Here is a 54996-nt window from a genome sequence, read left to right on the forward strand (position 1 = left end):
CGGGAACCGTGGTTTTTGATGCTTTTACGAAATCATCACCTACAGCTCCGGTATTCATGCCTACGAATGAAGCATTGGGAGCGGCAGCTGTGAAATAAGACTGGTCCCCGTTACTGGAATGCTCACCGAAATATTTTAATGTCCCAACGGTAGTCGCTCCTGAGACAACTCCAACTACTGCAAAAGGCAATAGTTTTTTTAAAGTACTCTTCATTGTATATCTTTCTTTTTTTATTTATTAATTTTTTTTCTTTTTTGTTTTATCGTAAACAAATTTAATGTTAAATAAGTATGCAATTAGCATGCTGTGTTTCAATTTTAACTAAAATTTAACGGCTATTATGGCATTTTATATATTATGTCATAATCTTACAGAAGCTATTAACAGACCTTAAAAAATTATTAAAGAAAAAATGTCACATTTTATCGGCTTTACAAAGACGTAATGTCATGGATAAGTTACGATAATAAATTGAATTATATCCACTGATCTTATTACTCATTGCCCATACCCTTTACTCGTGGTAGAGTTCTCAATTTTAAAATGATTATATTTGCAAAAATTTTTCTCACTTAAACCGTTTATAGCATGCAACTGTACAACACCTTAAGCGCAGAAGAAAGAGCTCAGCTTATTGATGAAGCCGGTAAGGACCGCCTTACGTTGTCTTTCTATGCGTATGCCAAAATTGAAGATCCCAAAAAATTTCGCGATGAATTATTTATAGCCTGGAATGCACTGGATGCGCTTGGCCGTATTTATGTTGCCCATGAAGGAATTAATGCTCAGATGAGTGTTCCTGCGGATCAGTTTGAGGCGTTTCGCGATACCCTGGAAGTCTACGATTTTATGAAAGGAATCCGTTTGAATGTGGCGGTTGACCAGGACAATCACTCCTTTTTAAAACTGACGATAAAAGTCAGGAACAAAATTGTCGCAGACGGTCTCAATGATGCCTCCTTTGATGTAACCAACAAAGGAATCCACCTGAAAGCGCAGGAGTTTAATACGATGCTTGAAGATCCGAATACCATTGTCGTGGATTTCAGAAATCACTACGAAAGTGAAGTAGGGCATTTTGAAGGAGCCATTACGCCTGATGTTGAAAATTTCAGGGAAAGTTTACCTATTATTAACGAGCAGCTTCAGAATTTCAAAGAAGATAAAAACCTGCTGATGTACTGTACCGGCGGAATTCGTTGCGAAAAAGCCAGTGCTTACTTTAAACATCAGGGTTTTAAAAATGTATACCAGCTGGAAGGCGGAATTATTGAATATACCCGTCAGATCAAAGAAGAAGGGATCAAAAGTAAATTCATAGGAAAGAATTTTGTATTCGACCACAGACTAGGGGAAAGAATTACAGACGATATTATTTCCCAGTGTCACCAATGTGGAAAGCCTTGCGACAACCACACCAATTGCGCGAATGATGCGTGCCATCTGTTATTTATCCAGTGTGATGAATGTAAAGCTGCGATGGAAAACACATGTTCTACAGAATGTCTGGAAACCATCCATCTGCCTTGGGAAGAGCAGGTTGCATTAAGAAAAGGACTTCAGGTTGGGAATAAAGTGTTCAGAAAAGGAAAATCCGAAGCTCTGAAATTTAAAAACTCCGGGGATTTGTCAACCCAGACTTTAGCCAAAGCAACAAAGGCTGAAACCAAAGATGTCCGTCAGAAAATAAAAGTGAAAAAGATATTGGTCGGAAAAGCTGAACATTATTATTCAAAATCAAAAATCGCCCAGTTTTTAATTGAAAATACTGAACTTTCTGTAGGTGATAAAGTTTTGATATCAGGTCCCACAACCGGTGAGCAGGAAATTACGATGACTGAAATTTATGCAAACGGCGGTCCTTGTGAGACAGCTAAAAAAGGAGATCAGATCACTTTTGAGCTTCCTTTCAGGGTTCGTTTATCCGACAAGCTTTATAAAATCCTATCATAATATATAGCAATGGCCAGGATTATTTCTTCAGCTCCCCAGCTGGCAGTTACAGATGTTCAGAAGACCATTGGGTTTTATGAGAAAATAGGGTTCTCTGTGGTGAATACTTTGGAGAATAATGGTAGAATGGTCTATGGTATGGTGATAAAGGACGGTTTTCAGATTCATTTTATTGAAACTAAAAAAGAGAAGATTCATTTTAATACGGATTTAAATCCCCTGGCATCTGATCTGATCCTGTGGATTCCTGAAATTGAGGAATTTTACCAGAAAGTCATACAACTGGATATTGAAATTGATGAGCCTATGACCAAAAGGATATACGGTAATACCGAATTTTCTTTTAAAGATATAGATGGACATAAAATACTGGTCTGTGATTAATTAATGATTATCTTTATATCATTATGCTGAAAGCCGAGCTTAGAAAAATATATATGCAGAAAAGAAAAGCCTTGTCAAGTGATGAGGCTTTGCTGTTATCTGAAAAAATACTGGAAAACTTCCTGAATTATTTTAAACCGGAAGCAGGGCAGAAGGTGCATATTTTTATCCCCATTGAAAAGTTTAAAGAAATCAATACATGGGCCTTCATTGATGTTTTTTTGCACAGAAACATCCGGGTTTTTGTCCCGAAAGTGGTCGCTGATAAGTTGATTTCAGTGGAAATAAACAAAGATACAGCCTATGAAACCAGTGGATGGGGAATTTCAGAACCGCTTTCCAGTGAAGATTCCGGGGAGCTTCATTTTGATTATGTAATGACGCCTCTGCTGTACAGCGATGTTTATGGAAACAGGATAGGGTATGGAAAAGGCTTTTATGATGCATTTTTCCAAAGTATTTCCCCAACTTCAAGAAAAATCGGCGTCAATTACTTCAATCCCAATGAAAAGATCGATGATGTCTGGGAAAATGATATTCCGCTTGACTATTTGGTTACGCCTACCGAAGTGCTGTCTTTCTTTAGTGGTGAAGAATAAAAATCAAGGAAATAGAATTTAAACTCCTTTTTGATCATCGGGGTAGAAAGCAAAATATACTGTGCGTTTTTCTCAAAAGTCCCGAGAGATTTATTTTTTGCATCAAAATATTCCAGATTAAACTTTGCATAATCCAAAGTGTCTTTTTTATAGAATTCTTTATAAACACTCAGATTGTTTACTTTCACAGATTTTACTTTCAGGCTGTCCAGTTCTTTGAACAGCTTTTTAAAGGTAAGTGAGTCCGGTTTGTGGAAATAACTCTGCATTTGTGAATAAATAACAGTGTCGATCTCAGTATTTCTGTTGCCGGAAAGATATAAGGTAGAAAGATCAAGAAGTTCCTGTACTTTCTGTTTGGTAATGGAATTAATGGCCTGCATGCTGTCCATCTGAACAGCAGGGTAGCCTTTTACATTGGTGCTGTTTCTCAGTTTGTCCAGATCGCTTACTTCGGTTTTTTTATTATTACAGGAAATAAATGCCAATAAAAGGAGTCCGAAAATTAAAAACTTATTTATTCTGTTCATCTGTGGAGGCAATTTTAAATTTGATAGATACTATTTTTCCTTTGCTGTCATTCTTCATCTCTATGACCGTAAGGTTTTTCAGTGAGGTAGTCGGTGTGGTGACCAGTGTAATGTATTTTTGTTTGTCCAGTCTTTCAATCCCATAGGTATTATTATCATAAACCTGATAAATAACCGCATTGTTACTGATTAAATTTTCCAGCTGATTCCTTTTTTGTTTCAGAAGTTCGGGGTTTCCTCCGGCATCTTTGGTGGAGAAATAATAGGCTGCCATCTTATAATCATCCGGTTTCAGCTCTATCATTTCCTCATCAGGGGCATTTTCAAGATTTCGGTTCACTTCCAGATACTCGTAGAAAGGAGCGCTGATCTGCATTTTAATGTTTTTGTCCTTGGTAGAATAATAAAAACATTGTCCCGGTTTTATTTTAAACAAAAGTGGTGATTCATTTTCCTTAATCACTCTTATCTCAAGGGTGTTGATCACGGAAACGCCCCGGTCTTTGTCGGTGAAGCAGTATTTATAAGTTTTCGAAAATAGTTCATCTTTAAAACCCAGAACACCCGTAATGGCAATTAAAATGGAAGTAATGATGGCCCAGGCATTTTTTTTAACGAAATTTTTCTTCGTCGGAACAGGTTGTGTTTCTGCCGGAGCAGTGGTTGTTGGTTTTTGCGTATTTATCTGATTATCAGTAGTTGATTTTTGTAAATCAGTTTTTTCCTGGGGTTGATATTCTGTTTTTTGAGTAGGAATTTCAGTTTTTGGAAGCTCCGGGGCCGAAGACACTGTTTTTTCCAGTTCCTGGATTTCTTCCTCCTCAAGATCTTCGTCTTCAGACAGTAATTCTCCGGCAAAAAGGTGTTGTTTTTTGAATTCATACCATGAATCGTAACCCGCATAAATACTCAATAAATTAAGCATATCTATTCTCGGTAGTTTGGTGACCGGCGAAGTTTTGAAATAGGTGTAAAATGACTTTTCACTGATGTTGCCTTTAGCTTTTTTGCGAAGGTCTTCCTGGAAATAGATAATGTCTATCCCTTTCCATTTTGAAATATCATCATGAGAAGGGGTAGATTCTTTTAAATATTCTGTCTGAACGTCTTTTTTCAGCTGTTCAAAATGCAATAGATCTAAATCTGTCAATTTTTATAAAATAATTAAATTGTTGATTATCAGCTTTATTTATTTGTAAAACTATTTTACAAATGTATTACAATTATTTTTCATAAACAACTTTTGTATCTGTTCTACCTTTGTCTTGTTCAAATAACAGAACAGAAGAAAATTTATAAAAACAATATTAACAAAATTAAATTTAATTTATTATGAAAAAGTCATTATTCGTAGCTGCTATCGCTGCAATCTCTCTAGTTGCTTGTAAAAAAACTGAAGCTACTTCTACTGAAGGAACAACTGATTCTGCTGCTGCTAACGTAGCTGATTCTGCTGCTACAGTTACTGATTCTGCTGCTAAAGTAATTGATTCTGCTGCTACTACTGCTGTAGAAGCTACTAAAGATGCTGCTGCTGCTACAACTGCTGCTGGTGCTGATGCTGCTAAAGCTACAACTGAAGCTGCTGCTGACGCTGCTAAAGGTGCTGCTGATGCTGCTAAAGGTGCTGCAAAAGATGCTGCTAAAGAAGTTAAAGACGCTGCTAAGAAATAATTCTGGCATTAGCTTAACAATAAAAGAACCGTTTCACCCTGTGAGACGGTTTTTTTATGTCTTAATATCTGCTGGTAAAAGACACAACCTTTTACGGTTTTAAAAACTTCCATCTTCCATCATCAGTCTTCCCTTCCTACATCTTATCCCTTCTTCTGCCTCAGCGATTCATAGCACGTAATAGCCACTGCATTACTTAAATTTAACGAATCAATGCTTCCTGCCATAGGAATCAGCGTATTTTTTCCCTTTCCTATCCAGAAATCACTTAATCCAGAATGCTCTGTTCCGAATAATACGGCAGACCTCTGTGTGAAGTCTCTCTTATAAATGTCTTCTGCCGTCTCATCCATAAGGGTGGTGTAGATATTGAAATTATATTTTTGAAGAAAATCAAGGGTTTCCATATTTTCTGCATCATACACTTCCATTCCGAACAGACATCCTACACTCGACCGGATCACATTGGGATTATAGAAATCTGCTTTTCCGTCTGCAACGATGAGTGCATCAATTCCAAAAGCTTCACAACTTCTCAGAATGGCCCCAAGATTACCGGGTTTTTCCACTCCTTCCACAATAATAACGGTTGCGTTTTCTCTGGGAACAAATGCGGATAACTGGCTGTCTTTGGTTTTGTATATTCCGATTACTCCTTCTGAACTCCCTCTGTAAGCTATTTTTTCGTATACTTTTTCACTGACAAAGTGAAGTTTAGCATCCGGAAGCTTTCCTTTGAATATATTTTCGCAGATAAAAAACTCTACAGGTTGAAAATCATAGTGTAAGGCTCTTTCGTTTTCCTGCTGTCCTTCCACAACAAAAACTTTGGATTTTTTACGGAACCTGTTATCAGCCAGGAGTTTGGTGATATTCTTTATTTTATCGTTTTGAAAACTTTCTATCAACATGCTGCAAAATTATGGAAAATATGTGATTAGGGCAGTTTTGTTTTAATGAAAAGGCTTTTTCCTGTAATTTGAAATGGAGTTTTATTCTTTCGCTTATAATTGATAATTAAAGCGATAGTCAGCAGGATCGAGATGATTTTAAATAAATTTCCATACCAATTTCCGGACACATTGTCTGCGACATCAAAGAGTTCCCAGTATAAATTCATGAAAAAATGCAGGAATATGGCGGTCCATAAGTTAAAATCTGTCTCTATGTATGCCCATGAAAAAAACACTGAACCCAAAAACGTAATAAGAAAGATTTGTATCAGTTCTTTGAAATCACTGCTTTGATAGAGGTGGACCTGTGCAAACAGCAGAGAACCAAAGAGGATAGAGGAAATAAAACCCAATCTTGTAAAACGGTATAAAACCCCGATAAGGAATGTCCTGAAAATTATTTCTTCAAAAAAAGCAGAAGATACCGTATTGATAAATACCCCCTGAAGGTCTAATTTCCTGACCGGATCAAAGAAAATTAAATAACCGGTAAGCATGGGAAGTGTACTGATGAATGCCAGAGTGATTCCTTTAAAAAAAGATGAGTCGAGAGAAAGGAGCGTAATAATTTTCTTTTGAGGAAGTAAAATCTTCAGGGTGATCAGTAGAGGAATCAGGGTGACAGCATAGGCTGCAACATGAGCGAGTGCTTTACTGCCGGATAATTCCTTTATGAAGTTCAGGATCATTTTGAAACAGTAAAAATCAAATAAATAATAGATAAAAAATCCTGTGATAAAAATAAAAAAGAAACGGAAGGTTTTGTTCATTGTGATTATTTTTGAACAAAATTGCAGCTTGTTTCAGCCTTTCACAAACGGAAGTGATGAATGACAAAAGAATGTGACGGGCAGCAAATATCAGCCCTTTAGAACTCCCAGTTTTGGAATAATCAGTGAAATAAATCCTCTTGAAACAGGAATTTCAAAATCAATTTCAGAAAGAGAAAGTTTGTAGCCCTGGGCATTTCCCCTGATGTTTTTTACCTTATCCAGATTGACAATATAGGAACGGTGACATTTTTTGATAGCTTCTGTCTGCACCTGATCTAAAAGTCCGGAAAGCGTTGTCCTGATCAGCAGTTTTTTTACCTCATTATTTTCGATGAAAAACAGGGAGCAGTAGTTTTCCATGGATTGTGCGCAAATGAAATGATCCGCAGGAATCTTCAGTTCTGTACTGTTTGTTGTAATAATTAATACCGGATGGAACTTTTGAGCTGAAGCTTCGGGATGTGCCGCGAGCTGGTGAGAAACTTCCCGGGCGGTTTTTTCATGGAGGTTCTTCAGATAGATATACCGGGACAGGATATAGATCGCTGAAATAGGAATTCCGACTGCGAGCGAATAAAGAAACATGTACAGGTAGTTGGTGAAGCTTAGTGAAACCCTGCTTAAAAATAAGGTGTTGTAAAAGTAGGAAAGAACAGAGGCCAGAAAGATAATAACGGTAACCTTCAAAAGTTCGGCACCGATATTCCAGTTTTTGAAGCGAATGACAATGGAATCTGTTATAAAAAAAGCCAATCCAAAAATAACAGAATAAGGAAAAAGCAGCAGGTATTTATATTGATGATGAAAATTTTCCGTTCCGAAAGGCTGGAAGATAATCAGGAAAAGATAAATTAAAATTCCCGAAGCAGCAGAGGAAACCAGAATCTCCTGATAAGATTCGGACTTTGGATAGGAATAGGCTGCAAAGGAAAACATGTCAGTAATTTATTTTGAAATCTAATTTCTGACCTCAGGCAGATGCTCAGGTTTAGCCCTAAAGAGGAGTAGACTCCCCACAAACATTGTAACACAGCTGGCCAGCCACAGATAATATCCGAATCCGTACGATGTGATAGGGTACTTATGTCCTGCTTCATTAACAGTTATTTCCGTTTCTGTAAGATAATACAAAGCCATGCCTACAGAACATAATCCTAAAAAAGCCGCGATCTTCGGTTGTTTTACCAGCAGGAAGATCCATGAAAAGAGAAGAACAGGATTCGCGAGCCAGGAAGTTCCGTCTCCGGAAAGATCCGCCCATCCTAATAAAAAACATGCTAAGCCGTACATTTCACTGCCTTTTTGCGTAAATACTGCCGGCAGAGCCAGTGATGTTATAAAAAGAACGATGCTGATGAGTACAATGAGACGGCTTTTTTTCATGACATTAATTTTCTGTTTCTAAAAAGTTGCTGTTGTCAATAAGGCTCTGGGGTAGATCTTTTTTATTTTTGATGCCGAGAGATTTCAGTTTCTGGGTTTGGATCACAAGATTGTCATTTCCGGTAGAAAGCTGTTTGTAGGCTTCATTATAAACATTTTTAGCCTGGTCAAGATTTTTTCCTACTTTTTCCAGATTCTCCACGAAACCTACGAATTTATCGTAGAGTTTGGCTCCGCGATCTGCAATTTCCATAGAATTTCTGTTCTGGTATTCACGTTTCCAAAGATCGGCAATCAGTTTTAAAGAAGTGATCAGATTGCTTGGATTCAGAAGGAGAATTCTTCTTTCGTAGGCATAATTCCACAGGTCCTGATCTGCCTGCATGGCTGCAATATAGGCTGGTTCGCTGGGAATAAACATCATCACGAAGTCCAGGGATTTTCCATAATCATCATATGCTTTCTGGCTCAGCTGCATAATATGGTTTTTGATGGAACCTAAATGCTGGTTAAGCTTCATCAGGTAAATATCCTGGTCAGTCTCATCCACAAGTTCCGTAAAGGCGGTCAGGGATACCTTGGAATCAATGATCACGTTTCTTTCATCCGGATATTTTACAACGGCATCGGGACGCATTTTCTTTCCGGAGAATTCTGAGAACAGGGCTTTGTTGTCTTCATCGCGAAGCTCATGCTCCAGGAAGTATTCCCTTCCTTTTACCAGTCCTGATTTTTCAAGGATACTTTCCAGGATCATTTCACCCCAGTTTCCCTGGGTTTTGCTTTCTCCTTTCAGGGCTCTCGTCAGTTTTTTGGCATCTTCAGAAATCTGCTGGTTCAGTTCTGCCAGTTCTTTTACTTTTTCTGCAAGGGAAAAACGTTCTTTGTTTTCCTTCTCGTAGGCTTCATTCACGCGGTTTTTCAAGTCTGCGATCTTTTCCTGGAAAGGTTCAAGAATGGTCTTTAAATTATTCTGATTTAAAGTGGTAAACTTTTCAGTTTTTTCCTCTAAGATTTTATTGGCCAGGTTCTCAAACTGAAGTTTTGATTCTTCCTGGATCTTGGTGATCTCTTCTTTCTGAGTATCCAGTGATTGCTGAAGTCCGTCATTTTTAGCAGAAAGTTCAGAGTTTTTAGCAAAAATATGCTGCTTCTCTGAAATCAGATTTTCAATTTGGGCGGTCTGTTTGGAGTTAAGCTGCTTCTGTTCCAGAAACTGGGAATTCAGTGAGGCGTGCTCTGCAGAAATTTTAGCGTACTCATTTTTCAGGTCATTCAGTAGATCCGTCTGTTGCTGATTCTGTTCTTTTTCCCTGCTGATATTTTGATTCAGCTCCTGAAGTTTAAGATTAAGATTTTCAAGATCTGAATGATTTCTGATCTGCTGGTTATTCAGTTCATCATAAGAACTTCTTGAAACTGTTGATGATTTTAAGGCAAAATACAAAATAACAGCTCCGAGAACTCCTCCGGCAATAAATCCAATAATTAAATATGTCATCTCCATGTTTCAAAATTACAAAAAGAAAAATTGATTTCTTTTACGGAAACCCGTCAAATTTTAAGAATGCGGATGTATTTTAACGCCGGTTTTTTTTCATAAAAAAGCGGCAGTGAAAACTGCCGCTTATAATATTGGGTTATATTTAAAATACTATTTTTTAATTGCTTTCGCCGTTTTTACACTTCCATCCTGCATTTGGATTGTGATAAGATAAAGTCCTGCATTTAAATCAGAAAGATTAAGTTCATCAGCCGGTTGAAGTGTTTTCACTTGTCTGCCGGATGCATCACTGATGATAATGGATTTTGCATCTTTAATATCTGAAATACGGATTTTATCTGTGAATGGATTAGGGTAAACAGAGATATCAGCCTTTTTATCAGCGTACACATCCGAAGTACCTAATACATTTTGTACGTTAATGGTGTAGTCTTCGGCCTGGCCTTCATTAAGATCAGCACAAGGATTTGATAATTCTGTACGTACCGTGGTTGCTGAACTGTTGAAATGATATTTCACTCTCATTCTCGTATTTCCCAATGCAGCGGTAGCCGGTACTGCGATATTTTTATTAACTGTTACTGTATTCCCTGTGCCTCCTGCAAAATCGGAAGTTACAAAATAGGCTTCTCCGGCATCTGCAAAACTTCCGTTCTGGTTCCAGTCGATAAACACAGTGAACCCAAATCGGTTGGTTCCTAAACCGGTACCGGTAAGCGTGATTGGGTAAGAAATTCCTCTGGTCACATTAGCTGTTTTACTGGTGAAATTTTCCTGGGCATCACCTGTATTGGCAGTTGCACTGGAAGCGTTGGTTAAATTGTTAAGCACAATATTAGATATAGGATATACAGCAGATTTAGCCAGAAGCGGTCCGCAATATGGTGCGAAAGGATTGGTGCCTGTGGTAAAGGAAATTTCCGCACAGCCCGTAGCGTCTCCCAGAGCATTGGTTGGAATTACTGTGGTATATAGCATAGTGTTTTCCGGGAATGTACTTGATGATGCCGGTACAAAGAAAGTATTTGTGGTTGTTCCTGAATATACATTGGATGCTCCCGGTGTGGTTCCTACTTTTACTTTATACGCTTCTGCACCTGCTACAGCGCCCCATGCAATCTGCTGACGTACTGAAACTCCGGTTGCTCCGGCTGCAGGGCTGCTTATGGTTGCACATCCCGGAACAGCTGTTACTTCCTGTTTGATGCTTATTTTATCTATAAAATTGTAGAAATCATAGGCTGTACCCGTAGTTCCCAGCGTCTGGATGCGTAATTTGAAATCTCCGTTTATATTCGCACTTTCAGGAATAGTTCCTGTAAATACAGCACATGTTTGTGCGGCACTGGTTAATGTTACCGGCGAACCTACAGTGGTATAGGTAGTTCCATTATCTGTAGAATAAGCTACGGTAATGGTTCCTCCAATGCTGCTGGTTGCATCATAAGCCTCTGTAGTATAAGTGAAAGAGACATCGATTTTTTTTCCGTTAGCGGTAATGCCTGCCGGTTTTGTGTAAACAAGATTAATTGTCCTGTTGGCTACACTGGAACCATAGGCCTCAGCTCCGATGAACGCATTTCCGTCACAGGTACTTCCGATATAGGTTCCTGCCGATTGTGGATAGCCTCCGGTTATTACAAATCCGGGATAAGTTGAATTCTCAAAGCTCTCGGTAACTAAAATCTGTGCACTTCCCATGGTTGCAAGTGCCATAAAACTAAGAAATAATGATTTTTTCATACAGTATTATTTTTATCCAATATAGTAAGTTTTTAGTTAATTTTGAATAAATTATAGTATTTTATGCTGTATTTGAATTATTTTCTATGTTTTTTTAATATATATTTATTTTTTTAACTTAATGCATTTGTCTTATTGTTAAATTTAACAAAAAAGTGAGCCTAATGGTTCACTTTTTTGTTGATCAAATTATGGAGTAATGGTAATCGGATCTGGAAAAGGCTCAAGGATCAATGGTTTACACATTGCAGCCGGCACGCATCTGTCTCCCATGCATATAAAATTAGTCATAGTGGTGGAGCCGTCAGGACATCTGATCATGGCTTCACCCGGGCATCCTCCGGGACATGGTGCCGGATATAAATACCCGCCGAATACGTCTTTCAGCTCTGTTCTTGAAAGCTTTGATAGGTTTGTTTTTTTCATGGAATTAATTTTTTGATGGTTTTAATTTGTATACTACTGAAAATGAGTGTCTAATATACAAAAAATAAATCACTATGATGTTACATAATGATTTATCTGAATTTTGTTCGTTTGGGTACTGCAATACCTTTCCATGTGTCCCTGCGCTCCTGTAATGTTCAGCTTCCGCAATACATAAAATATAAAGGAATATCCGTTTTGTACTCCTCCGTATCTTTTGGGGTAAGGCCTTCAAAGAAGACATGGTCACCAAGCTCTTTATTACTCAGCTGATTCTGCAGCTGAAACATAAGGTCCAGTGCTGTGAAATGGCTGCCGTTTTGTGCTTTCAATGTGGCGCATAAGTCGACCTGAAACATGCCGTAATCGCTATTATCTTCATGAAAAACTTCATCTTCATCACCTATTAATGTTTCATTACCTGCTATATCTTCTTTTCCTTTAATCCAGGCTTCATAGCAAATGTCTGCTTCAGAAGCCTGGATCACAATTTCTTCCGGATTCCATGAAGCTCTTTCTTTTAAAATACGCTGCTGATAGCTTTCTATTGCTGTATTGAAATCTGTAATGTCAGCATATTCTTTGCGCTGAAAAGCCCAGAGGATGTTGGAAAGTAAGCTCATTTGTTTTTGTTTTTTAGGTTTAAGTATATCTTTAAAACACTTTACCCCGTAAAATATTGCTTTTACGATCTGTTATGCTTAACTAATGAACAGAACAAAATACAGGCAATTCAAAACGGTGGCTATAAACGAAGCGATAAAAACGGCTAAATTATCACTTGTTTTTCCTGTAAATAATCTAATGATCCAGTAATTAATAAGGTAAGCCGGAATCAGTAAAGCAAACGAGAAAACCGATAAAAATGCAAATTTATAAATAATAAAACCAATAACAATTGTACTGATGACAGAAGCTACTATGGTTCCCATGAAGCTGTACATCAAGGTGTTGGAGTCTACTTTTAAATTCTCAATACTTCTATGAATCTGATCGTATTTTATATCTACAAGAAGCCTGATGTTTTCCTGGGATAAGCTGGAATTTATTAAGGATAGGCATTCCTGTTTGGACAGCTTATTCATATAATGTCCATGAATTTCTCTTATGACTCTATTCTGCTCTTCCTGAAAGTGATTCTGGATCCTAATTTTCGTCTGGAAGTCTTCAAGGGAACCTCTTCGTAAAATTTCTTCCACAATCTCCTGATCCGGCTTTCCCTGATAATCAATTTGATTGGTATAAGATGCAATAAGATCTTCTTCTGAAAATTTAGTATAGAATCCCACTGTTATGGATTTTCCTTCGAGATCTCTTCATGATGTTTCAGGTACAACGGAAGCGCTGCAGATCCATACCATGGAAATATTTCGTAGCTAAAAATTCCGGCCTGAACTGCAGGGTCGGTTTTTACCCATTGCTCGGCTTCTTCTCTGGATTTTGTATTGAAAATGAACATACCGCGGTAGTTTTCTTTATTCTTTTCCAAAAAAGGTCCGGCCACAACGATTTTTCCTTCATCGGCAAGCTTCCCGATATTGGTCATATGGCCTTTCATCAGTTCGCTCTTTTTGGCTTTGTCCTCTATTTTCGCTGTTCCTGCTGTAAGCATTACAATAGTGTAGGCTTTCATGCCATATTGATCTGCCCCAAGCGATGTGGCCAGTTCCTGGTTGAATTTTGGTTTGTCTGCCTTTTTCTCCTGAGCGAAAGACAGAACCCCCGCTAAGACGGCTATTGATAAATAAATTTTTAGTTTCATAGCAAATGTATTTAAATCTTTTGTCTGATATCTGATGTCTGAAATCTGAAAATCTAATTTAATCTTTTATTCTCAAAAACTCTTTCGCCAGTTCAATCATTTTCGGATCGCCGGTGTATTTCCCGTGTTCATCAGAAAGTTTTACCGTTGGAATCCATTCTTTGTTCGGAGCCTGTACCCCGATCAGCTTCATAACGATGTTCATGGGTTTTAAACCTACATCATTCGTAAGGTTAGTTCCAATACCGAATGAAACCCCTATTTTTCCTTTGCAGTAATTGGTGATTTCCTCTACTTTTTCCAAATTCAGGGCATCAGAGAAGATGATATATTTGAATAAAGGATTAATGCCGTTGTTTTTGTAATGGGCTATTGTTTTGTCTGCGAACTCCAGGGGATCACCACTGTCATGACGTACGCCGTCAAACAGTTTAGCAAATTTTTTGTCAAACTGCTGGAAGAAAACATCAGTGGTGTAGGTGTCGGAAAGCGCTACCCCGAGATCTCCTCTGTACACATCCACCCAATGCTCCAGCGCCATTTCATTGGCCATTTTAAATCCGTATTCTGCTGCGTGGAACATAAACCACTCATGCGCGTGGGTTCCGATGGGCTTTACGCCGAATTTCATTGCAAAATGAACATTTGAACTTCCGATAAACGTTGATTCTTTTTTTTGAGTCAAAGCTTCCATTACCAGGTTCTGTACTTTATAGGAATGTCTTCTTCTGGTCCCGAATTCGGCGAAATTGACCCCAAGCTTTGCCAATGAATCTGCTTTTTCCAATGTTCTTTTCATTACCACTTCATTGGAATCCCTTTCCATATGGTTCATTTCATAATGCAGCTCACTGATCAAAGCGAGTAGAGGAACTTCCCAAAGGATGGTTCTGTACCAAAGCCCTTCTACCGTTACAGACAGCTCGCTGCCTTCCTGGTGGATTTTCACTTCAGACGGGTCATAGTGATAACCTTCCAGAAAATCAAGGTAGGGAAGGTCTATATAAGGACAGGTTCTGGCCATGAATTTTTTTTCATCCCTGGTGAGCTTCAGTTCCGCCATTTTATTAACGGCTTCTTTTAAAGCGGCATCAAAACCTTCAGGAAACTTATGCTTTCCACGATTGATGAATTCGTACTTTACAATTGAACTTGGAAATAGTTTCACCACGGCATTCTGCATGGTTATTTTATAAAAATCATTATCAAGGATAGAATTTAATCGAACGTCGTTCATAATATGTGTAATTTTAACGCAAATATAGTCATTTAAAATAAAAATCGCCTAAATGTAAGACGATTTTTTTATTATTCGGATGATTTTATCGGTTACTTGCCTAAGTAAGAGTTGTACATCCATACTTCTTTTTCCTGTTCTGTGATGTAATCGCTCATCTGGGAGTTGGTTCCTTCATCTCCTGCCGCATCAGTGATATCCAGAAGTTCTCTCTGCAGATCGATTACCACTTTGAATGAACTTAGGATAAGCTCCACGCTTTTATTACCGTCTGATACTTCTCTGGATTCTTTAATGGAGGCTACTTTCAGGTAATCTGAATAATTGTGTGCAGGAGTGGCTCCCAATGTCAGGATTCTTTCTGCAATTTCGTCAATTTTCAGCACCAGGCTGTTGTATAGTTCCTCAAACTTCGGATGCAGCGTGAAGAACTGTTCTCCTTTGATATTCCAGTGTGAACCTCTTGTATTCTGGTAGAATATTGAATAATTGGCCAGAAGGATATTTAATTTTTCTGAAATGTTTTTACAGTCGGCTTCTTTCAGGCCGATAATGCTTGCATTTTTCATAAGTTTATATTTATGTAACAAATTTAGAAAATATTGTGCCGAAAGGCTTTCAAAGTCAATAGAAGATAACTATAAGAAAATTTTTAAAAACAGTTTGGAAGTATTAATATTGCAGTTGAATGAAAAGTTTATTAATTACGGCAGCCGTATTTTTTGGGATGTGTTTTTTATACATTCTGATCATGCTGTCGCAGACGGAGCAGCACTTCACCTATATATTGGACGATGCCTATATTCACCTGGCCATGGCCAAAAATTTTGCATTGAACGGAGTGTGGGGAGTATCGGAATATCAATTTTCATCCTCTTCGTCTTCGCCTGTTTTTACTTTTCTTTTAAGCGGGCTGATTGCTGTTTTTGGTGATCAACAACTGATCCCTCTGATCTTTAACCTGGGATGTTTATTACTGATTGTTTACTTTTTAAATAAGTATTACTCAGGTATTTTCAAGACTGGAACGCCTGTTGTTCTGGCGTGCATTTTTACCCTTCTTTTTGCTTCCGTGCATCTGCTTGTTTTTTCAGGAATGGAGCATGTATTTCAGGTTCTTATTGTGGTGGTCAATGTCTGGTCTTTTGATCAATGGCGGAAATCTGAATTTAAAAATTCATCATATGCCTTCTGGTTCTATTGTTCCATCGCTCTGTTGGGACTGATCCGGTTTGAGAGTATGTTTTATTTCCTGGCAATGGCTTTTGTTTTTCTGCTGCTCAGGAAATTTAAACTTGCAGCAGTCTTACTTATGTTCGGCTTTATTCCTGTTTTGATTTTCGGATATCTTACCTACCAGAAGACAGGCTATTTCTTTCCGAATTCTGTGCTGGTAAAAGGGACGAAATTCGATCTTGCAGGAAACTATTTTATTCAGGTCAAAAACATTTTGCTCTATAAAATATTATTAAAGCCTTATTTTTATTTCGCAGGCTTTCTTCCTTTATGTTTTGCTATAGTTTTGATTTTTAAAGATTACAGGAAAAAGCTGGGTTTCAGGAGTTTGGTCGAAAAGAATTTTCTTCTGACTGTATTAAGTATTACTTTGTTCATGCAGGGAGCTTTTGGGCAGTTTACCAATTTTTACAGATATGAAGCTTATCTGCTGACTGCATTTGCTATGGTCGTTATTCCGGAGATTAAAGATCTTTTTACCGGCAGGAGTATTTTATTGAAGCAAAACAGGGTGACGGCTATCCTTATTGTAACAGTTTTTGGAGTATTGATGTTAAAAACAGCTCTGGTAAGTATTCTGATCGTTACCGGTAGCCGGAATATCTATGAGCAGCAGATGCAGTCTGCAAGATTTCTGAAAAAATATTACAATCATTCAAAAGTGGTAGCCAATGATATAGGTGCGATATGTTATTTTACGGATATTCAGCTGCTGGATGTTGCAGGGCTAGGGTCTAAAGAAGTTGTTCCTTTTAAAATAAAGAAAAAAGGACTTAACGGACAATTTGAACAATTTTTAAAAGACTATACAACCCAAAACCACTATCAGCTGGCCATCATCTATGAAGAATGGCTGGAAGGCCACATCCCGGAAAACTGGAAAAAAGTGGCGATTCTGGAAATCAAAGGCAGGAATGCTGTCCTTGGATTAAAACATGTAGCTGTTTATTCAATAGATCCGGATATTCATGAATCTTTACAACAGAATGTGAAAAATTTTCCGTGGAATAAAAATGTGACGGTGAAGATGATCAACTAAATTTTACAATTATTTAATATACACTTCAGTCCGGGCTCCGGCTTCTTCCATTTATATTTTTTTCAATGCAGATCGATGATCCGTTATTGGGCTGTTCAAAGACAACTTCTTTTTGTTGTAAGTGTTTGATTTTAATTTTCATGTAAGTGTTTGCGGATTAAAAAATTATTACTATTTTTGCACCCTAAAATAAAAAGCAATTAAATGCCTACTATTCAACAATTAGTAAGAAAAGGAAGAGCCACGCTTGCCAAGAAGAGCAAATCGGCTGCCCTAGATTCTTGTCCACAAAGACGTGGTGTATGTACGAGAGTATATACTACTACACCGAAGAAACCTAACTCTGCACTTAGAAAAGTAGCAAGGGTAAGACTTTCTAACGGAAAAGAAGTGAATGCCTACATCCCGGGCGAAGGACACAATCTTCAGGAGCACTCGATAGTATTGGTTAGAGGCGGAAGGGTGAAAGACCTACCGGGAGTACGTTACCACATCGTAAGAGGTGCATTAGACACTGCAGGTGTAAATGGAAGAACTCAGAGAAGATCTAAGTACGGAGCTAAGAGACCTAAACCAGGACAAGCAGCTGCTGCTCCTGCAAAAGGAAAGAAAAAGTAATCATTAAATAAGGTACAGAAGCAATGAGAAAGACAAAAGCGAAAAAAAGACCGTTGTTACCAGATCCGAAATTTAATGATCAATTGGTAACGAGATTCGTAAACAACCTAATGCTTGACGGTAAGAAGTCAATTGCATTCAAAATTTTCTATGATGCATTGGATATCGTAGAAACTAAAAAAGGAGAAACTGAGAAAACAGCCCTTGAAATCTGGAAAGATGCATTAACAAACGTTATGCCTCACGTAGAAGTACGTTCCAGAAGAGTAGGTGGAGCTAACTTCCAGATCCCTATGCCAATCAGAGCTGACAGAAAAATTTCTATGGCGATGAAATGGTTAATTAGCTACTCTAAAAAGAGAAATGATAAGTCTATGGCTTTGAAATTAGCTAATGAAGTGGTAGCTGCTTCAAGAGAAGAAGGTGCTGCATTCAAAAAGAAGAGTGATACTCACAAAATGGCGGAAGCTAACAAAGCGTTTTCACACTTTAAATTCTAATCTGAAATGGGAAGAGATCTTAAATTTACAAGAAATATCGGTATTGCTGCGCACATTGATGCCGGTAAAACTACCACTACAGAAAGGATTCTATTCTATACAGGGGTAAACCACAAAATTGGAGAGGTTCACGATGGTGCTTCTACAATGGACTGGATGGAGCAGGAAGCAGAAAGAGGTATTACCATTACTTCTGCTGCCACTACTTGTTCTTGGAACTTTCCAACAGACCAGGGAAAACCTGTAGCCGAAACTAAACCTTACCACTTCAACATCATCGATACACCGGGACACGTTGACTTCACAGTAGAAGTAAACAGATCTTTGAGAGTATTGGATGGTCTTGTATTCTTATTCTCTGCAGTAGATGGAGTAGAGCCTCAGTCTGAAACAAACTGGAGACTTGCTGACAACTACAAAGTGGCGAGAATGGGATTCGTAAACAAAATGGACAGACAAGGTGCTGACTTCCTTAACGTTGTAAAACAGGTTAAAGAAATGTTAGGATCTAATGCAGTTCCAATCGTTTTACCAATCGGTGCTGAAGAAGATTTCAAAGGTGTAGTTGACTTAATTAAAAACAGAGCGATCATCTGGGATGAAGCAGGACAAGGAGCTACTTTCGAAGTAGTGCCGATTCCTGAAGACATGAAAGCTGAAGTTCTTGAATATAGAGAGAAATTAGTAGAAGCTGTTGCTGACTACGATGAGACTTTGATGGAGAAATTCTTCGAAGATCCGGATTCAATCTCTGAAGAAGAAATCAACGAAGCTCTTAGAAAAGCGACTATCGATTTATCTATTATCCCAATGACTTGTGGTTCTTCATTCAAAAATAAAGGAGTACAGTTTATGTTGGATGCAGTATGTAAATATCTGCCTTCTCCATTGGATAAAGATGATATCAAAGGTACTGACCCGAGAACTGATGCTGAAATCGTAAGAAAACCATCTGTAGATGAGCCTTTCTCTGCATTAGCATTTAAGATTGCTACTGACCCGTTTGTGGGAAGACTGGCATTCTTCAGAGCATACTCAGGAAGACTTGATGCAGGTTCTTATATCCTGAACACCCGTTCTGGTGATAAAGAAAGAATCTCTAGAATCTATCAGATGCACGCTAACAAGCAAAATCCGGTAGAATATATTGAAGCTGGTGATATTGGTGCTGCGGTAGGTTTCAAATCTATCAAAACAGGTGATACAATGTGTGACGAGAAGAACCCAATCGTTCTTGAATCGATGGTTTTCCCTGATCCGGTAATTGGTATCGCTGTTGAGCCTAAAACTAAAGCTGACCAGGATAAAATGGGTAACGCCCTAGCTAAACTGGCTGAAGAAGATCCAACGTTTACAGTAAGAACTGACGAGGCTTCAGGACAAACGATCATCTCTGGTATGGGTGAGCTTCACTTGGATATCATTGTTGACCGTATGAGAAGAGAGTTCAAGGTTGAAGTAAACCAGGGACAGCCTCAGGTAGAATACAAAGAAAACTTAACAAAAGTTGCCAGCCACAGAGAAGTTTACAAAAAGCAGTCCGGTGGTAAAGGTAAATTTGCTGATATCGTATTCGAACTAGGACCAGCTGACGAAGGTAAAATCGGTCTTGAGTTTATCAATGAGATCAAAGGGGGTAACGTTCCTAGAGAATTTGTTCCTGCTATTGAAAAAGGCTTTAAAGCTGCAATGAAGAACGGTCCTTTGGCTGGTTTCGAAGTTGAAGGTATTAAAGTTACTCTTAAAGACGGATCTTTCCACGCGGTGGATTCTGATGCACTTTCTTTTGAATTAGCTGCTAAATTAGGATTTAAAGAAGCTGGTAAAGCTGCTAAGCCGGTAATTATGGAGCCTATTATGAAACTGGAAGTTGTAACTCCGGAAGAATATATGGGTAACATCATTGGTGACCTTAACAAGAGAAGAGGTACGATCAGCGGTCAGGAAGAGAAAAACGGAGCTGTTGTAATCAAAGGTTCTGTTCCACTTTCTGAAATGTTTGGTTACGTAACGACTCTAAGAACACTTTCATCAGGAAGAGCTACTTCTTCTATGGAATTAGAGAAATACGCGCAAACTCCGCAGAACGTTGCAGAGGAAATCATTGCTAAAGCAAAAGGTTAATTTTTAAATTAAAGAAATGTCACAAAGAATCAGAATAAAACTAAAATCTTACGATTACAACTTGGTAGACAAGTCTGCTGAGAAAATCGTAAAAACGGTAAAGGCTACTGGTGCTGTTGTAAACGGTCCTATTCCATTGCCAACGAACAAGAGAATCTTCACAGTGTTGAGATCTCCTCACGTAAACAAGAAGGCAAGAGAGCAGTTCCAGTTATCAGCTCACAAGAGACTGATGGATATCTACTCTTCTTCTTCTAAAACTGTTGATGCTCTAATGAAATTAGAACTTCCTTCAGGAGTAGACGTTGAAATTAAAGTGTGATAACTGCATACTTTGCAATGATTATAGAATCCCTCTTCGAAAGAAGGGGGATTTTTTGTTTTTAAGCATTTAAAAATCGTTATTTGTTATTTTTATAAGTCTATTATTATCATGAAGAAGATAGAACAGATTGCTCAATCATTCGGGGTTGCAGAGAACCGGTATTCCTATGAAATGAATCATTCAAAGGAGGTGGTTTCACTGGAAATTTTTGAACCTGAGTATGATTATTTGCCCGGTTTTACCGGAACTCAGTTAATGAAATTTGTTTCTTCGTTTAAAAACCTGGAATCACTGGCAATTGAGCTGGATGATCTGGTTATTGATCACTTCAGTGAAATTTCAGATTTAGAATATCTTAAAAAGTTGCATATTGAATGTGATACTGAGGTAAGCAATCTGGATTTTTTAAGCCGGATGGTACATCTGCAGCATTTGTACATTCAAAGCTCCCATATTACCGATTTAACCGGTATTGAAAGACATCATAAACTGACCTCGTTGTTTTTGGGAAATACAGCAATTAGAGTTCTGAATCCTTTAAGAGATCTTGCGGATCTGGAACAGTTGGGGATTTTTCATAGCCGGATTGAAGATATTTCTTGTTTGAAAGATCTGAAGAATCTCAGAATTCTTAATCTTCAACATAACAACATCAAAGATCTATCGGTATTCTCTGAAATGAAGAATATTCAGCATCTGGACCTGAGCTTTAATCAGATTAAAAATATTGATTCCGTTAAAGACAATGTTATTCTGATGAGTTTGAATATCAGCAATAATGAGATTGAAGATATCTCTGTCATCAGAAATTTTCAGAACTTAAATGATTTATCTCTTGCCCATAACAAAGTGGAAGATATTTCAGCCCTGGAGAATATAAAATTGGTAAGCAGTCTAAATATCTCAGGAAATAGGATCAGAGAAATCGCCCCGATCAAAAATCACGAAAACATCAAAATATTCAATGCAGGAAACAATCCCCTGGAAGATATTCAGACTACGGAATTTGCTGCACGGTTTACCTATCTCAATCTTGAAAATTGTGGGATAAATGATATTTCTTTTCTTCTGAATCAACACAAAATTGTATACCTTAATCTGAATTTGAATTCAGTGGACAACTTCTCTCCATTGGAAGGAATGGCTGATCTTAAAGAAATTGATCTCCGGTTTAACAATATCACCGAAACGTTTCCGGTTCATTATTTCTCTGATCTGAAAATGGTGGATCTTACCGGCAACCCTTTCGGAAATATGAAGTTTCACGTTTACAGAGGTCAGGAACTGGATGGCCAGAAGATGGGATTGCTTTCTGATCTTGCAAAACTCAACGCAGATTACTACTTCAACAAAGGAATGATGGATGAAGCCCTTGCTTACTTTTATTTTGAAAAAAAGCACACAAATCAACATCCTCAGGTATTTCATATTTATCTCCAAAAAATGCTGGATACCGCCTCTTCAGAAACGGTGTATATTAAATATTACTTTTCCAGAATGACCGACTTTCTTTGCTTTTATGAAAATTCCAAATGGCTTTCAGATGAAGATTATAATAAGTTGCATACTAAGATCGCTACGGTAAAGGAACCTGAAAAGACTACTATGCTGGAAACTTTACATGCAGTAAAAGAGGGTAAGAGAACAGGTTTTAATTTTAATTATTATGATTTTCATTTCTATGAAGAAAAAGTAAGCAATCCTTATATCAGTGATGAATTGTTGTTTATCAAAGGAAGTATGCAGGTAGGAAGAGATCAGCTAATGACTAATTTGTATTATTTGAAACTTCTGAAAAAAAGAAATTCTCCTTTTTACTTTACCCTTCTTCATAAAATCAAGCATGTTCTGAAAATGAATTTTGCCTATACCGAACCGGAAAGAAAAGAACATGATTACTACCGGGATCTGATCCATAATATTGATACAAGTAATATCCCTGAATCGAAAGTGTATTTTTCAGATTCACACTTTAGCAAGCATTACCAATATGTTCACTATAAGCATCCAGAACCGGGAAACAAGAAAAAAGACAGTGAAAGAGGATCAAACCTGATGGTATTGATAGGTGTTATAGTTATTGCATTTGCATTATTGATGGCCGTCAGAAGTTGCTTGAATTTATTTTAATCCCATTGAATAAAATCCAAAAACCGGAAACTTGCATCGTATTTGCTATAGATATTATAAAACAGAGCCATGGCTAAGTCAGACAAAAGTATCTTTGAAAAGTTTTCAGATTGGGCAACCAAATTTACAGGAAGTTCTTACGCGTTTATCGGTGCAACACTTATTGTGGTGGCATGGGCCGTTTCGGGACCCGTTTTTAATTATTCCGAAACCTGGCAGCTCGTGATCAATACGGGAACTACCATTATTACTTTCCTGATGGTTTTTCTAATTCAGAAAGCACAAAATAAAGATTCAAAAGCCATACAGATCAAGCTTAATGAACTTATTGCCGCGCATGAAAAAGCCAGCAACAGAATTGTAGATATTGAAGACCTCACGGAAAAAGAACTGGATCAGCTTCATCATTATTATGAAGAGCTGGCCAGATTCGCTAAAGAAGATGCTGATATCCATACCTCGCATTCTATAGATGCAGCTCAGAGAAACCAGGATTATAAACATGAATTCTTTAAACGGAAGCATGAAGAATGGCTTCAGAAGCAAGCACAAAAAAAGGAATCGTAATGATTCCTTTTTTTATATATTTAAATGAGAAGAGAAGACATAAGCTGGAAATGGGAAGTTATCTTTTCAGGCGATTGATCAGCCAATTTTTTATAGCAATAAAACAATAACAGGTCCAATTGTGGCTTCCATCCTCCTTCTTCCAGCTTCCATCCTTCACTATTTTCTCAGGAAATATCCGAAATAGCTACAGCTTCCAGACAGTCCTTTCATAGTTTCCGTATCTGCGTACTGAGATTTCAGTTGGGCAAAATACGTTCTGTACTTTTCGTTTTTAATGTTATCAAGTTCAGTCTGGTGTGCCTTCTCCTTTTCAGAATACTGAGGATCCGAGTAGCTGATCGTAGAAGCATTTTTAGCCTCGTACTGATAATATTTCCCCTGTTCTGCGCTGGCCATCTGGAAAAGAACCCTCGCTCTCTGTTCTTTGTTTGTAGAAAGCTTCAGTGCCTTTTGATAATAATTAATGGCAAGATCAAAATTATCAGGTTCAATATAAGTAGTATACAGGAAGTTCTTGTAATAATACTTGTACGGATTTTTTCGGTCGGTACCCCAGAAATCATACTTTCCTCCATTGCTGTTGTCGATATCCATCACAAATAACTGACGGTAATATCCCAGGCTGGAAGTATTATACAGCAGGTTACCGATCAGCTGGCTGGCCGTAGCCGCTTTTTCATCTGTTCCGGCGCTGATCTTTTTAAGCTGGATCAGAGCATCAGCCAGTTCCAGTTTGTTCATACTCGGTTTAATGAAAGGAAACGCAGTATAATCCTCAGCTTCCATACTTTCCGTTTCCGCACTTCCGAAACTTTCCCATACGTTATGTCCGAAAACAAGATGAGAGATATCCCTGAATCCGTTATATTCACCGGCTGCATACTGCTTAAGTGTGATTTTTTGTCCCTTATCGGTCCACTCATAATTCATTCTTGGAATTCCGGAGTAGTTCTGTGCTTTGGCGTAGTACGATTTGGCTTTTTCAAAATCAGCCTGTCTCATGGCACGGTCACCGTAGATCATGCTGAAGAATGCATCAATGTTTCCTACATCATCCATGTTTTTGGCGATAATCTGCTGCTCAAATTGGGTTTTGTTCGGTTTTCTGTAGAAGTCTTCCACACTTTTCACCAGGCTTGAATTCGGATTATACTGAAGATCCGAAAGCTTGTTGCTCATCAGGAACGATTTTCCGTCTTCCCCCTGAAGGAAATAGCGGTTGGCCAGAACATCTTTAAGGAAATCCGCTGTGGAAGGAGTTTCTCCGTAGTAATCATAATTTTCGGTAACGGTGCTGTCTTTCTTCACTTCTTTTTTGATAAAATAGTCAGCATAATTTTTCATTAAATAATCCTCGTATTCCGCATCGATCTTCGGATGGGAAACAATATCATTCAGAACTTTCATTCTTTTTATTTCTTCCAGGTATTCCGGATTGGTGGTCTTGATGTCTTCAAGAATTTCAGAGCTGGCTTCATAATCTTTTTTCAGGAATTTTAAATACGCATCTGCAATCTGCCAATACTCATCCTTAGATACCTTTCTGGTTTTCTCCGTGAATTTTTCCAGGTCATCCAGATAATCTCCGGTTTTTTCATCATAGCCGTAGCCGGATTGCGTGTAGAAAGGAATTCTGTCAGGATTGTTCAGCAGTTCATCATTGCTCTGGTCGGTTTTATCACCGTTTGTACTGTCGGATTTTGAGCCTCCGAACAGATTTTTAAAGAATCTTACAATCTTTTGCCAGAAAGAAAGTTTCTCCTCTTTTTTTACTTCTGTGGTTTCAGTTTTTGAATCTGCAGAATCTTTATCATGATTATCCGTATTGCCCTTCCGCATATACACATTGTCTGAGGCATCGGAAGTATAATAGTAGATCGGAAGATAGCTTCTCTCCAGTTCATTGATGCTTCTTACCGCCATTACTTTCAGGATCTCGGAATCCGGATTGATGTCATACATCTTTTCCATAATAGGGATAGGATTCGTGAAACCTTCGTAGCCCAGCAGGAAGTAAGCCATATTCTTTTCATCATTCGTGCCGGCCCGTTTCATAATGTTGCTGAAAGAAGCCGTATCCGAAAGCTTCATCGAAACAAAAGCAGATTCCTTACGGTCTTTGCTGTGCATGAAAACCTGAAAGAAGTTCCAGTTGGCATCCGCATTCATTTCCTTTCCTCTCTGGGCTCCGGCAAGCTGGTCCAGTGCCATAAAATAGACTGTGCCTTTCTGTTTGATGGGTTCTATATAAGTTTTGAAAGCCTCCAGCGCTGCATCATAATTTCTGGTATAATGGTTGAATCGTACCAGCTGATACCCATAACGCTGCTTGATCTCCGGGTTTCTTGTGGCATTATACAGAGAAGTCAGAGCATTCACGGTTTTTGCATAATCAATGGAAGTGGCGTTTAAGTCACTTGAAGGGCCGCTGTTATAAAATGAATCCTTACTTTCTATATAATTGATGCTCATATAAGGTTCCAGATATTTGGCTTCAATTAAATAATCAATACCTTCCTTATACTTCTGGTAAAATCCTGCGCCCAGTTTTTGCAGAAGAGGATTGGATGGGCGTCCATTTTTCAGGGCATTAAGATCATCCATACTTATTTTGTACACCAGGTTTTCAGTTTCCGCATAATTGAGCTGGTTGTTGAAAAACCTTTTCCATGTTTCAATATTATCATCCGGAATACTCATTCCTTTATAATCCCCGTAAAACCTGTTGGAATAGGTAAGCAGAAAAGGAAGATAAGATTTATCCTTGATGATGCTCTGTGTAAACAGATTGAAATATTCATAATCGGGATCTGACCACGCGCAGGCGTCAGATTTCGTGTAAAAAAGCGAGAGAACCGCCAGTGAAAGAATATACTTTTTCATATACTTGACAGGTGTTTTTATTTTTGTAATTAATGATTATATTTATGGTTACCAGTAGTTAAAATCTGCTTAATCTCCTCAATGTGCAGGAGATATGAATTTAAAAATTACGGTTACTTACAAATTTACTATCTAATTGATAATAAATGATATTAAAACGGGAGATTTTTTTCTCGAGGAAATCCGTTACCTCTTTCAGCTGTTCTTCAGAAATTTCCTCAACCTTTATTTTAAAGCCTTTATTTAAGTAGTTTCCGAAATAAAAGCCATCCTTGATAATTTCCACCTCATTATCCGCAATCTTTCTGAATCCCGGATTCTCAAGATCCTTTTTGGATAAAGCATTGATTAATCTGTGCTTTTCAAGATGATTGGTGACAATACCCCATGAATAGACCGGCAGCGCGACTTCAATTTTTTTAGTAGGATAATCTTCCAGTTTGGAAAGATAGCTTTTTAAAACCGTCACATCCAGAATCGAATTTTTATTGGAGTTTTCCAGCGGAGAGGAAGTAGAGTAGCACATCAGATACACCTTATCCACGGGAGGAATTCCGGTCTGGTTCTTGTCTTTCACCTGATGGAGGCGGAGCGTGCAGGTAACCTCTTTTCCGGATACTTTTTTCAGCTCTTTTAAAAAGGTAAAATAATCGTTCCTTGTCCCCGCAGTCCAGTCACAGTCGATCTGGATTTCATTGCTGATGTTTAAACCGTATTCATTAGCTTTCTTTTGAACCAGCTCATGAATATGCTTCGCAATAAAACGGATCTCTTCTGCGGAGATACGGTACATAGATTGATTCGTGATAAAAACGGTCGGGACAATCTTCTTCCCGGTCCGGAAGCTTTTATCTTTCGTAATAACCGCAACCGGCTGAAACTGGCCGCCGGTTTTATCAATATCAAAAAACCGGGTATACAGATACGGAACGGATGCTTGGTCCAGAGCTTTTTTCTCAGCCTGATCCAGCTTCAGTTGTGTTTTCCAATAATAAAAAGTATACGGGTGATTTTCTTTTTTGTTACACGAAACGATAATAAGTAGAAGAAATAATACTTTTAATGCTCTCATCTCTTGTATAGTTCGCTTTCGCAGACGCAGACATCCTGTGTAGCGCTTTCCATGCTGGAGCAGCAGTCCTCGGATTTCCGGATATTTCCATCCTTGTCTGTCATATATATTTTGTCTTTATCGAATTTTACGTAAAAACTCTCTTTATATTTTTTGAAAGCGACTTTCATCACTTTCGGATTGTATTTTCCTGCGTTCATTTCTTCGGTAGTTTCCGTTCCGTCTGCCTGGTTCACCTGAACAAACCCGAAATGCACATCGCCGTTTTTCTTGATATCCAGATAATAATGTGGGGTTCCCGTTCCACTGTAGCCCTGAAGAATATCAAAACTTCTGTATCCGGTAAAAGGAGCCTTTGTTTGTGCAAAAGACAAAACACTGATGCATAAGATAATTAAGCTGAAGATTTTTTTCATATATTTTTTTTCAAAAGTAAAGATATTCCTGCAAAAATTAAACCGTAAAAACCCGGTGATTGGCGGTTTTGGATAATGGTATACCAATTAACTTTTAAAGAAGACCAATGAACTGAAACTTTTATGAGTTAACAGGAAGGAAATTAAAACCATTAAGATGTATTTAAGTTTTTAAGAGTATTAAGAAGGGCTTCGCTTAAGAAACGCTGCTAAAAAAAATCTTTGATTTTTCTTAATTTTCCTTATCTCCTTTATTATTCTTAATGGTTAAAATAAAAAGATCATTCCGGGAGAGAATGATCTTTTGTTGTGTAGCTAAAATTCGGATTAAAATACAGTAGCAGCCAGCTGAATTCTTGCATACTTATTGGAAGGATTCCACATCGCCATCATAGAAACCGGAAGACTGTAATGATCAGTAATTTTAATGGTTTTGGAAGCTTTTACGCCTACATTGACGATATCAAAGCTGTTTTTGCCATTCCCGTAAAGGAAATTTCTGTCATTCAAAGCAAATCCCGCACCTGCGAAAGCATCCAGTCTGATCTTCTCACCTGCAATCACAGGATAGCTTGCCTGAATATAGGTGGAATATTTATTCTTTTTATACGTTCCGTCTTCTTCCAGAACAACTTCTCCGGCATTGGCTCCGCCGTACAGCATAATATCTGCTTCAATATTCAACGGGAATGAAGGCCCGAAAGTATAATTGGTTCTAAGATCAATAATGTGAGCCGTTCTTCTCTGCGAGTAACTGAAAATATCGTCTGCTGCAACCGCAGTATTGATATTCCTGGAATTATACAGGTCCCAGAGCCCGATATAGAAACGGTTGTGGGAATACTGGATATAATAATTGATCTCTTTATAATGGGTACCGTCTTTATCATCAGCCAATGCCGAAGCTCCCCAAATACCAATTTTCCACTTCTTTTCAGAATCCAGGGCATAAGAGAGGTTGCCCATCACCACAGGCTTATCTGTAATAATCAACCCTCTCCACAGGTGATTGTTCTGAATATTGGCCGTGAAATCCAGCCTGTTGCTTTCCTTGGCTTCCTCGTTCTCCTGAGAGAATAGTTTTCCTGTGCCTAATATAATCAGGCATGCAATTTTTAAAACTTTCATGGGGTATTTTTAATGTATTATTCCAGACAGAACGGCTGCAATCACGGCGCCCAGGACAGGACCCGCAACCGGAATCCAGGCATATCCCCAGTCACTGCTGCCTTTTACGGGAAGTATAGCATGCATGATTCTTGGGGCAAGATCTCTGGCCGGGTTGATGGCATAACCAGTTGTTCCGCCGAGCGATAAACCTATAGCCCACACCAACAGGGTAACAGGAAGGGCTCCTACAGAACCGAGGCCTATTTTTGCACCCGGATCGGCATTCAATGAAATGCTTGGATCTGAGAAATGAAAGATGACAAACACCAGTACAAAAGTTCCGATGACCTCACTGATCAGATTGGAAAATGGATTCCTGATTGCCGGTCCGGTACTGAAGCATGCGAGTTTAGCTCCTTCATCTTCCGTAATAGCAAAATGATCCTTATTAAACAGCCAGACCAGGAAAGCACCCAGCATTCCGCCCAGCATCTGTGCGGCAATATAAGTAGGAACCAGGTCCCACGAGAATTTTCCGGCAACTGCGAGTCCTAATGTTACGGCTGGGTTCAGATGAGCACCGCTTGCAGGGCCTGCCACCGTAACGCCTACGAAAACAGCCAGCGCCCAGGCCGTCGTAATGACAATCCATCCTGAATTGTTTCCTTTCGTACCTTTTAAGACAACATTCGCTACAACGCCGTTGCCCAATAATATAAGAAGCATGGTTCCTATAAGTTCTGCGATAAATGGAGTCATGAGTAGTTTTTTTAGTTAGGATTTAATCTTCGATCCAGCTTTGGGAACGCTTCACTGCTTTGTTCCAGAAATGAATCATTTGATCTGCTTTTTCTTTGTCCAGCTGAGGGTGGAAATCTTTGTCCACGATCCATTGAGTCTGAATCTCATTGATGTCTTTCCAGTAGCCTACTGCCAATCCGGCCAGGTAAGCGGCTCCTAAAGCAGTTGTTTCAAGGGTTTTCGGTCTTGTAATTTTAAATCCGAAGAGGTCGGACTGAATCTGCATCAGAAGATCACTGGCAGAAGCCCCTCCATCCACTCTGAGTTCAAGGCTTGGTCTTCCTGAATCAGCTTCCATAGATTTTACGATATCATAGACCTGGAATGCAATTCCTTCCAGAGTAGCTCTTGCGATGTGTCCGTTGGTAGTTCCCCGGGTTACGCCTACTATAGTTCCTCTGGCATACTGATCCCAGTAAGGAGCACCCAAACCTGTCAGGGCAGGAACAAAATAAACGCCGCCGTTGTCTTCCACGCTTGCTGCAAGATCATTTACTTCTTCAGAAGAGTGGATCAGCTTAAGCCCGTCTCTCAGCCACTGAATAGCAGCCCCGCCGACGAAAACACTTCCTTCCAGGGCGTAGTTCACTTCTCCGTTAATTTTCCAGGCTACTGTAGTTAAGAGATTGTTTTTAGAGGAGACAGCCTCTTTTCCGGTGTTCATTAATAAGAAGCACCCTGTTCCGTAGGTATTTTTTACCATTCCCGGGGTGATGCACATCTGTCCGAATAAGGCTGCCTGCTGGTCTCCAGCAATTCCTGCAATCGGAATTTTGGTGGAAAATAGGGTGGTTGCCGTTTCACCGTAGATTTCGCTGCTCTGTTTCACTTCCGGAAGAACAGATCTTGGAATATCAAATAAATCAAGAAGATCCTGATCCCATTCTAAAGTATGAATGTTTAAAAGCATGGTTCTGCTGGCGTTGGAAACATCGGTGATGAACATTTTTCCGCGGGTAAGTTTCCATACCAGCCAGGTGTCAACGGTTCCAAAGCATAGTTTTCCTTCGGCAGCTTTTTCCCTGGCACCTTCTACATGGTCAAGGATCCATTTAAGTTTTGTAGCTGAAAAATAGGCGTCCAGTACGAGTCCGGTTTTTTCTTTAATGGTTTCGGTGTGGCCCTGTTCTTTTAATTCGTCGCAATATTTGGCGGTTCTTCTGTCCTGCCATACAATGGCATTGTAAATAGGTTCACCGGTTTCCCTGTCCCATACCACCGTTGTTTCACGTTGGTTGGTGATCCCGATAGCCGCTACTTCCAGGCCGGAAATACCTGCTTTGGCAATAATTTCGGCCGCAACGGAGATCTGGGATGACCATATTTCGTTAGGATCATGCTCTACCCATCCCGGGGTAGGGAAGATCTGTTCGAAGTTTTTCTGGGAGACATATTCTATAGCTCCGCTGTGATTGAATAAAATGGCTCTGGAGGATGTGGTCCCCTGATCCAGAGCGAGAATCAGTTTTTCCTTCATACTGCAAATTTTTTAATGAGTAGTGGTTTTGGGAGTGTAAGGCGTTAACAAATATCCTTTTGCTAATTCAATAAATTCTTTTTCCTGTTCATTGGCCCATTCCTGAGAATGTTCTTTTTCTGTGGCGATAAGCTGTGCAATGGTATGCGCACTGTCTATCGCGGCTCTTGCATCTAAAAATAAGAGACGGACTCTCCGTGCAAGAATATCTTCGATGGTTTCGGCCATTTCATATCTTACGGCCCAAACCGCTTCAGCAATAGTGAAAGCATGATCCGGATGGATCTTCTGTGCGTATTGAGGATCGCTGCTCTGCAATGATTTTATGGCAGGAATATCTGATCCGTAAACGTACAAATGACTGGTACGGTCAACCAGTTCTGCTTTCATATTCCCGTGAATAGACATATTTTCCGTTTGTGAAGGGCCTCCTTTTAAGTGCAGGATCTCTACGGCTTTGTCAATGGTGTCCTGGGCCATTTTACGGTAGGTAGTCCATTTTCCTCCGATGATAGAAACCAGCCCGGTATCGGAAGCAATAACCTTATGGCTTCTGGAAACTTCCTTGGTGCTTTTGCCTCCTTCTTTTGGGGCGGCGAGTGGTCTCAGTCCGGCGAACATAGATTTTACATCCTCCCGCGTTGGTTTCTTGGCTAAATACTGTCTTGCTGTATTTAAAACAAAACTTATTTCAGATTCCAGAGCGTGCGGTTCAAAACTCGGAGTATCCAGAAGGGTGTCGGTTGTTCCTACCAATGCCCTGTCGTGCCATGGGACGACAAAAAGAACTCTTCCGTCTGAAGTTTTCGGGATCATGATGGCATCATCACTTTTCAGGAATGATTTATCTAAAACCAAATGAATACCCTGACTTGGAACAACAAACTTTCCATGTTTCGGATTATTCATATTCAGAATATCATTGGTGAATACACCCGTTGCATTGATCACTGCTTTAGCTCGAAGCTCGTACTGCTGACCGGTGAACTGGTCTTCGGCTTTCACACCGTTTATTTTTCCGGAATCATTTTTCAGAAGCCCGGTTACTTTCATATAATTAACAGCACTTCCTCCTTTTTCTATAAGGGTCTGGGTCAGGTTGACCGCTAATCTCGCATCATCAAACTGCCCGTCCTGGTACACCACTCCGCTGGCAAGGTTATGCTGCTCAATGGTTGGAAGCTTTTCAACGGTTTTGGCTTTGCTGATGTATTTGGTTTTCCCTAAGCTTAGTTTCCCTGCAAGAAAATCATAGATAGATAATCCTATTTTATAATAGATTCCTCCCCACCAGGTGTAGTTAGGAATAATGAATGACTGGTTTTTTACCACATGAGCTGCGTTTTGGGCAAGAAGGCCTCTTTCTTTCAGTGCCTCTTTTACAAGGCCTACATCTCCCTGTGCAAGGTATCTTACACCGCCATGTACCAGTTTGGTGCTCCGGCTGGATGTGGCTTTTGCAAAATCATGAGATTCCAGAAGAAGGGTTTTAAATCCTCTGCTGGCTGCATCCAATGCTGATCCTAAACCGCTGGCGCCACCGCCAATCACGATAAAGTCCCATTCCTGAATGCTTGTTAATTTACTTATTTCTTCGTTTCGTTTCATAAATGTTTCGTTTATGTTTCGTTTTCAAATGTATAAATTAAAAATGAAACTAAAAAGAAAATAAATGAAATTTTAACGGTCTCGGAAAAAAATGGTATTTTTGATGAAAGAATCAGAATGGAAAAGTTAATACCAAGGCATAACGATATATTAAAGGAACTGGATGAAAAAGGGCATGTTCTTGTACAGGATCTGTGTGAGAAGTTTAATGTATCATCAGTTACGGTCCGAAAGGATCTGAACTATCTCGAAAGTCTGGGGCTGCTTTTCCGGAACCATGGGGGCGCGAGCAAACATGTCCGGTATGCTTATGAAAGGAATGTGGATGAAAAGGAAAACATCAATGTGGAAGCCAAGCAAAATATAGCCAAAGGAGCCTTAGAGTTGATTCAGGAGAATGACTGCATTATCCTGGCTTCAGGAACTACGATGCATTATCTGGCGAGGATGCTGGTGAACTTTGGTCCGCTTACGGTTTTAACCTCTTCTTTAAGGGTTGCGATAGAGCTTTGCAATAATCCAAACATTAATATTATACAGTTGGGTGGGGAAGTCCGTAAGAGCTCAACTTCGATAGTTGGTTCCATTTCTGAAGGGATTCTGAAGCAGTTTTCCTGCAATAAGCTTTTTCTGGGAGTAGATGGAATTGATGTTGATTTCGGGATCAGTACCTCGAATGCGGCGGAGGCTCATCTGAATCAGCTTATGATAGAATGTTCTGAGAAAGTGGTTATTCTCGGAGATTCCTCAAAGCTGAATAAAAAAGGTTTTGGAAAAATTGCTCCTTTGGACAAGGTGGATTATCTGATTACGGATAACGGTATTGGTGAAGAAGATCAATCATTGCTGGAGGAAAGAGGGGTTACGGTAATTGTAAAATAGCATTCTTTCTTATTTATTTTTTAAAATTCAAAATAATTTCTCTGAAAATTCCGTGCGGATTTTTTCAAAATCATCTAATTGATTAAAAATCAAAATATTTTACCTGAAATATTTGTCAGTTCTAAAAATATTCATAAATTTGCACACTCCATTTTAGGGGCGTAGTATGCCTATATCAAAAGTAGAAATTACTTCAGACCTCCTGAAATACAGAATTAGAAAGATAAATTTTATTATAATATAAACAATGTCAGGTATTATTGGTAAAAAAATCGGTATGACGTCTTTGTTTAACGAAGAAGGGAAAAACATTCCTTGTACAGTTATTCAGGCTGGTCCATGCTCGGTTTTACAGGTCAGAACCTTAGAAAAAGACGGATACAAATCTGTGCAATTAGGTTTCGATGACAAGAGTGAAAAGAACGTAGGTAAAGCGTTAGCTGGCCATTTTAAAAAGGCTGGTTCTGCTCCAAAAGCTAAATTGGTAGAGTTCTACAGAGAATTCGTTGATGAAGTGAAAGTAGGAGAAGAAGTAAAAGTTGATTTATTCGCTGAAGGTGAATTTGTTGACGTAACAGGAACTTCAAAAGGTAAAGGTTTCCAGGGTGTTGTTAAAAGACACGGCTTTGGAGGTGTAATGCAAGCTACTCATGGTCAGCACAACAGACTTAGAGCTCCAGGTTCTATCGGTGCTGGATCTGATCCTTCAAGAGTATTCAAAGGAATGAGAATGGCGGGTAGAATGGGAGGTAAGCAGGTAACTGTACAAAACCTTCAGGTATTAAAAGTGGATCAAGAACAAAATCTTTTAGTAGTAAAAGGTGCTGTTCCGGGAGCTAAAAATTCTTATGTAATTATCAGAAAATGGAACTAGTAGTATTAAATACATCAGGAAAAGAGACCGGAAGAAAAGTAACTCTAGACGAAACAGTATTCGGAATTGAGCCAAATCAGCACGCGGTTTACTTAGAAGTTAAACAGTACCTTGCTGCACAAAGACAAGGGACTCATAAAGCAAAAGAAAGAAGCGAAATTACTGCTTCTACTAAAAAACTTAAGAAGCAAAAAGGATCTGGTTCTGCAAGATACGGGGATATCAAATCTCCAACTTTCAGAGGTGGAGGTAGAGTATTCGGACCAAAGCCAAGAGATTACAGATTCAAATTGAATAAAGCTCTTAAGAGATTGGCTAAAAAATCTGTTCTTTCTCAAAAAATGAGAGACAACAGCATTAAAGTATTAGAGGCTTTCAATTTCGAAACTCCTAAAACTAAAGAGTTTATCAATATCAATAACGCTTTAGGATTCGAAGGTAAAAAATCTCTTTACATCTTAGATGAAGCAAACAAAAATGTTTATTTATCTTCAAGAAACTTACCTAAGACTAAAGTTCTTACTTACAACGAAATTAGCTCTTATGACTTAATCAATGCAGGTGAGATCGTATTCTTAGAAGGTGCTATCGAGAAATTCCAGGAAAATTTAAAGAAATAAATCATGTCTATTATTATTAAACCAGTTATCTCAGAAAAGGCTAATTACCTTACAGATTTAAGAGGTTCTTATTCTTTCTTAGTAGATACTAAAGCGAATAAAATCCAGATTAAAAAGGCTGTTGAAGCAGCTTACGGTGTAAAAGTAGCAGACGTTAACACAATGATTTATGCTCCGAAGGTTTCTTCAAAATACACTAAAAAAGGTCTTCAAGTAGGAAAGACAAACAAATTGAAAAAAGCGGTAATCAAACTTGCTGAAGGTGAGGTTATCGATATTTTTGCTGTAAATTAATTATTAATTATAAATAATAGTAATGTCTGTTAGAAAATTAAAACCTATCACCCCAGGACAGAGATTCAGAATTGTAAACAATTTTGAGGAAATTACTACCAACAAACCGGAGAAATCTCTAACCGTTGGTATTAGTAAGTCAGGTGGACGTAACCAAACTGGTAAAATGACCATGCGTTACACCGGAGGTGGACACAAAAAGAAATACAGAATTATCGACTTCAAAAGAAACAAGCATGACGTTGAAGCTACCGTTAAGACTGTAGAATACGATCCAAACAGAACTGCATTTATCGCTTTATTAGAGTACGCAGACGGAGAGAAGAGATACATCATCGCTCCAAACGGTATCAAAGTAGATCAGAAAGTAGTTTCAGGAGAAAGCGTTGAACCGAACGTAGGTAACGCAATGAAATTGAAAAACATTCCATTGGGTACTGTAATCTCTTGTGTTGAAATGAAGCCTGGCCAAGGTGCTATTTTAGCAAGAAGTGCTGGTTCTTCAGCTCAATTAACTTCAAGAGACGGGAAATACGCAATCATCAAATTGCCTTCAGGAGAATCAAGAATGATCCTTACTGAATGTTATGCAATGATTGGATCAGTTTCTAACTCCGATCACCAGTTAACTGTATCAGGTAAGGCTGGTAGAAGCAGATGGTTAGGTAGAAGACCAAGAACAAGAGCCGTTGTAATGAACCCTGTAGATCACCCAATGGGAGGTGGTGAAGGACGTTCTTCAGGAGGTCACCCAAGATCTAGAAACGGTAAACCGGCTAAAGGTTACAAAACTAGAAAGAAAAACAAAGTGTCTAACCGTTACATCGTATCTAAAAGAAAATAATTATGGCAAGATCACTTAAAAAAGGACCGTTCATTCATCATACTTTAGATAAGAAGGTTCAGGCAAATATAGAGTCTGGTAAGAAGACAGTTATTAAAACTTGGTCTAGAGCATCGATGATCTCTCCGGACTTCGTAGGACAAACTATCGCTGTACACAACGGGAAATCTTTTATCCCGGTTTACGTTACAGAAAACATGGTAGGTCACAAGTTAGGCGAATTTTCTCCAACAAGATCTTTCAGAGGTCATGGTGGTAACAAAAACAAAGGAAGCAGATAATCATGGGATCAAGAAAACAAGATAGCGCAATCGCAAGAAAAGAAGCTAACAAAGACGTTGTAAAAGCTTCATTAAATGACTGCCCATCATCTCCTAGAAAAATGAGATTAGTTGCTGATATCATTAGAGGAGAGCAGGTAGATAAAGCTCTTTATATCCTAAAATATTCTAAAAAAGAAGCCTCTAACAAATTAGAGAAATTACTTCTTTCTGCTATGGCAAACTGGCAGGTGAAAAATGAGGGTGCTGATATTGAAGAAGCAAACCTTATCATTAAAGAAATCTTCGTGGATAGTGCAAGACAATTGAAGAGACTAAGACCAGCTCCGCAAGGTAGAGGGTACAGAATCAGAAAAAGATCTAACCACGTTACATTAATCTTAGGTAATAAAGAAAATTAATCAAGGTATGGGACAGAAGACAAGTCCAATTGGTAACAGACTAGGTATCATCAGAGGATGGGATTCTAACTGGTTTGGCGGAAACGATTATGGAGACAGAATCGCGGAAGACTACAAAATCAGAAGATACCTTGAGGCTAGATTATCTAAAGGTGGGATTTCAAAAATCTATATTGAAAGAACACTAAAATTAGTAACAGTGACAATCACTACTGCCAGACCGGGACTTATCATCGGTAAAGGAGGTCAGGAAGTTGATAAATTGAAAGAAGAATTGAAGAAACTTACAGGTAAGGATATTCAAATCAATATTTTCGAAATCAAAAGACCTGAACTTGACGCAGTATTGGTAGCTGACAGCATCTCTAAGCAGATTGAAAACAGAATTTCTTACAGAAGAGCTGTTAAAATGGCGATGGCAAGTACAATGAGAATGGGTGCTGAAGGTATTAAAGTTCAGATCTCAGGTAGATTGAACGGTGCTGAAATGGCAAGAAGCGAATCTTTCAAAGAAGGAAGAATCCCATTGTCTACTTTCAGAGCTGATATCGATTATCACTGGGCTGAAGCTCACACTACTTACGGTAGATTGGGAGTAAAAGTTTGGATCATGAAAGGGGAAGTTTACGGTAAAAGAGAACTTGCTCCTCTAGTGGGACAACAGAAAAAAGGAGGTCCTTCAGGAGGCGGAAACAGAGGAGACAGAGACAACAGAAGACCTAGAAAGAATAACAATAATAACAATAATAATTAAAAATTTTAGATAGAAATTTTGAATTTTAAATTACCGTTACTTTTTTAAAATAAAAAAAATCTAAAATCTAAAATCTAAAATCTAAAATTTAGAAATTATGTTACAACCAAAAAGAACCAAATTCCGTAGAGTTCATAAGATGAAGATGAAGGGGATTGCTCAGAGAGGTAATCAACTGGCTTACGGAACTTTTGGAATCAAAGCTATAGAAGGTGCTTGGATTACTGCAAGACAAATTGAAGCTGCCCGTATCGCTGCGACGAGATATATGAAGAGAGAAGGTCAGCTATGGATCAAAATTTTCCCGGATAAGCCTATTACCAAGAAGCCAGCCGAAGTAAGGATGGGTAAAGGTAAAGGTGCCGTGGAATATTGGGTAGCTGTAGTAAAACCAGGTAAAATTATGTTCGAAGTTGGAGGTGTTCCTTACGAAGTAGCGAAAGAAGCATTAAGACTTGCAGCTCAGAAATTACCGGTAGTTACTAAATTCGTAGTTGCTAACGATTTTGTTAAACCTCTATAATCTTTGATACAATGAAACAAGCTGATATTAAAAATTTAAGCGCGGGAGATATTCAGGCAAAACTTGATGAACTGAAAGCTCAATATTCAAAATTGAAATTGGCTCACAAGATCAGCCCAATTGAAAACCCGATCCAAATCAGAGATTTGAGAAGAACAATCGCTAGATTAAACACTGAGTTAACCACTAAACAACAATAAGATTTTCATACATTATGGAAAGAAACTTAAGAAAAGAAAGAATCGGAATAGTTTCCAGCAATAAAATGGAAAAGACCATTGTTGTAAGTGAGACTACGAGAGTGAAACACCCGATGTACGGTAAATTCGTATTAAAAACGAAAAAATATACTGCACACGACGAGAACAACGAATGCACAGAAGGTGATACAGTTCTTATCCAGGAAACTAGACCTTTGAGCAAGAGCAAGAGATGGAGATTAGTAAGAATCATTGAAAAAGCTAAGTAATAATGTTACAAACAGAATCAAGATTAAAAGTTGCTGATAACACAGGTGCAAAAGAAGTACTGGTTATCAGAGTTCTGGGAGGAACCAGAAGAAGATATGCTTCAGTTGGTGATAAAATCGTTGTTACTATCAAGGATTCTACACCATCAGGAAATGCTAAAAAAGGTCAGGTATCTAAAGCTGTAGTAGTAAGAACTAAAAAAGCGGTTAGAAGAAAAGATGGTTCATACATCAAATTCGAAGACAATGCTTGTGTATTGCTAAACGCAGCGGGAGAAATGAGAGGAACACGTGTTTTCGGACCGGTTGCTCGTGAGTTGAGAGACAAAGAATATATGAAAATCATTTCATTAGCTCCTGAAGTACTTTAATTTTTAAAATTTTTAAAAGAAAATGTCAAAGTTAAAAATAAAAAGAGGAGATAACGTAATCGTAACTACAGGTAAGAAAGGTCTTAAAGGTAGTACCGGTGAAGTTATTGAAGTGATCAAGAAAGAAGGAAGAGATCCTAGAGTGATCGTTGCAGGTCTTAACATCGTTAAAAAACACGTTAAGCCTTCAGCTTCTAACCCTCAGGGGGGAATCACTGAAAAAGAAGCTTCTATTCATATCTCAAACGTAGCTTTAGTTGGTAAAGACGGAAAAGCAATCAAAATCGGTTACAAAATCGAAGGAGATAAGAAAGTAAGAATCAACAAGAAAACGGGTGAAACTTTATAATTTGAATTAACACATGGAATTTATAGCAAGACCCAAAAATACATACAAAGAGAAAATTGTTCCTGCAATGATGGAAGAATTTGGGTACAAATCAGTAATGCAAGTACCTAGATTAGAAAAAATCATCCTGTCCCAAGGATTAGGTGATGCCACTGCAGACAAGAAAATCATTGATTACGCTGTAGAAGAATTAACAATGATTACCGGCCAGAAAGCTGTAGGTACCATCTCTAAGAAAGACGAAGCGGCTTTCAAATTGAGAAAAGGTATGCCAGTAGGAGCTAAAGTAACATTGAGAGCTCATAAAATGTATGAATTCTTAGACAGACTTACTTCTTCTGCTTTACCACGTATCAGAGATTTCTCTGGTATCAAAGCAGATGGGTTCGATGGTAGAGGTAATTACAACTTAGGTATTACTGAGCAGATTATCTTCCCTGAAATCGTAATTGACAAAGTGAAAAAAATCCAGGGGATGGACATCACTTTCGTAACAACTGCGAAAACAGATAAAGAAGCGAAAGCATTATTAACTCACTTCGGTTTACCATTTAAAAAGAACTAAGAAATGGCTAAAGAATCAATGAAAGCGCGTGAGCGCAAAAGAGAAGCACTAGTTGCTAAATACGCTGACAAAAGAAAAGCTTTAAAAGAAGCTGGTGATTATGAAGGTCTTCAGAAATTACCTAAAAATGCTTCTCCTGTAAGATTACACAACAGATGTAAACTAACAGGAAGACCAAGAGGATACATGAGAACGTTTGGTATTTCCAGAGTAACTTTCAGAGAAATGGCAAACAACGGTCTTATCCCAGGTGTAAGAAAAGCCAGTTGGTAATCATTACAAATTAATCGGGACAATTAAGTTGTTCAGATACTAAAGATAAAAATATCAGACCTAAGAATCTCTGAAGTCTGATATTTTACTCTTCAAGTCTTTGCAATACTGATTGTTCTTTAACCAATAATTTATAAAAGAAAAATGGTAACAGATCCAATTTCAGATTTCCTAACAAGAGTAAGGAACGCACAAAGCGCAGGCCACAAAGTGGTGGAAATTCCTGCATCGAAAATCAAAAAGGAGATTACTAAGATCTTATTTGATCAGGGGTATATCTTAAACTACAAGTTTGAAGATAGCGCTGTTCAGGGAACGATCAAAATCGCTTTAAAGTATGACAAGCAAACCAGCAAACCGGCTATTAAATCTATCCAGAGAGCTTCTAGACCAGGTTTAAGACAGTACAAAGGTTCTGACGAACTTCCAAGAGTACTGAACGGTTTGGGTATAGCTGTTATCTCTACTTCTAAAGGAGTAATGACTGACAAGAAAGCTAGAGAAGAAAAAGTAGGCGGTGAAGTAATCTGCTATGTTTATTAATTTTTAATCAGAGGAAAATGTCAAGAATTGGTAAAGCAATTATAACAATTCCAGCTGGAGTTACAATTACTGAAAATAACAGTGTTGTAACTGTAAAAGGACCTAAAGGAGAACTTTCTCAGGAACTTACAGCAGGAATTACTTTAGAACAGAAAGATGGAGAACTGAACGTAAACAGACCATCTGATTCTAAACAACACAAAGCGCTTCACGGTTTATACAGAGCGTTGATCAACAACATGATTGTTGGTGTTAATACAGGTTTCGAAAAGAAACTGGAACTAGTAGGGGTAGGATACAGAGCTTCACACGCAGGTCAGAAACTTGAGTTGGCTTTAGGATTCTCTCACGGTATTGTACTGGAACTTCCAGCTGAAGTAAAAGTAGATACATTGACTGAAAAAGGTAAAAACCCAATTATTACTTTAACGTCTCACGACAACCAACTTCTAGGAATGGTAGCTGCAAAGATCCGTTCTTTCAGAAAGCCTGAACCATACAAAGGAAAAGGGGTAAGATTCGTAGGAGAAATTGTTAGACGTAAAGCTGGTAAATCTGCTTAATAAATTATAAGTATTATGGCATTAAGTAAATTAGAAAAAAGAATAAGAATCAAAAGAAGAGTGAGAGGAAAAATCTCCGGTTCTTCTGAATTGCCAAGATTATCTGTATACAAAAGTAATAAGGAAATTTACGCTCAGTTAATCGATGATAAAAATGGTACAACTTTAGCCTCGGCTTCTTCAAGAGAGAAGGGTGTAGATGCTAACGGTACCAAGACAGAAGTTTCTGCTGCTGTTGGTAAAGCTATTGCTGCTAAAGCTATCGCTGCAGGAATTGAAAGTATTGTATTTGACAGAAACGGATTCGTATACCACGGTAGAGTGAAAGCTTTAGCTGATGGAGCGAGAGAAGGTGGACTTAAATTCTAATCATAAAAATTTCGGAAAATATGTTAGGACTAGATAATATAGAAAGAGTAAAACCGGGAGGATTAGAATTAAAAGATCGTCTCGTAGCTGTTAACAGAGTAACAAAAGTAACCAAAGGAGGTAGAGCTTTCGGATTTTCTGCTATCGTAGTAGTAGGTAACGAAGACGGAGTAATCGGTCACGGTCTTGGAAAATCTAAAGAAGTTGCTTCTGCAATCGCGAAAGCTGTTGAAGATGCTAAGAAAAACCTTGTGAAAGTTCCTGTAATGAACCACACCATTCCTCACCAGACTACTGCAAGATACGGTGGAGCAGATATCTTCCTTAGACCTGCTTCTCACGGTACAGGGCTTATCGCTGGTGGTGCGGTAAGAGCGGTATTGGAATCTGCTGGTATCCATGACATCCTTTCAAAATCTAAAGGATCTTCTAACCCTCACAACGTGGTGAAAGCTACTTTCAAAGCGTTATTGGATATCAGAAGACCTGAAGAAGTTGCAAGAATGAGAGGAGTTTCTCTAACTAAAGTGTTTAACGGTTAATATTAGAACAATGGCAACAATCAAAGTAAAGCAAGTAAGAAGCGCTATTGGAAGAACAAAAACCCAAAAGAGAACGCTTGAAGCATTAGGATTTAAGAAACTTCACCAAGTTGTAGAACATGAAGCTACTCCTTCTATCTTAGGAATGATAGCTGCAGTTAGTCATTTACTTGAAGTTCAGAAATAATTAAAAAATTCAAAGATTAAAAGATTAAAAGATTCTTTCTATCTTAGCGGGAATTTTTTTAATCTTTAAATTATTTAATCTTTAAATCAATAAAAAATGAATTTAAACAACATAAAACCTGCTGCAGGTTCTACTTTCAACTCTAAAAGAATTGGTAGAGGACAAGGTACAGGAAAAGGAGGTACTGCTACGAAAGGTCACAAAGGTCAGAAAGCAAGAGCCGGTTATTCTCAGAAAATCGGTTTCGAAGGTGGACAGATGCCTTTACAAAGAAGATTACCTAAATTCGGTTTCAAAAACGTAAACAGAAAAAAGTTTAGAGGCGTAAACCTTGATACTATCCAGACTTTAATCGAGAACAAATCCATCACCGGAGATATTACGAAAGAAGTTTTAGTAGAAAACGGTGTAGTTTCTAAAAACGAATTAGTGAAAATTATGGGTAGAGGAGAATTGAAATCTGCGGTTTCAATCTCTGCTGACAAGTTCACTAAATCTGCTGAAGAGCTTATTGCTAAAGCAGGTGGAAAAGCAATTACCTTATAATACTTACTAATGAAAGAATTTATACAAACCCTTAAGAATATTTGGAGCCTAAAGGAATTAAGAGATAAAATTCTCTTTACGTTAGGTATTATCCTTGTGTATAGATTCGCATCTTATATCTCGCTTCCCGCAATTAACCTTGCAGAAGTGGGAGATCTCTTAGAGCATTATAAAAATCAAGGCGGTAACAAGCAAGGAGCAGGTCTCCTTGGCTTGCTTTCGTCGTTTACGGGGGGAGCTTTCAGCCACGCTTCCGTAATGGCGTTGGGAATCATGCCTTATATTTCTGCTTCTATTATTGTTCAGTTGATGGGGATGGCTATTCCTTATCTTCAGAAACTTCAGAAGGATGGAGAGTCAGGTAGAAATACATTGAACCAAATTACAAGATGGTTAACGATAGGGGTGTGTCTGGTACAGGCGCCTTCTTACTTAACTTCTATTACTCAATTATTCCTACCATATGCTCAGTTCTCTTCTGCATACTATGTAGAGCCGAATTCCATTATGTTCTGGTTACCAAGTATCGTTATTTTGGTTGCCGGTTCAGTATTCGCAATGTGGTTGGGTGAGAAAATCACCGACAAAGGTATCGGGAACGGTATCTCTATCCTTATTATGGTGGGGATCCTTTCAAGATTACCTGAAGCATTCGTACAGGAAATGGCCGTGCAGAACGGAAAAGGAGGAATGGGATCTATCATGATCCTTATTGAAGTAATATTCTGGATGCTGGTAGTTCTTTTAGCAGTAGTTTTATCTGTTGCTGTCAGAAAAATCCCGATTCAGTATGTAAGCAGAGCTCAAGCAAGAGGAGGTGTAAACAGAAATCTTATGCAGGGAGCAAGACAGTGGATCCCATTGAAAGTGAATGCTGCTGGTGTAATGCCGATTATCTTTGCCCAGGCACTGATGTTCGTACCAGGATTATTAACGAAGTTCGATGAGTCCAATACTTTTCTTGCAGGTTTCAAGAATGTTTTTAGCTGGCAGTACAATGTATTGTTCGCGCTATTAATTATTATCTTCTCATTCTTCTATACTGCAATTACAATTCCGGTAAACCAAATGGCTGATGATTTGAAGAGAAATGGAGGTTTAGTACCGAAAGTAAGACCCGGTAAAGAAACAGCTGACTATTTAGATGATATTTTATCAAAAATTACCTTGCCAGGTGCAATATTTTTGTCTATCTTTGCAGTCCTTCCGGCAATAGTGCATGGAAGCTTTGTTCAGACAGACGCGTTTGCCCTATTTTTCGGGGGAACATCACTATTAATTATGGTGGGTGTAATTTTAGATACCGTTCAACAGATTAACACATATCTGCTGAACCATCACTATGATGGCTTAATGCAGTCTAAATTGTCAAGAACGACTGGATATTAATTTATGGCAAAACAAAAACATATTGAACAAGACGGCGTTATCACGGAAGCACTTTCGAACGCCCAGTTCCGTGTAGAGCTGGAGAATGGGCATATACTTATTGCTCATATTTCCGGTAAAATGAGAATGCATTATATTAAACTTTTACCTGGAGACAAGGTAAAACTAGAAATGTCTCCCTATGATTTAACGAAAGGGAGAATTACATTTAGATATTAAAACAAACGCCAAATGGAATGTAAGTTCCATTTGGCTCTTGTTGAAAAATAAATACTATCAAAATGAAAGTTAGAGCATCAATTAAAAAAAGAAGCGCTGATTGCAAGATTGTACGCAGAAAAGGTGTACTGTTTGTAATCAACAAAAAGAACCCAAAATTTAAACAAAGACAAGGCTAACATTAAATTATGGCGAGAATTGCAGGTATTGATTTACCAAAAAACAAAAGAGGTGTTATCGGTTTAACTTACATCTACGGAGTTGGAAGAAGTACTTCTTCCGAAATCCTTAAAGCTGCCGGTATCAGCGAAGACAAGAAAGTCAACGAATGGAATGACGATGAATTGGCTGCAATCAGAACATATATCTCTGAAAACGTAAAAGTAGAAGGAGAATTAAGATCTGAAGTGCAATTGAACATCAAGAGATTGATGGACATAGGATGCCAACGAGGAATACGTCACAGACTAGGACTACCTTTAAGAGGCCAGAGAACGAAAAACAACTCTAGAACCCGTAAAGGAAAGAGAAAAACTGTTGCTAACAAGAAAAAGGCAAGTAAATAATCGTTAGGAATTATGGCAAAACAAACTAAAGTAGTTAAAAAAAGAAAAGTAAAAGTTGAAGCTATTGGTGAAGCGCATATTCAGGCTTCTTTCAATAACATCATCATTTCTTTAACAAATAAAAACGGAGAAGTTATCTCTTGGGCATCTGCCGGTAAAATGGGTTTCAGAGGTTCTAAAAAGAATACTCCATTTGCTGCTCAAATGGCAGCTGAAAATTGCTCTGCTGTAGCTCACGAAGCTGGTTTAAGAAGAGTAAAGGTGTATGTGAAAGGTCCTGGTGCAGGTAGAGAATCTGCTATCAGAACTATCCACAATTCAGGAATTGAAGTTAGCGAAATCGTTGATGTGACGCCTATGCCACACAACGGTTGTAGACCACCAAAAAGAAGAAGAGTTTAATTTTTAGAATTTACCCATTATGGCAAGATATATTGGACCTAAAACTAAGATTGCTAGAAAGTTTGGTGCTGCAATCTACGGAGATGATAAAAACTTCGAGAAAAGAAAAAACCAACCGCCAGGACAACACGGTCCTAACAAAAGAAGAGGTGCTAAAAAATCAGAATACGCAATTCAGTTAGCTGAAAAGCAAAAAGCTAAATATACTTATGGTATTTTAGAAAGACAGTTTGCTAACCTATTCGAAAAAGCACACAGAAGTAAAGGTGTAACAGGTGAAGTTCTATTACAGCTTTGTGAATCAAGATTGGATAACGTAGTATACAGATTAGGTTTTGCTAAAACAAGATCTGCTGCAAGACAGTTAACTTCTCACAGACACATCACTGTGAATGGGGAGATCCTTAACATCCCTTCTTATTTAGTAAAAGCAGGTGATGTAATCGCTGTAAGAGAAAAGTCTAAGTCTCTTGAAGTTGTTTCTGATGCATTAGCTTCTAAAGCAAACTATGAGTGGTTACAATTCAACGATGAGAAGAAAGAAGGTACTTTCGTTTCTGCTCCTGAAAGAATCCAGATTCCGGAGGACATCAAGGAACAGCTTATCGTCGAACTTTACTCTAAATAATTTTTTAATCAAATTTTTGCTCAACCCAATAATATGGCAATTTTACAATTCATAAAACCCGATAAAGTAATTTTACTTAACTCTGATGAATTTAAAGGTCAATTCGAATTCAGACCTCTAGAACCAGGTTTCGGGCTTACAATCGGTAATGCTTTGAGAAGAGTGTTGCTTTCTTCTCTGGAAGGATACGCTATTTCATCTATCAAAATAGAAGGTGTAGAGCACGAATTTTCAACTATTCCAGGAGTAATCGAAGATGTTACCGAAATTATTCTTAACCTTAAGCAGGTAAGATTAAAAGCTTCAGCAGAAGGCCAGGCCAACGAGCAGGTAGTTGCTAAAGTTTCGGGTCAGACGGTTATTACTGCTGGTGATTTAGGAAAGTCTATCAACGGATTTGAGGTATTGAACCCGGATCTTTTGATCTGCAACCTAAACAGTGATGTAACTTTCGAAATTACTTTCAACATTGAAAAAGGTAGAGGATATGTTCCTTCAGAACAGAATAAGTCAAACAATGCACCCGTAGGTACTATTGCCATTGACTCTATTTTCACGCCAATCAAGAAAGTACAATACAGCATTGAAAATTATCGTGTAGAGCAAAAAACAGACTACGAAAAACTTGTACTAGATATAGAAACTGATGGCTCCATCAGCCCTCAGAATGCTTTAACTGAAGCTTCCAAGATATTAATTTATCACTTCATGTTATTCTCTGATGAGAGAATCACCCTTGAAACGGAGGCCGTAAAAGCATCTATCCAGTACGATGAAGAAACACTTCACACAAGACAACTTCTTAAGTCTAAATTAGCAGATATGGATCTTTCCGTAAGAGCCCTTAACTGTCTGAAAGCAGCTGAAGTAGAAACTCTTGGAGAATTGGTTTCTTACAGTAAGTCTGATTTGATGAAATTCAGAAATTTTGGTAAAAAATCTTTGACAGAACTAGAAGAATTAGTGCATTCAAAAGGTCTTAACTTCGGTTTCGACGTTGCAAAATATAAGTTAGACGCTGATAAATAATTAATAATGAGACACGGTAAAAAATTCAATCACTTAGGAAGAACAGCTTCTCACAGAAGTGCTTTACTTTCTAATATGGCTTGTTCTCTAATTGAGCATAAAAGAATCAACACTACTGTAGCTAAAGCTAAAGCTTTAAGAGTATATGTTGAGCCTCTATTAACAAAAGCAAAAGAAGATACTACACACAACAGAAGAGTAGTATTCTCTTACCTTCAAAATAAATTTGCGGTTGCTGAATTATTCAGAACTGTAGCTCCGAAAATCGCTGAAAGAAACGGTGGTTATACAAGAATCATCAAAACAGGATTCAGACCAGGTGATGCTGCTGATACTGCTCTTATCGAATTGGTAGATTTCAACGAGCTTTACAACCCGAATGCAGAGGAGAAAAAAGCTACAAGAAGAAGCAGAAGATCTACAACTGCTAAAAAGGCTGAAGCTGTAGTAGCTGAAGCTCCAAAAGCAGAAGAGAAAGTTGAAGAGCATAAGGCTGAAGCAGCTGACTCTGCTGAAGAGAAAACTGAAGAATAGTATTCATTCAGATATAAATGAAAAGCCATCCGGATCCGGATGGCTTTTTTATTGTTGGTAAGATTGATGAATAGCTATACCTAAAGATGAACAGGTATTGTATCATTCACCCTATTGACAATTCACTAATTCACTCTTCACTATCCACTTTAAAACCGAATATCCCCTAAATTTTCGTTCTCTTCAGTTCAATCACATTATTCCCCTGTTCAAGATGCAGGCTGTCTCCTTTTACCCTTGCCGTCATGTCCTCTTTTTTGTAAATGGTTTCACCGTCTTTCGTTTCTGTTTTCGGAAGCGTAAAAGTCTTTTTGTTGCTGGTAATCGCTACAGTACTTTCGTTAGGGTCATTCTTAAATACCACCTTAACCAGCGATCCGTCTGTAGCTTTATAAACAAAATCCGTTTTTTCTACCCTTTTTCCGTTCACTTCAATGGTGGATGAACTTTGGGTCATAGAATCCACTTTTCCGTTGGTATCTGTGATAAGTGTTTCCGAACTGTCCGTTTTGAGGATACTTTTATTTCCGCTTTCACCCGATTTTTTACAGCTGATTACTGTTATGGCAAGTAGGGCATTCAGTACGATGATACTTTTTTTCATGATCTTTTAAGTTTAATATTGAGCTTGATTTTTTATTCTTTAATTTTACAAAAATCATGCTATAATATGAAATATTTTGCCCAATATTTATCCCTGATTATTTTCTTTTTCGCATCTCATAATGTGTATTGCCAGAAGGGGAATTTTGAAATCCGGGATGGTCATTTTGTGTTGGATGGAATGCCTTTTGCCATCTATTCCGGGGAAATGCATTATCCGAGAGTTCCCTCGGAATACTGGAAGCATCGGCTGCAAATGATGAAAGCAATGGGGCTCAATACCGTTACCACCTATGTATTTTGGAATTATCATGAAGAATCACCCGGAAAATGGAATTTTTCAGGCGAAAAGGATTTGAGAAAATTTATTAGAACAGCACAGGAAGTTGGCCTGTATGTGATTATCCGTCCCGGACCTTACGTTTGTGCAGAGTGGGAATTCGGGGGATATCCCTGGTGGCTGCAGAAAGATAAAAGCTTAGAAATAAGAACAGATAATAAAGCTTTTCTTAAGCAATGTGAAAACTATATTAATCAGTTGGCGAAGCAGGTGATTCCCCTGCAGATCAATAATGGCGGACCGGTGATTATGGTTCAGGCCGAAAATGAATTCGGGTCTTATGTATCACAGCGGAAAGATATTTTACTGCAACAGCACAGAACCTACAGCCATAAAATAAAAGATTTACTGGTCAAGTCAGGATTGTCAGTTCCCTTCTTTACGTCAGACGGAAGCTCATTGTTCAAAGGAGGTTCTATAGATTGTGCTTTGCCTACAGCAAATGGAGAAAGTGATATTGAAGTTTTAAAGAAAGTAGTGGATGAATATCACGGAGGAAAAGGTCCGTATATGGTGGCAGAATATTATCCGGGCTGGCTTGATCATTGGGCTGAACCTTTTCCAAGGGTTTCCACGGAAGAAGTCGTAAAGCAAACCAAGCTGTATATCAAAAATGATGTTTCTTTCAATTATTATATGGTTCACGGAGGAACTAACTTCGGCTTTACCAGCGGAGCCAATTACGATAAAAACCATGATATCCAGCCGGACATGACCAGCTACGATTACGATGCTCCTATCTCGGAAGCAGGATGGGCAACCCCAAAATATAATGCATTAAGAAGTATATTTCAGAAAATAAATAAAGAAAAACTTCCGGAAATCCCTAAGGCACCAAAGATAATAACATTTAAAAATATAAAGTTTTCTAAAACGGTTTCTTTATTTGATATCATTAAAAAGCAGGTTCCTGTTCAATCAGATCAACCGTTGAGTTTTGAAGACCTCAATATCGGGCATGGCTATGTTCTTTACAGAAAGAAATTTGAACGGGATGAAAAAGGAAAACTAGATATTAAAGGGTTAAGAGATTATGCCAATATTTACATTAACGGAATCTGGAAGGGAGAACTGAACCGGTATTATAAAAAGTATGACCTGGATATTGAGATCAAATCCGGAGATGTTCTGGATATTCTTGTGGAAAATATGGGAAGGATTAATTACGGAGCTGAAATAGTGCATAACCTTAAAGGAATTATAAGTCCTGTTATCCTTAATGGCAATGAAATTAAGGGTAACTGGCAAATGTTTACGCTGCCTTTTGATGCAATCCCTAAAGTGGAAGTAAGTTCAACATCAATTATCTTAAAAACACCGGTAATCAAAGAGGCTCAGTTCAATCTTGATGAAACCGGAGATACCTTCCTTGACATGAGAAATTTCGGAAAAGGAATTGTTTTTGTCAACGGGAGAAATGTAGGAAGATACTGGAGTAAGGTGGGACCGCAATTAACGCTTTATGTTCCCGGAGTCTGGCTGAAAAAAGGGAAAAATACCATTCAGATTTTTGAACAGATCAATGATAAAGAAATTTCTGAAATAGGCAGCATGGATACTCCCATTCTGGATCAGCTTGTAAAATAAACCTTCGGCCTGAATTTCAAAATAAAATACGCGTCTCTGTTTTCCAGGGACGTTTTTTATTTTCACTTAAACAGATCAATATAAATTTAAGATTAAATATGTTGAATCAATAGGTGAAATGTGAAAAAAATGTTAAATTTAATGAAAACTAAAACAAACAATAACCTGAACTCAAGCTATGAAATTACACAAAAGTGTAATTGATTCCACCTTGTTTTCTACCGAGATTTGTCTTAAACAAAAAAGCAATGAGCATTTCGATAGCCATAGTAGAAGACGAAAAGAACTACAACAATGCGTTGAAGAAGGTCATCAATTATCAGGATGATATGAGGGTGGCTGCACAGTTCTTTGACGGGAATGACGCCCTGAGAAACCTTCCTGATATTTCCCCGGATGTAGTAATGATGGATATTCAGCTTCAGGATATGCTGGGAATAGAAATCATTGAAAAGCTCAGGAAAGAAATGCCAAAAACACAGTTCATCATGTGCACCAGCTTTGAAGATGATGAAAAGATCTTTAATTCCTTAAAAGCCGGCGCTATGGGCTACCTGATTAAAGGTGAAAGTATGGACAAGATCCTGTCATCCATCCGTGATGTCTATAACGGAGGCGCCCCCATGAGCCTTTCCATTGCCAGAAGAGTGTTAAGCCATTTCGAAAAAAAAATCCCGGACACCAAAGATTTTGATGACCTTACCGAGCGTGAGAAAGAAATTCTGGAACTTCTTTCCCAGGGACTTCTGTACAAAGAAATCGCGGATCAGAAATGCATCAGCATCGACACCGTAAAAAAACATGTAGGAAACATCTACCGGAAGCTGCAGGTCAGCAATAAAGTAGAAGCCATTAATAAATTTAACCATTTTAAAAACTAAGAAATCATGGGAACATTAGAAAAAGATTTCGACTGTGCAGTCGAAGAGTTCATTATTTCTCTAGAGAAATCAGGAAAAGTAGAAGATTTACTTAACAGGGAGACCCTTACGGAAGAGGAGGTTAGGGCAAAAAGGTATATTATGGACAATAATATGCAATATACGCTTACAGATCCTATAAAAGACGGGAAATTTTCTACTGACAGAGGGAATTTTATGACTCTTATACCAGGTATGAATTCACCACTGTCTGTTAAATTTAATGTGTTTGAAACACTTGTTACAGACCATTTAAACGCGGGGTATAGCAAGATGAAAATATCTTTTAAAGAGCTGAAAGCTTTCGAGATCAGTAAAATTATGGAGATAGTGCATGAAGAAAGCGAGGCAATAGCAAGAAGTGAGGGACACCTGTATGCAGTTATCTCTTTTATAGCAGATACTTCTGCCGACTTGGAAAATGCTACATATATTGTGTTTAATGTACAGCGACCATATCATATTATCGCAGCTGATGTGCAAGTCCTTTGTAATGATTTTTTAAGTAGTGCCGTGGGAATAAGGCTGAGAAATGCCTCTGTAACTAATTATGTTCCATGCAGCCAGAATTATGATCTGCGTAAGGTGAAGAATTATACGGACAGAATAAAAAAATATTTGGAGGAATGCAAAAAAAAGACTGTAGAATATATTGATTTTGAATTATGTTTTGGAGAAAGGAAACGTGATGTTGCTGGTCGTGTACAAACTGAGCAGTGTTTTTATCTGGCTTCAATACCTAAAGATAATACCGGGGTTCAATTGACAGCTCATTTCCCTTACTATGATCAAGGTAGTTTAGAACCATAAAATGCTGATCACTATTTACTATATTATCTCTTTTATTGTTTTAATAAAAGCAGCCATAGTTTTGGGAAGGAAAAAACTTTCTTTCCAAAGCTATTTCTTTTTTTTTCTGTTTATTAATTTCGGAGTGGATTTTCTGTCGGAACTAGATATTATTACCTCAAAATCGATACAGTACAATTATCTGAATGTATTCAATATTTTTTACTTTACCTATTTCTATTACTTGAATGTGAAAAGCAAAAGGATGGTTATAGGAATGATTATTATTACTTTAATAGGTGTGTTTTTTAATCCGGGATTATTTTATTTAGATAAATATAGTTTAAGTTTTGCGCTTCTTTATTGTACTACGAACATCATACAGGTGCTTTATTGGTATAAATACAAATTAAATAATATCAATGAATCTAAAATTACCGATGATCCTGCTTTCTGGATATCATCCTCCATACTTCTTTGGAGCTGTTTTTTTATTTTCCGAACAACGCCGATGTATCTTTTGAATGAAATAGATAAACCTTTTCTGCATCTACTAAAACAGTTGCTGAATGTGATTAATATAATCAGCAGTGTCTTATTTTATATAGCTTTACACAAATACAACATGATGAACAAAAAATGAAATCTTTACCGTCTGAAATAAAACTTATTTTTTTAATTGCATTGCTTTTAGTTATACTTTTAGCAGCTTTTACAATTTTTGTAGTGTTAATGTACAACAGAAAACAACTTCTGTACATCAAAGAAAAACAACTCAAAGAAGCTGAATACCAAAACCAACTCCTCCAGAAAGAATTAGAAAAGCAGAAATCCATAGAAATGGAGCGGGAACGTATCTCCCACGACATGCATGACGATCTTGGAGCTGGTATTTCCGCCCTGAAGCTGCAGGCAGAATTTTTAAAACAGAAAGCAGAGAATGATGATCTGCAGCATGATATTGATGAACTTCTGAAAACCTCCGAAGAAATGAATCTTTCTATGCGCGAAATGCTCTGGAGTTTGAACTCAGGAAATGATACTCTGGGAAGCTTTATAGATTACGCCATACAGTATGCAGATAATTTTTTGAGGAAAACCAAAATAAAACTCTGGTCGGAAAGTGAAGATATTATCTCGGATACTCCCGTGTCAACAGAAATGAGACGGAATATGTTTTTATGTTTAAAAGAGGCTCTCAATAATTCCTACAAGCACAGCCAGTCTGATCAGCTGAAACTCTCATTTATTCAAAAAAATAAAGAGTTCATCATGAAAATTTCAGATAACGGTGTAGGGATTAAGAATGAAAGCTCTGAAGGAAACGGTCTTCGGAATATGAAGCGCCGCATGCAGGAACAGAACGGAGAATGTCATGTTGTGTCTGGAGGCTCTGGAACAGAAGTTCTTTTCAGGGTTTTACTGTAAAAAGGAAAAATATTTATAGAGACAGCATCAATGAAAAGTGGTCTTGTTTTACCATATGTTGCTAAATTTTTCACCATCTAATTTTTTTTTGCGCTAGTGGTTATAAATTTTTAAAGTCGCTCGATTTTTCTATCAGAAAGTAACAATTTTTGATATATATTATTTTTAAGAGTTTGTATTGTTTGAGATAATTTGTTATTTTAGATTACAACAAATTCAAAAATACATTATGAAAAAAACATCAGTTATTTTAGAAAACAGCGCTAGTGAATCATTAAATAGCGTAAACAAAATCTATTTTTCAGAAGACGAAATAATCAATTTAGTATTAAAAAAATCACTTCCTAAGGAAGATGAAAAAGTATTTATTCAAAATTTTCAAAATTTAAGTTCAAAATATAATATCACTACTTTTGATAGAAAATATGTATGTCTAAATGCTTTTTTAGAAAAATTAGAGCAAAGTGCAGCGAAGTATGCAATATTTCACTTTGTGTATTATAAAAGCAAGGTAGAGCTTGTACTAAGCATTTCTAACATTCGTGGTTTTAATGAAAAAGATCAATTCTTTTTAATACATTCAGATAAGTTAGAAACTTTGTCACTTTTTGAATTTTTAAAGTGTAAACAAGATTATCTTACAAATGTAGGAAAACAAATAAGACTTGCTACAGGAGTTGAATCAACAGAAATGGTTATCCATAGGCGAGATGAGCTACTGAAGGTTATTAAGTATAATTTATCAAACAATACTGTATTTGAAACCGCAAGTGTACTTGAATTTGTATTTTTTCAATTTTCGGAAATAAAAAGTGATTGTAATAAAAACTCTGAATTTTATAAAAAAAATCAAGAGAAATTATCATTTTTCATAAAAATTAATGATATGTCAAATTCTATTACGGATGATTTATTTGAGTGGTTAGATATGGGACATTTATATCCATAAAGTTGTATTTAGCTGAGGAAAAAAATCAGTTAAAACTATCATTTGCTCAGAAAGATAAATAGGTTCTTTTCCGGGTTTTATTATAGAAAGGAAAAATATTAAAGAAACAGCATCACTGAAAAGTGGTGCTGTTTTGTTGTTATAATTACCCTTTTGTGTAATTGACAGGACTCTTTTTTTAGAAGAACTTTGAACTGTAAACTAAAAAAACTAATGACCATGAAAACTAAAAAAGACCAATTAGCGAGAATTATGAACACTCAGGCCCAACTGCTCAATCTCAAAATCATGGAACTGCAGATGAGCAGTGTATTATCGGCTGCGGAGGAAAATGATAGCAGATATGTGGCGGCTAAAAATCTGAGGCTTCCAAATGATGATTCCCAAGTTACGGTGTCAATTTACTTTGGAGGCGAAGGGCAGGCCGGAACCTCCACTTTAAAAATAATGAGAACCACTCAGTCTAGCAAGTCTATCAGTGTGTCTACCGATAATATTTTAATAGGTACATGTAATGAACTGATAGGGTATG

At 37.9% G+C, this 54996-nt stretch carries 69 protein-coding genes (2 of these 69 only partly in view); 46 read left to right on the top strand and 23 right to left on the bottom strand.

Going from position 1 to position 54996, the window contains the following annotated elements:
• Positions 1 to 214: the beginning of a trypsin-like peptidase domain-containing protein gene (locus tag B7E04_RS05630; RefSeq protein ID WP_080777755.1), read on the bottom strand. It extends 1313 nt beyond the left edge of the window; the window shows 214 of its 1527 coding nt (coding positions 1–214); its start codon is at positions 212 to 214; its stop codon lies beyond the left edge, outside the window.
• 375 nt (positions 215 to 589) lie between these two features.
• Here B7E04_RS05630 and trhO point away from each other — a divergent pair, with 375 nt between their 5' ends.
• Genes trhO through B7E04_RS05645 form a run of 3 tightly spaced genes read left to right on the top strand, consistent with a single transcriptional unit; the run spans position 590 to position 2937 of the window.
• A complete protein-coding gene (gene trhO, locus B7E04_RS05635) occupies positions 590 to 1954 on the top strand; it encodes an oxygen-dependent tRNA uridine(34) hydroxylase TrhO (RefSeq protein ID WP_080777756.1) in 1365 nt (454 codons plus the stop codon).
• A gap of 9 nt (positions 1955 to 1963) precedes the next feature.
• Positions 1964 to 2338 carry a VOC family protein gene (locus tag B7E04_RS05640; RefSeq protein ID WP_080777757.1) on the top strand — a complete coding sequence of 125 codons (375 nt, stop codon included), beginning with the start codon at positions 1964 to 1966 and terminating at the stop codon, positions 2336 to 2338.
• Between the two features lie 23 nt (positions 2339 to 2361).
• Positions 2362 to 2937: a 5-formyltetrahydrofolate cyclo-ligase gene (locus tag B7E04_RS05645; RefSeq protein ID WP_080777758.1), complete on the top strand. Its 576-nt coding sequence runs from the start codon at positions 2362 to 2364 to the stop codon at positions 2935 to 2937.
• Here the strand turns inward: B7E04_RS05645 and B7E04_RS05650 are convergent.
• Positions 2886 to 3467, bottom strand: coding sequence for a hypothetical protein (locus B7E04_RS05650; RefSeq protein WP_080777759.1), 582 nt, complete (start codon positions 3465 to 3467; stop codon positions 2886 to 2888). The two genes, B7E04_RS05645 and B7E04_RS05650, sit on opposite strands and share 52 nt — an antisense overlap.
• Positions 3451 to 4617: a hypothetical protein gene (locus B7E04_RS05655; RefSeq protein WP_080777760.1), complete on the bottom strand. Its 1167-nt coding sequence runs from the start codon at positions 4615 to 4617 to the stop codon at positions 3451 to 3453. The genes B7E04_RS05650 and B7E04_RS05655 overlap by 17 nt, the downstream gene beginning before the upstream one ends.
• 182 nt (positions 4618 to 4799) lie before the next feature.
• Between B7E04_RS05655 and B7E04_RS05660 the strand changes: the two genes are divergently transcribed.
• Positions 4800 to 5141, top strand: coding sequence for a hypothetical protein (locus B7E04_RS05660; RefSeq protein ID WP_062650963.1), 342 nt, complete (start codon positions 4800 to 4802; stop codon positions 5139 to 5141).
• Positions 5142 to 5284: 143 nt separating this feature from the next.
• On the opposite strand, the gene B7E04_RS05665 is transcribed toward B7E04_RS05660, so the two are convergent.
• From B7E04_RS05665 to B7E04_RS05720, 12 genes are all read right to left on the bottom strand, one after another.
• Positions 5285 to 6052, bottom strand: a complete 768-nt coding sequence (locus tag B7E04_RS05665) for a TrmH family RNA methyltransferase (protein ID WP_080777761.1) — start codon at positions 6050 to 6052, stop codon at positions 5285 to 5287.
• Positions 6053 to 6078: 26 nt separating this feature from the next.
• Complete coding sequence (locus tag B7E04_RS05670) at positions 6079 to 6864, bottom strand: CPBP family intramembrane glutamic endopeptidase (protein WP_080777762.1); 786 nt, start codon at positions 6862 to 6864, stop codon at positions 6079 to 6081.
• A gap of 90 nt (positions 6865 to 6954) precedes the next feature.
• A complete protein-coding gene (locus tag B7E04_RS05675) occupies positions 6955 to 7803 on the bottom strand; it encodes a LytTR family DNA-binding domain-containing protein (protein WP_080777763.1) in 849 nt (282 codons plus the stop codon).
• Between the two features lie 21 nt (positions 7804 to 7824).
• Positions 7825 to 8250 (bottom strand): hypothetical protein, encoded by a 426-nt coding sequence (locus tag B7E04_RS05680; protein WP_080777764.1) that lies wholly within the window; start codon positions 8248 to 8250, stop codon positions 7825 to 7827.
• A gap of 4 nt (positions 8251 to 8254) precedes the next feature.
• The gene (gene rmuC / locus B7E04_RS05685) at positions 8255 to 9757 is read right to left on the bottom strand and encodes a DNA recombination protein RmuC (protein ID WP_394334765.1); all 1503 of its coding nucleotides are present in this window, start codon (positions 9755 to 9757) and stop codon (positions 8255 to 8257) included.
• A gap of 147 nt (positions 9758 to 9904) precedes the next feature.
• Entirely contained in the window at positions 9905 to 11497 is a 1593-nt protein-coding gene (locus B7E04_RS05690; protein ID WP_080777766.1) for a GEVED domain-containing protein, read from the bottom strand.
• Positions 11498 to 11686: 189 nt separating this feature from the next.
• Complete coding sequence (locus B7E04_RS21915) at positions 11687 to 11923, bottom strand: hypothetical protein (RefSeq protein WP_139785346.1); 237 nt, start codon at positions 11921 to 11923, stop codon at positions 11687 to 11689.
• A 158-nt stretch (positions 11924 to 12081) separates the two neighbouring features.
• Positions 12082 to 12546, bottom strand: a complete 465-nt coding sequence (locus tag B7E04_RS05700; protein WP_080777768.1) for a hypothetical protein — start codon at positions 12544 to 12546, stop codon at positions 12082 to 12084.
• 78 nt (positions 12547 to 12624) lie between these two features.
• The gene (locus B7E04_RS05705) at positions 12625 to 13212 is read right to left on the bottom strand and encodes a hypothetical protein (RefSeq protein ID WP_080777769.1); all 588 of its coding nucleotides are present in this window, start codon (positions 13210 to 13212) and stop codon (positions 12625 to 12627) included.
• A gap of 2 nt (positions 13213 to 13214) precedes the next feature.
• On the bottom strand, positions 13215 to 13685 hold the full coding sequence (locus tag B7E04_RS05710) for a YciI family protein (protein ID WP_080777770.1): 471 nt from the start codon (positions 13683 to 13685) through the stop codon (positions 13215 to 13217).
• 58 nt (positions 13686 to 13743) lie between these two features.
• A complete protein-coding gene (pncB, locus tag B7E04_RS05715) occupies positions 13744 to 14922 on the bottom strand; it encodes a nicotinate phosphoribosyltransferase (RefSeq protein ID WP_080777771.1) in 1179 nt (392 codons plus the stop codon).
• A 92-nt stretch (positions 14923 to 15014) separates the two neighbouring features.
• Positions 15015 to 15491, bottom strand: coding sequence for a Dps family protein (locus B7E04_RS05720; RefSeq protein ID WP_080777772.1), 477 nt, complete (start codon positions 15489 to 15491; stop codon positions 15015 to 15017).
• Between the two features lie 119 nt (positions 15492 to 15610).
• On the opposite strand from B7E04_RS05720, the gene B7E04_RS05725 reads away from it, so the two are divergent.
• From B7E04_RS05725 to B7E04_RS05755, 7 genes are all read left to right on the top strand, one after another.
• Positions 15611 to 17197, top strand: a complete 1587-nt coding sequence (locus tag B7E04_RS05725) for a hypothetical protein (RefSeq protein ID WP_080777773.1) — start codon at positions 15611 to 15613, stop codon at positions 17195 to 17197.
• Between the two features lie 204 nt (positions 17198 to 17401).
• Positions 17402 to 17815 (top strand): 30S ribosomal protein S12, encoded by a 414-nt coding sequence (rpsL, locus tag B7E04_RS05730; RefSeq protein WP_002983146.1) that lies wholly within the window; start codon positions 17402 to 17404, stop codon positions 17813 to 17815.
• Between the two features lie 23 nt (positions 17816 to 17838).
• Positions 17839 to 18315, top strand: a complete 477-nt coding sequence (rpsG, locus tag B7E04_RS05735) for a 30S ribosomal protein S7 (protein ID WP_034677991.1) — start codon at positions 17839 to 17841, stop codon at positions 18313 to 18315.
• Between the two features lie 6 nt (positions 18316 to 18321).
• Positions 18322 to 20439 (top strand): elongation factor G, encoded by a 2118-nt coding sequence (gene fusA, locus B7E04_RS05740; RefSeq protein ID WP_080777774.1) that lies wholly within the window; start codon positions 18322 to 18324, stop codon positions 20437 to 20439.
• Positions 20440 to 20455: 16 nt separating this feature from the next.
• Complete coding sequence (gene rpsJ / locus B7E04_RS05745; protein ID WP_002661363.1) at positions 20456 to 20761, top strand: 30S ribosomal protein S10; 306 nt, start codon at positions 20456 to 20458, stop codon at positions 20759 to 20761.
• Between the two features lie 111 nt (positions 20762 to 20872).
• Positions 20873 to 22894, top strand: a complete 2022-nt coding sequence (locus B7E04_RS05750) for a leucine-rich repeat domain-containing protein (RefSeq protein ID WP_080777775.1) — start codon at positions 20873 to 20875, stop codon at positions 22892 to 22894.
• Between the two features lie 69 nt (positions 22895 to 22963).
• Positions 22964 to 23461, top strand: coding sequence for a low affinity iron permease family protein (locus B7E04_RS05755; RefSeq protein ID WP_080777776.1), 498 nt, complete (start codon positions 22964 to 22966; stop codon positions 23459 to 23461).
• Between the two features lie 159 nt (positions 23462 to 23620).
• Here the strand turns inward: B7E04_RS05755 and B7E04_RS05760 are convergent, their stop codons facing one another.
• The 7 genes from B7E04_RS05760 to B7E04_RS05790 all read right to left on the bottom strand — a co-directional run bounded on the left by B7E04_RS05760 (position 23621) and on the right by B7E04_RS05790 (position 32831).
• Positions 23621 to 26347 (bottom strand): hypothetical protein, encoded by a 2727-nt coding sequence (locus B7E04_RS05760; RefSeq protein WP_080777777.1) that lies wholly within the window; start codon positions 26345 to 26347, stop codon positions 23621 to 23623.
• A gap of 100 nt (positions 26348 to 26447) precedes the next feature.
• Entirely contained in the window at positions 26448 to 27419 is a 972-nt protein-coding gene (locus B7E04_RS05765; RefSeq protein WP_080777778.1) for a hypothetical protein, read from the bottom strand.
• The gene (locus B7E04_RS05770; protein ID WP_080777779.1) at positions 27416 to 27835 is read right to left on the bottom strand and encodes a hypothetical protein; all 420 of its coding nucleotides are present in this window, start codon (positions 27833 to 27835) and stop codon (positions 27416 to 27418) included. Before B7E04_RS05770 ends, B7E04_RS05765 begins: the two co-directional genes overlap by 4 nt.
• Positions 27836 to 28162: 327 nt before the next feature.
• A complete protein-coding gene (locus tag B7E04_RS05775; RefSeq protein ID WP_080777780.1) occupies positions 28163 to 28963 on the bottom strand; it encodes a hypothetical protein in 801 nt (266 codons plus the stop codon).
• 9 nt (positions 28964 to 28972) lie between these two features.
• Positions 28973 to 29704: an MIP/aquaporin family protein gene (locus B7E04_RS05780; protein ID WP_080777781.1), complete on the bottom strand. Its 732-nt coding sequence runs from the start codon at positions 29702 to 29704 to the stop codon at positions 28973 to 28975.
• Between the two features lie 22 nt (positions 29705 to 29726).
• On the bottom strand, positions 29727 to 31223 hold the full coding sequence (glpK, locus tag B7E04_RS05785) for a glycerol kinase GlpK (protein ID WP_080777782.1): 1497 nt from the start codon (positions 31221 to 31223) through the stop codon (positions 29727 to 29729).
• A 12-nt stretch (positions 31224 to 31235) separates the two neighbouring features.
• Positions 31236 to 32831 (bottom strand): glycerol-3-phosphate dehydrogenase/oxidase, encoded by a 1596-nt coding sequence (locus B7E04_RS05790; RefSeq protein ID WP_080777783.1) that lies wholly within the window; start codon positions 32829 to 32831, stop codon positions 31236 to 31238.
• Between the two features lie 117 nt (positions 32832 to 32948).
• Here B7E04_RS05790 and B7E04_RS05795 point away from each other — a divergent pair, with 117 nt between their 5' ends.
• From B7E04_RS05795 to rplQ, 29 genes are all read left to right on the top strand, one after another.
• Positions 32949 to 33713, top strand: a complete 765-nt coding sequence (locus tag B7E04_RS05795; protein WP_080777784.1) for a DeoR/GlpR family DNA-binding transcription regulator — start codon at positions 32949 to 32951, stop codon at positions 33711 to 33713.
• Between the two features lie 247 nt (positions 33714 to 33960).
• Positions 33961 to 34587 (top strand): 50S ribosomal protein L3, encoded by a 627-nt coding sequence (rplC, locus tag B7E04_RS05800; RefSeq protein ID WP_062650915.1) that lies wholly within the window; start codon positions 33961 to 33963, stop codon positions 34585 to 34587.
• On the top strand, positions 34578 to 35207 hold the full coding sequence (gene rplD / locus B7E04_RS05805) for a 50S ribosomal protein L4 (RefSeq protein WP_080777785.1): 630 nt from the start codon (positions 34578 to 34580) through the stop codon (positions 35205 to 35207). Before rplC ends, rplD begins: the two co-directional genes overlap by 10 nt.
• Positions 35208 to 35210: 3 nt before the next feature.
• On the top strand, positions 35211 to 35501 hold the full coding sequence (gene rplW / locus B7E04_RS05810; protein WP_042720941.1) for a 50S ribosomal protein L23: 291 nt from the start codon (positions 35211 to 35213) through the stop codon (positions 35499 to 35501).
• Between the two features lie 22 nt (positions 35502 to 35523).
• Positions 35524 to 36345 carry a 50S ribosomal protein L2 gene (rplB, locus tag B7E04_RS05815; RefSeq protein WP_080777786.1) on the top strand — a complete coding sequence of 274 codons (822 nt, stop codon included), beginning with the start codon at positions 35524 to 35526 and terminating at the stop codon, positions 36343 to 36345.
• 2 nt (positions 36346 to 36347) lie between these two features.
• A complete protein-coding gene (gene rpsS / locus B7E04_RS05820; protein WP_002983209.1) occupies positions 36348 to 36626 on the top strand; it encodes a 30S ribosomal protein S19 in 279 nt (92 codons plus the stop codon).
• Between the two features lie 2 nt (positions 36627 to 36628).
• On the top strand, positions 36629 to 37027 hold the full coding sequence (rplV, locus tag B7E04_RS05825) for a 50S ribosomal protein L22 (protein ID WP_048501143.1): 399 nt from the start codon (positions 36629 to 36631) through the stop codon (positions 37025 to 37027).
• 7 nt (positions 37028 to 37034) lie between these two features.
• Complete coding sequence (gene rpsC, locus B7E04_RS05830; protein WP_080777787.1) at positions 37035 to 37781, top strand: 30S ribosomal protein S3; 747 nt, start codon at positions 37035 to 37037, stop codon at positions 37779 to 37781.
• Between the two features lie 97 nt (positions 37782 to 37878).
• Positions 37879 to 38304: a 50S ribosomal protein L16 gene (gene rplP, locus B7E04_RS05835; protein WP_040993531.1), complete on the top strand. Its 426-nt coding sequence runs from the start codon at positions 37879 to 37881 to the stop codon at positions 38302 to 38304.
• Between the two features lie 11 nt (positions 38305 to 38315).
• Positions 38316 to 38504, top strand: a complete 189-nt coding sequence (rpmC, locus tag B7E04_RS05840; RefSeq protein WP_062650907.1) for a 50S ribosomal protein L29 — start codon at positions 38316 to 38318, stop codon at positions 38502 to 38504.
• Positions 38505 to 38515: 11 nt separating this feature from the next.
• Positions 38516 to 38773: a 30S ribosomal protein S17 gene (rpsQ, locus tag B7E04_RS05845; RefSeq protein ID WP_053073319.1), complete on the top strand. Its 258-nt coding sequence runs from the start codon at positions 38516 to 38518 to the stop codon at positions 38771 to 38773.
• Between the two features lie 2 nt (positions 38774 to 38775).
• Positions 38776 to 39144 (top strand): 50S ribosomal protein L14, encoded by a 369-nt coding sequence (gene rplN / locus B7E04_RS05850; RefSeq protein ID WP_007839504.1) that lies wholly within the window; start codon positions 38776 to 38778, stop codon positions 39142 to 39144.
• Between the two features lie 22 nt (positions 39145 to 39166).
• Positions 39167 to 39493, top strand: coding sequence for a 50S ribosomal protein L24 (gene rplX, locus B7E04_RS05855; RefSeq protein WP_062650905.1), 327 nt, complete (start codon positions 39167 to 39169; stop codon positions 39491 to 39493).
• 13 nt (positions 39494 to 39506) lie between these two features.
• Positions 39507 to 40058: a 50S ribosomal protein L5 gene (gene rplE, locus B7E04_RS05860; protein ID WP_080777788.1), complete on the top strand. Its 552-nt coding sequence runs from the start codon at positions 39507 to 39509 to the stop codon at positions 40056 to 40058.
• 3 nt (positions 40059 to 40061) lie between these two features.
• Positions 40062 to 40331, top strand: coding sequence for a 30S ribosomal protein S14 (gene rpsN, locus B7E04_RS05865; RefSeq protein ID WP_047376574.1), 270 nt, complete (start codon positions 40062 to 40064; stop codon positions 40329 to 40331).
• A gap of 144 nt (positions 40332 to 40475) precedes the next feature.
• A complete protein-coding gene (gene rpsH / locus B7E04_RS05870; protein ID WP_080777789.1) occupies positions 40476 to 40874 on the top strand; it encodes a 30S ribosomal protein S8 in 399 nt (132 codons plus the stop codon).
• A gap of 17 nt (positions 40875 to 40891) precedes the next feature.
• Complete coding sequence (gene rplF, locus B7E04_RS05875) at positions 40892 to 41437, top strand: 50S ribosomal protein L6 (RefSeq protein WP_080777790.1); 546 nt, start codon at positions 40892 to 40894, stop codon at positions 41435 to 41437.
• Between the two features lie 15 nt (positions 41438 to 41452).
• Positions 41453 to 41806, top strand: a complete 354-nt coding sequence (rplR, locus tag B7E04_RS05880) for a 50S ribosomal protein L18 (protein ID WP_047454305.1) — start codon at positions 41453 to 41455, stop codon at positions 41804 to 41806.
• A gap of 20 nt (positions 41807 to 41826) precedes the next feature.
• Positions 41827 to 42348 (top strand): 30S ribosomal protein S5, encoded by a 522-nt coding sequence (gene rpsE, locus B7E04_RS05885; RefSeq protein ID WP_062650899.1) that lies wholly within the window; start codon positions 41827 to 41829, stop codon positions 42346 to 42348.
• Between the two features lie 10 nt (positions 42349 to 42358).
• On the top strand, positions 42359 to 42535 hold the full coding sequence (gene rpmD / locus B7E04_RS05890; protein ID WP_007839493.1) for a 50S ribosomal protein L30: 177 nt from the start codon (positions 42359 to 42361) through the stop codon (positions 42533 to 42535).
• 96 nt (positions 42536 to 42631) lie between these two features.
• Entirely contained in the window at positions 42632 to 43081 is a 450-nt protein-coding gene (gene rplO / locus B7E04_RS05895) for a 50S ribosomal protein L15 (RefSeq protein ID WP_080777791.1), read from the top strand.
• Between the two features lie 9 nt (positions 43082 to 43090).
• The gene (secY, locus tag B7E04_RS05900) at positions 43091 to 44470 is read left to right on the top strand and encodes a preprotein translocase subunit SecY (RefSeq protein ID WP_034725974.1); all 1380 of its coding nucleotides are present in this window, start codon (positions 43091 to 43093) and stop codon (positions 44468 to 44470) included.
• 3 nt (positions 44471 to 44473) lie between these two features.
• On the top strand, positions 44474 to 44689 hold the full coding sequence (gene infA, locus B7E04_RS05905; RefSeq protein ID WP_034684855.1) for a translation initiation factor IF-1: 216 nt from the start codon (positions 44474 to 44476) through the stop codon (positions 44687 to 44689).
• A gap of 62 nt (positions 44690 to 44751) precedes the next feature.
• Entirely contained in the window at positions 44752 to 44868 is a 117-nt protein-coding gene (gene rpmJ, locus B7E04_RS05910) for a 50S ribosomal protein L36 (RefSeq protein WP_007839480.1), read from the top strand.
• Between the two features lie 9 nt (positions 44869 to 44877).
• Positions 44878 to 45255, top strand: coding sequence for a 30S ribosomal protein S13 (gene rpsM, locus B7E04_RS05915; RefSeq protein WP_002983260.1), 378 nt, complete (start codon positions 44878 to 44880; stop codon positions 45253 to 45255).
• A gap of 12 nt (positions 45256 to 45267) precedes the next feature.
• The gene (gene rpsK / locus B7E04_RS05920) at positions 45268 to 45657 is read left to right on the top strand and encodes a 30S ribosomal protein S11 (RefSeq protein ID WP_040993541.1); all 390 of its coding nucleotides are present in this window, start codon (positions 45268 to 45270) and stop codon (positions 45655 to 45657) included.
• A 19-nt stretch (positions 45658 to 45676) separates the two neighbouring features.
• The gene (gene rpsD / locus B7E04_RS05925; protein ID WP_080777792.1) at positions 45677 to 46285 is read left to right on the top strand and encodes a 30S ribosomal protein S4; all 609 of its coding nucleotides are present in this window, start codon (positions 45677 to 45679) and stop codon (positions 46283 to 46285) included.
• 33 nt (positions 46286 to 46318) lie between these two features.
• The gene (locus tag B7E04_RS05930; RefSeq protein ID WP_040993543.1) at positions 46319 to 47314 is read left to right on the top strand and encodes a DNA-directed RNA polymerase subunit alpha; all 996 of its coding nucleotides are present in this window, start codon (positions 46319 to 46321) and stop codon (positions 47312 to 47314) included.
• Positions 47315 to 47320: 6 nt separating this feature from the next.
• Positions 47321 to 47848: a 50S ribosomal protein L17 gene (gene rplQ, locus B7E04_RS05935; protein ID WP_080777793.1), complete on the top strand. Its 528-nt coding sequence runs from the start codon at positions 47321 to 47323 to the stop codon at positions 47846 to 47848.
• A gap of 166 nt (positions 47849 to 48014) precedes the next feature.
• Here rplQ and B7E04_RS05940 read toward each other — a convergent pair whose 3' ends face one another.
• Positions 48015 to 48452: a hypothetical protein gene (locus B7E04_RS05940; RefSeq protein ID WP_080777794.1), complete on the bottom strand. Its 438-nt coding sequence runs from the start codon at positions 48450 to 48452 to the stop codon at positions 48015 to 48017.
• 66 nt (positions 48453 to 48518) lie between these two features.
• Between B7E04_RS05940 and B7E04_RS05945 the strand changes: the two genes are divergently transcribed.
• The 6 genes from B7E04_RS05945 to B7E04_RS05975 all read left to right on the top strand — a co-directional run.
• On the top strand, positions 48519 to 50378 hold the full coding sequence (locus B7E04_RS05945; RefSeq protein ID WP_080777795.1) for a glycoside hydrolase family 35 protein: 1860 nt from the start codon (positions 48519 to 48521) through the stop codon (positions 50376 to 50378).
• A gap of 248 nt (positions 50379 to 50626) precedes the next feature.
• Complete coding sequence (locus B7E04_RS05950; RefSeq protein WP_080777796.1) at positions 50627 to 51259, top strand: response regulator; 633 nt, start codon at positions 50627 to 50629, stop codon at positions 51257 to 51259.
• A 6-nt stretch (positions 51260 to 51265) separates the two neighbouring features.
• Positions 51266 to 52108 (top strand): hypothetical protein, encoded by an 843-nt coding sequence (locus B7E04_RS05955; RefSeq protein WP_080777797.1) that lies wholly within the window; start codon positions 51266 to 51268, stop codon positions 52106 to 52108.
• Between the two features lie 711 nt (positions 52109 to 52819).
• Positions 52820 to 53515 carry a sensor histidine kinase gene (locus B7E04_RS05965; protein ID WP_228439830.1) on the top strand — a complete coding sequence of 232 codons (696 nt, stop codon included), beginning with the start codon at positions 52820 to 52822 and terminating at the stop codon, positions 53513 to 53515.
• Between the two features lie 229 nt (positions 53516 to 53744).
• Positions 53745 to 54464 (top strand): hypothetical protein, encoded by a 720-nt coding sequence (locus B7E04_RS05970; RefSeq protein ID WP_080777800.1) that lies wholly within the window; start codon positions 53745 to 53747, stop codon positions 54462 to 54464.
• Between the two features lie 219 nt (positions 54465 to 54683).
• Positions 54684 to 54996: the 5' portion of a hypothetical protein gene (locus tag B7E04_RS05975; RefSeq protein ID WP_139785347.1), read on the top strand. The gene runs 170 nt beyond the window's last position; the window shows 313 of its 483 coding nt (coding positions 1–313); the start codon lies at positions 54684 to 54686; the stop codon falls past the right edge of the window.

It is taken from the genome of Chryseobacterium phocaeense (genome assembly GCF_900169075.1).
GTDB lineage: Bacteria > Bacteroidota > Bacteroidia > Flavobacteriales > Weeksellaceae > Chryseobacterium > Chryseobacterium phocaeense.

What these genes read in the sequence shown, in the direction of transcription:
- trhO (WP_080777756.1), top strand. Translation starts at nt 590, where the DNA reads ATGCAACTGTACAACACCTTAAGCGCAGAAGAAAGAGCTCAGCTTATT.
- B7E04_RS05640 (WP_080777757.1), top strand. Translation starts at nt 1,964, where the DNA reads ATGGCCAGGATTATTTCTTCAGCTCCCCAGCTGGCAGTTACAGATGTT.
- B7E04_RS05645 (WP_080777758.1), top strand. Translation starts at nt 2,362, where the DNA reads ATGCTGAAAGCCGAGCTTAGAAAAATATATATGCAGAAAAGAAAAGCC.
- B7E04_RS05650 (WP_080777759.1), bottom strand. Translation starts at nt 3,467, where the DNA reads ATGAACAGAATAAATAAGTTTTTAATTTTCGGACTCCTTTTATTGGCA.
- B7E04_RS05660 (WP_062650963.1), top strand. Translation starts at nt 4,800, where the DNA reads ATGAAAAAGTCATTATTCGTAGCTGCTATCGCTGCAATCTCTCTAGTT.
- B7E04_RS05665 (WP_080777761.1), bottom strand. Translation starts at nt 6,052, where the DNA reads ATGTTGATAGAAAGTTTTCAAAACGATAAAATAAAGAATATCACCAAA.
- B7E04_RS05670 (WP_080777762.1), bottom strand. Translation starts at nt 6,864, where the DNA reads ATGAACAAAACCTTCCGTTTCTTTTTTATTTTTATCACAGGATTTTTT.
- B7E04_RS05675 (WP_080777763.1), bottom strand. Translation starts at nt 7,803, where the DNA reads ATGTTTTCCTTTGCAGCCTATTCCTATCCAAAGTCCGAATCTTATCAG.
- B7E04_RS05680 (WP_080777764.1), bottom strand. Translation starts at nt 8,250, where the DNA reads ATGAAAAAAAGCCGTCTCATTGTACTCATCAGCATCGTTCTTTTTATA.
- rmuC (WP_394334765.1), bottom strand. Translation starts at nt 9,757, where the DNA reads ATGGAGATGACATATTTAATTATTGGATTTATTGCCGGAGGAGTTCTC.
- B7E04_RS05690 (WP_080777766.1), bottom strand. Translation starts at nt 11,497, where the DNA reads ATGAAAAAATCATTATTTCTTAGTTTTATGGCACTTGCAACCATGGGA.
- B7E04_RS21915 (WP_139785346.1), bottom strand. Translation starts at nt 11,923, where the DNA reads ATGAAAAAAACAAACCTATCAAAGCTTTCAAGAACAGAGCTGAAAGAC.
- B7E04_RS05700 (WP_080777768.1), bottom strand. Translation starts at nt 12,546, where the DNA reads ATGAGCTTACTTTCCAACATCCTCTGGGCTTTTCAGCGCAAAGAATAT.
- B7E04_RS05710 (WP_080777770.1), bottom strand. Translation starts at nt 13,685, where the DNA reads ATGAAACTAAAAATTTATTTATCAATAGCCGTCTTAGCGGGGGTTCTG.
- pncB (WP_080777771.1), bottom strand. Translation starts at nt 14,922, where the DNA reads ATGAACGACGTTCGATTAAATTCTATCCTTGATAATGATTTTTATAAA.
- B7E04_RS05720 (WP_080777772.1), bottom strand. Translation starts at nt 15,491, where the DNA reads ATGAAAAATGCAAGCATTATCGGCCTGAAAGAAGCCGACTGTAAAAAC.
- B7E04_RS05725 (WP_080777773.1), top strand. Translation starts at nt 15,611, where the DNA reads ATGAAAAGTTTATTAATTACGGCAGCCGTATTTTTTGGGATGTGTTTT.
- rpsL (WP_002983146.1), top strand. Translation starts at nt 17,402, where the DNA reads ATGCCTACTATTCAACAATTAGTAAGAAAAGGAAGAGCCACGCTTGCC.
- rpsG (WP_034677991.1), top strand. Translation starts at nt 17,839, where the DNA reads ATGAGAAAGACAAAAGCGAAAAAAAGACCGTTGTTACCAGATCCGAAA.
- fusA (WP_080777774.1), top strand. Translation starts at nt 18,322, where the DNA reads ATGGGAAGAGATCTTAAATTTACAAGAAATATCGGTATTGCTGCGCAC.
- rpsJ (WP_002661363.1), top strand. Translation starts at nt 20,456, where the DNA reads ATGTCACAAAGAATCAGAATAAAACTAAAATCTTACGATTACAACTTG.
- B7E04_RS05750 (WP_080777775.1), top strand. Translation starts at nt 20,873, where the DNA reads ATGAAGAAGATAGAACAGATTGCTCAATCATTCGGGGTTGCAGAGAAC.
- B7E04_RS05755 (WP_080777776.1), top strand. Translation starts at nt 22,964, where the DNA reads ATGGCTAAGTCAGACAAAAGTATCTTTGAAAAGTTTTCAGATTGGGCA.
- B7E04_RS05760 (WP_080777777.1), bottom strand. Translation starts at nt 26,347, where the DNA reads ATGAAAAAGTATATTCTTTCACTGGCGGTTCTCTCGCTTTTTTACACG.
- B7E04_RS05765 (WP_080777778.1), bottom strand. Translation starts at nt 27,419, where the DNA reads ATGAGAGCATTAAAAGTATTATTTCTTCTACTTATTATCGTTTCGTGT.
- B7E04_RS05770 (WP_080777779.1), bottom strand. Translation starts at nt 27,835, where the DNA reads ATGAAAAAAATCTTCAGCTTAATTATCTTATGCATCAGTGTTTTGTCT.
- B7E04_RS05775 (WP_080777780.1), bottom strand. Translation starts at nt 28,963, where the DNA reads ATGAAAGTTTTAAAAATTGCATGCCTGATTATATTAGGCACAGGAAAA.
- B7E04_RS05780 (WP_080777781.1), bottom strand. Translation starts at nt 29,704, where the DNA reads ATGACTCCATTTATCGCAGAACTTATAGGAACCATGCTTCTTATATTA.
- glpK (WP_080777782.1), bottom strand. Translation starts at nt 31,223, where the DNA reads ATGAAGGAAAAACTGATTCTCGCTCTGGATCAGGGGACCACATCCTCC.
- B7E04_RS05790 (WP_080777783.1), bottom strand. Translation starts at nt 32,831, where the DNA reads ATGAAACGAAACGAAGAAATAAGTAAATTAACAAGCATTCAGGAATGG.
- B7E04_RS05795 (WP_080777784.1), top strand. Translation starts at nt 32,949, where the DNA reads ATGGAAAAGTTAATACCAAGGCATAACGATATATTAAAGGAACTGGAT.
- rplC (WP_062650915.1), top strand. Translation starts at nt 33,961, where the DNA reads ATGTCAGGTATTATTGGTAAAAAAATCGGTATGACGTCTTTGTTTAAC.
- rplD (WP_080777785.1), top strand. Translation starts at nt 34,578, where the DNA reads ATGGAACTAGTAGTATTAAATACATCAGGAAAAGAGACCGGAAGAAAA.
- rplW (WP_042720941.1), top strand. Translation starts at nt 35,211, where the DNA reads ATGTCTATTATTATTAAACCAGTTATCTCAGAAAAGGCTAATTACCTT.
- rplB (WP_080777786.1), top strand. Translation starts at nt 35,524, where the DNA reads ATGTCTGTTAGAAAATTAAAACCTATCACCCCAGGACAGAGATTCAGA.
- rpsS (WP_002983209.1), top strand. Translation starts at nt 36,348, where the DNA reads ATGGCAAGATCACTTAAAAAAGGACCGTTCATTCATCATACTTTAGAT.
- rplV (WP_048501143.1), top strand. Translation starts at nt 36,629, where the DNA reads ATGGGATCAAGAAAACAAGATAGCGCAATCGCAAGAAAAGAAGCTAAC.
- rpsC (WP_080777787.1), top strand. Translation starts at nt 37,035, where the DNA reads ATGGGACAGAAGACAAGTCCAATTGGTAACAGACTAGGTATCATCAGA.
- rplP (WP_040993531.1), top strand. Translation starts at nt 37,879, where the DNA reads ATGTTACAACCAAAAAGAACCAAATTCCGTAGAGTTCATAAGATGAAG.
- rpmC (WP_062650907.1), top strand. Translation starts at nt 38,316, where the DNA reads ATGAAACAAGCTGATATTAAAAATTTAAGCGCGGGAGATATTCAGGCA.
- rplN (WP_007839504.1), top strand. Translation starts at nt 38,776, where the DNA reads ATGTTACAAACAGAATCAAGATTAAAAGTTGCTGATAACACAGGTGCA.
- rplX (WP_062650905.1), top strand. Translation starts at nt 39,167, where the DNA reads ATGTCAAAGTTAAAAATAAAAAGAGGAGATAACGTAATCGTAACTACA.
- rplE (WP_080777788.1), top strand. Translation starts at nt 39,507, where the DNA reads ATGGAATTTATAGCAAGACCCAAAAATACATACAAAGAGAAAATTGTT.
- rpsN (WP_047376574.1), top strand. Translation starts at nt 40,062, where the DNA reads ATGGCTAAAGAATCAATGAAAGCGCGTGAGCGCAAAAGAGAAGCACTA.
- rpsH (WP_080777789.1), top strand. Translation starts at nt 40,476, where the DNA reads ATGGTAACAGATCCAATTTCAGATTTCCTAACAAGAGTAAGGAACGCA.
- rplF (WP_080777790.1), top strand. Translation starts at nt 40,892, where the DNA reads ATGTCAAGAATTGGTAAAGCAATTATAACAATTCCAGCTGGAGTTACA.
- rplR (WP_047454305.1), top strand. Translation starts at nt 41,453, where the DNA reads ATGGCATTAAGTAAATTAGAAAAAAGAATAAGAATCAAAAGAAGAGTG.
- rpsE (WP_062650899.1), top strand. Translation starts at nt 41,827, where the DNA reads ATGTTAGGACTAGATAATATAGAAAGAGTAAAACCGGGAGGATTAGAA.
- rpmD (WP_007839493.1), top strand. Translation starts at nt 42,359, where the DNA reads ATGGCAACAATCAAAGTAAAGCAAGTAAGAAGCGCTATTGGAAGAACA.
- rplO (WP_080777791.1), top strand. Translation starts at nt 42,632, where the DNA reads ATGAATTTAAACAACATAAAACCTGCTGCAGGTTCTACTTTCAACTCT.
- secY (WP_034725974.1), top strand. Translation starts at nt 43,091, where the DNA reads ATGAAAGAATTTATACAAACCCTTAAGAATATTTGGAGCCTAAAGGAA.
- infA (WP_034684855.1), top strand. Translation starts at nt 44,474, where the DNA reads ATGGCAAAACAAAAACATATTGAACAAGACGGCGTTATCACGGAAGCA.
- rpmJ (WP_007839480.1), top strand. Translation starts at nt 44,752, where the DNA reads ATGAAAGTTAGAGCATCAATTAAAAAAAGAAGCGCTGATTGCAAGATT.
- rpsM (WP_002983260.1), top strand. Translation starts at nt 44,878, where the DNA reads ATGGCGAGAATTGCAGGTATTGATTTACCAAAAAACAAAAGAGGTGTT.
- rpsK (WP_040993541.1), top strand. Translation starts at nt 45,268, where the DNA reads ATGGCAAAACAAACTAAAGTAGTTAAAAAAAGAAAAGTAAAAGTTGAA.
- rpsD (WP_080777792.1), top strand. Translation starts at nt 45,677, where the DNA reads ATGGCAAGATATATTGGACCTAAAACTAAGATTGCTAGAAAGTTTGGT.
- B7E04_RS05930 (WP_040993543.1), top strand. Translation starts at nt 46,319, where the DNA reads ATGGCAATTTTACAATTCATAAAACCCGATAAAGTAATTTTACTTAAC.
- rplQ (WP_080777793.1), top strand. Translation starts at nt 47,321, where the DNA reads ATGAGACACGGTAAAAAATTCAATCACTTAGGAAGAACAGCTTCTCAC.
- B7E04_RS05940 (WP_080777794.1), bottom strand. Translation starts at nt 48,452, where the DNA reads ATGAAAAAAAGTATCATCGTACTGAATGCCCTACTTGCCATAACAGTA.
- B7E04_RS05945 (WP_080777795.1), top strand. Translation starts at nt 48,519, where the DNA reads ATGAAATATTTTGCCCAATATTTATCCCTGATTATTTTCTTTTTCGCA.
- B7E04_RS05950 (WP_080777796.1), top strand. Translation starts at nt 50,627, where the DNA reads ATGAGCATTTCGATAGCCATAGTAGAAGACGAAAAGAACTACAACAAT.
- B7E04_RS05955 (WP_080777797.1), top strand. Translation starts at nt 51,266, where the DNA reads ATGGGAACATTAGAAAAAGATTTCGACTGTGCAGTCGAAGAGTTCATT.
- B7E04_RS05965 (WP_228439830.1), top strand. Translation starts at nt 52,820, where the DNA reads ATGTACAACAGAAAACAACTTCTGTACATCAAAGAAAAACAACTCAAA.
- B7E04_RS05970 (WP_080777800.1), top strand. Translation starts at nt 53,745, where the DNA reads ATGAAAAAAACATCAGTTATTTTAGAAAACAGCGCTAGTGAATCATTA.